This is a genomic window from Streptococcus sp. 3613, from assembly GCF_013277375.1.
Lineage (GTDB): Bacteria > Bacillota > Bacilli > Lactobacillales > Streptococcaceae > Streptococcus > Streptococcus pseudopneumoniae.
In genome coordinates this window covers 1-57,671 of record NZ_VMMV01000038.1, presented here as the reverse complement: position 1 = coordinate 57,671, position 57,671 = coordinate 1, and the positions used below count along the sequence as shown (strand labels likewise).

Below are 57,671 nucleotides of genomic sequence, written 5' to 3'. Positions count from 1 at the left end.
GACATCCCCTGTAATACGAGCAGATTTTTTATGGGGTTTGTCTGGAGTAACACCCAATTCATTCATTCCGTAGAGAATGCGACGGTGAACAGGTTTTAAGCCATCTCGAACATCAGGAAGAGCTCGCGCTACGATAACACTCATGGCGTAGTCGATAAAGCTAGCCTTCATCTCCTTTGTCAGATTGACATTCACTAAATTTTTATCCTGCATTAATAAATGCCTCATTTCACAATTAGTAAGTAACAACATTATACCATAAATTCCCATCTATTTCAGCCTCTAAACCACTAAAACGTTTACATAGAGAACTATACGGCATATTCGTGACAAAGTTTTTTAAAAGTGATAGAATGAAGTTGTCTAGGGAAAATCCCCTAATAAAATTAAGGAGATGTTTAGAACAATGACTTCAACTAAACAACACAAAAAAGTTATCCTTGTCGGTGATGGTGCTGTAGGTTCATCTTACGCTTTTGCACTTGTTAACCAAGGAATTGCACAAGAGCTTGGAATTATCGAAATTCCACAATTGCATGAAAAAGCTGTTGGTGATGCGCTTGACCTTAGTCACGCCCTTGCCTTCACTTCACCTAAAAAAATCTATGCAGCTCAATACTCTGACTGTGCAGACGCTGACCTTGTTGTGATCACTGCAGGTGCGCCTCAAAAACCAGGTGAAACTCGTCTTGACCTTGTAGGTAAAAACCTTGCTATCAACAAATCAATCGTAACTCAAGTTGTTGAATCAGGTTTCAAAGGTATCTTCCTTGTTGCTGCTAACCCAGTTGACGTTTTGACTTACTCAACTTGGAAATTCTCTGGTTTCCCTAAAGAACGCGTTATCGGTTCAGGTACTTCACTTGACTCAGCTCGTTTCCGTCAAGCCCTTGCTGAAAAAATCGGTGTTGACGCTCGTTCAGTTCACGCCTATATCATGGGTGAACACGGTGACTCTGAGTTTGCCGTTTGGTCACATGCTAACGTTGCCGGTGTAAAATTGGAACAATGGTTGCAAGCTAACCGTGACTTGAATGAAGCTGACCTTGTAGAACTCTTCATTTCTGTTCGCGACGCTGCATACTCAATCATTAACAAGAAAGGTGCTACATACTACGGTATCGCTGTAGCCCTCGCTCGTATCACTAAAGCAATCCTTGACGATGAAAACGCAGTACTTCCACTTTCCGTATTCCAAGAAGGTCAATACGGAATTGAGAACGTCTTTATCGGTCAACCAGCTATCGTTGGAGCACACGGTATCGTTCGTCCAGTAAACATTCCATTGAACGATGCAGAAACTCAAAAAATGCAAGCATCTGCTAAAGAATTGCAAGCTATTATTGACGAAGCATGGAAAAATCCAGAATTCTAAGAAGCTTCTAAAAATTAATTTAACTATAGACAACTCCTTGAATCATCAGGGAGTTGTTTTTTTCTGTATTATAGTAGGTTGAAGTTGAAATAGCACCCTATCACTCTAAAACGTTGTTATAAAATGCTTTAAATTCCTAATTGATTTGTTCATATCTTATTTCAATCCATTATACATCTTCCCACAATAAAACGCATAATATCAAGGATTGTCAATACCTTATCTTATGCGTTTTTTCTGATTTCAAAGAATTTTGACTCAGCCTTCTTTTTAATTATTTTCAAAATAGGAATCAACCAACTTTTGAATGCGCCCTTCTTTAGCCGCTGGAATGGTATCTGCTAAAACAAAATTCTTCCTACTGATATCTTTAGAAAGATTGCCAAATATAAAATTAGTGGAAATGTTATAGATAATCTCAGACGGAGCAAATCCATAAACTTGGTTTTCTAAGATATGTTTTAAGCGTTCTTCAGAATTTGGAAATGCATCTTTCAAACCTTCGCTATTATATAGTCGCTTAACAAGTTCAGCAATATAGAGACCAGACTTCATGTACAAATCAATAAATGTCTTAAATGGATCATCAAATATTCCTGGATTTTCTTTTTCCAAATCATCCACCATCCTTTTCACTACCCGTTTAGGAGTGAAAATCTGATTGGTTTTCTGTGGTGGAATATAGTCAAAAATATCTTCTTTTTGGTCTTTAAAATAATCCGCCAACTCCTTTTTCTTGCGAAGAAATTCTTGAATAGCTTCGTCAAATGTTGCTTTATCAAAGAGATGTCCTGCAAAATCTTGTCCTCCATCTCTCAAATAACGAAATTGATCAATCGTAATACCAGTCACCTCAAAGAAGACTTGCTCAGGAACAAAGGTATCAAAATTATCAAGTGTTAGAGATTGATTGCCATAAGCCATAATAAAACTTGGGATGGTTCGTGCAAATCCACGAAGATGGTCACGAATCTCATCTTGAGCTGATTGTTTCAACTGCTCAACACGTTTTCTCTCAACCTGTTCGATAAACTTCTCAGGCATTTTTTCCACTTCTTTTTTGAGTGTTTGCTCTAGTTTTTCTTTGTGAATGAGCTTATTTTCTTCTAAACGTTTATCCAAATCTTCTTGAATCTTATCCTTTTGCTCCTTATCATCTGCTTCTTTAATTTGTTGCTGCAATTCTTGCTTGATACGAGCTTCAGAAATTTTTCTTTCAATGTCATTTTTTCGAATTTCATTATCAAATGTTGCTGTAATTTGCTTCTTGATTTGGTCTGTTTCCCGAGTTTTAAGGTTGTATTCAGCTTTTAAATCTTCTACAATCACTGAAGAAACTGTCTTACTCAAATCATTTGCCAATTGTTTTTGAGTTCGTTCCTCATCTTTTGTGACTAACTCAGCAACAGATTCACCAAGCCCATAAACTTTTTCACCAAAAAGTCGCATTTGCTGATTAACTACAATTTCATGGTCTACTACTGCATTTCCCTCATCATCTACTGTAACATCTGAAAAGTCTAATAAATCAGAACTATCTTGTACCTTCCCTTCCTTTTCAACTGGCAGCTCATTTAAAATATCTAGAACTGTTTGACTAGCTTGGAAAATACCGCTGATATTATCAAATAATAGATTGGACATAAAGCCACGTTTAAGAACTTCTCTAGCTTTTATCTGGCGAGGAATGGTTAGAACCGCCTTGGCATCAATTTCAACCATTTTACCAGCACGGTCTTCAGCTATGACAGGGAAGAAATTGAGTAATTCTCTGATGTTTTCTTCACGAGTTGTCGAAGTCCCGCCGCCTCCTGCAGTCGCAAGCGATAAGTTGTTGGCAAACTCATCAAAGAGAATCAAGGTTCTTTCCGGCGCAAAGTCAAATACATAGGCTCTTTCTTTGCGAAAGTGATTTCCTTTGTTATCGATCCATGAGTAAGGATTTTGAGCACGGAAGGCGGCCTGCATATAAAGTGCAGGTGATTTCAAATTCGATAACATCAATACACCTGTCCACTCAGGGATAGTGACACCTGTCGTCAATTGACCGACGGATAGGGTAATGGTTTTGTCATTACCTGCTATCGCTTTTCTAACCAAGTCCAAGGATTTGAGTTTGACTTTATCGTCTTCTTCGGACATACGTCCGTCACCAGCAGCTAGAACGATCTCATAGTTTTCATAGATTGGGTGTTCTTCTAGTAGGGCTTTTAATGCTTTGGCCGAAGCGACACGTTCTAAAAGCCAAAAAGTATGCTTGAGTTCATTACGGAGTTCTGTGGTTGAAAATGGATATTTTTCATTGCTTGATAGAGTATCTAACCAATTTCTGACATCTTGCTCATGGATAAATTTACCTTTATCATCTGTAGCGAAAAATTCACTCAAGTCAAAAGCATAGTCAATATTTTCACCATCAAGTTGAGCGCCTTTCTCTAGCTCTTCACCAATCATCTGAGACATTTGATAGGTAAAGAGATTTAACTGAGGTAAGGTTTCATATGGATTTTCCTCTTCTTGCTCAGGCGACCAAATAGTTTTGGCTGCCTGCTCATCAGCATAAGACCAGTTATAGATTTGCTCCTCGGTAAACTCTCCCTTTGCCAATGCTTTAAATGGAGTTCCAGAAAGGTGTAAGGTAAAGTTTCGACGGATCTTATTAAAGGCTTGGTCAGTCTTGAAGGTATCAACTCCTTCATGAGCCTCGTCAATAACCAACAAATCCCAATGCAGATCAGTCACCCATTTGAGTTTATCGTGCTCGCCACCTAAATAAACAGAACCTTTCAAGTCTTGGAGACTGATAAAAGCAAGTTGTCTTACATCGTCAGCTAAAATACCAAGAAATTCTTGTCGTGACAAGATTGGACGACTCTTAAGGCTATCTGATTCAGAAACAAACTTGTAAGTCGTTTGACCTGCTATGAATGTTTCAAAATCATCATACCATGAGTTAGCAATGGCAGGGCGGTTTGTTACAATTAGGACATTAACAGCTTCCATCCGTCGAGCTAGGTCATAGGTAGACAAGGTTTTACCAAATCGTGGTTTGGCATTCCAGAGAAATTTGCCTCCAGCATGTTCTTGGAAATAAGCTAATGTCTTAGCAACTGCTTCTTCTTGCTCTTGTCGCAGAGTATAGTCCTGTCCTTTTCCAGGTTGATAACCAGACAAATCATGCTGAACAAATTTATCGAATAGATTTTTAGATTTTTCAGGAGTTCCATTAAAATAGAACCATTCCGTCTTAGGACGACGTTCTACATCATGGAAAGACAAGAAATGGTGGAAATCATGATCCTTGAAAGTTTTCCCCTTATCAGGCTCTTCTGTATAAGCTGCATCACCAGTCCATAAGACATCTGTAGCTATATGAGCTGTATGCGTTTGCTCCTTGATACGTTGTGTGACATCACGTTCTGTATACCCAATCTTAATCCAGCCTTCATTACTGGTTACTGTCGGTGTGGAGTAGGCATAGATTTTAGGATGAATCTCTTTAGTGGTTTTAATTTCTACTGGCATAAGTTTTCCTTTTTTGAACGTTTGCTAACCAAGTCAATTTATCTAACAAATGACTTTCTCATCTCATAAGTACAAAAAGAGTCAGGGCATCGTATGCTTCCTGACCTAATCCTATATAGTCATTTTAGATCATTGAGCACTATTTGTCAAATAAAAATACTTTTCTAATCCATCTCCCTTACATGATTCTCAATAAAGGCAATTTCTTCAGGGGAAAGGTCATATTTTTGATAAAGCTGGCGGTCAATATCAGCCACTGATTGTGTCCAATCAATGTCCGAATTGACCGTGAAGTCTTGGAGTGGGACGTAATACCAAGTTTTGCGTGAATTATGCTGAGTAACTTTCAAAACACCTAATAATACTCTAGCGAATTTAGTTTTAATAAATTTAATACAAGCATCGGCTTCAAATTTTGTTTTAAAATTACCAATAGATAAAAAAGTATCTGTATGCCCGATTAGGGGTTCCCCGATTAGGGGTTCCCCGATTAGGGGTGTTGATAAGACTTCACCTAAGGCACCACTTCCATTAGCTTCTGGTACAAAAACATTATAATTTTCGAATGTTTCCGGTAAATCTAAATATTTTTTATTAATATATCGATAAACACGTTCGGAGCCAATTCTTCCAAGTAGAGCAACATGGTCTTTTTCTTCTTTGTTTTTGAAAACAAAATCTAACTGAGTTAGTGATTTCGAAACAATTTTATTTTTTGTTCCTTTTCCTTGCAGTTTTTCAGCATTTGGATAATCAGAAAAAAGTTTATTTGAAAATCTATAAATACCTTGAGGATAAACTAAATCAGAAAAAGTTTCAAATTCTGGATGTTTTTCGATTTTTTTTACAATACCATTCAAAGTTTCAAAAATAGTAAATACTCCGATTGGTCCCAAATCTTTATCAACATCACGATAAGTTATTGCTACTCCACCCTTAATATCCGTTCCTGTAAATACTTTACCGCTTTTAAGTTCATAGAATTGAACTTTTAAATGCTTGTCTTCAAACATCTTTTCCATCCAATTTTTAGGAGTTTGACCAGCTTTAAATAAAAACCTTGCTGGGGTGATTAGTATAGATTTATCTGCGATTTTATAAGCTTCATCAATAAAATAGTGATATATCGGCTCATCTCTAGCTTCTCCTATTTCCTGATACGGCGGATTTCCTATCACGACATCAAATTTCATTTCACTTTCCTCGCTAGATAGGCGCTCAAAACCTATCATTCTATTCTTTTTCCAGTCTTTGATATGGGTTTTAGATTCTTCTACATCTTGGACCTCTAGCTCATCCGCAAACAAACTCAATTGTTGAGATTGCCTTTGTTTAGCTGAATAAGGACTGGTTTTTTTCAGTCCATCCATCTGAAAGACATTGTAAGAGATGATAGTTGCAATCTCTTTCTTCTGCTCTAATGTTGGTTGATTTCCAGTCTTAGCTAGATAATAGTCCTCAAAAGTTGCCAAAAGATTTTCACGCGCCAAAAGGAGAGAATCTCCTTGATACTCATAGCCATAAGAAGCTCGATAAGCTTTTTTTACAAATTCATAAAAGGTGACTTCATCTGAGACCTCACGACTAATGCGCTGCAATTTTCTATCAACAAAACCAACTCGTTCAGATAATGGAATTTCCTTACCAGTCACTGTATCATAGCGAGTTACCATATAAGGTGCTTCACCACAAGTTATCTCTAACCACCGTAAGTCAACATACTCTTCAAGACTTAACGAGCCTAGTTCCGATTCTACATATCCATTTTGCTTTGCGACCAACCAAGTTGGTGTAAACACTTCTGCCCTTATTTTTGTACGATCTTTTTGCTCATACTTGGATTTTTCAGATCTGGGCTGAATCAAGTTAGCATAGTTTCCAGTAACCTTACTTGGACTAATACTATCACTAGGACTAAAGCCTTTTCCTAACAAGTTATAAGAATGCGTCGCCCAAACTATATTTTTCTTTGTTGTTCTATCTTTTAAAAGTATTTTTAATAAATCAGCAGACTCCTTAGCCAACTGCTCTTCACTAATATCTATTGCCATAAAGCAACCTCTCTTGTATTGTAAGCCCTATTATATCATATTTAAAAGAATGAAAATTTACTTGAAAAAAGTAATTCAATAAATATCTCTCCGATGACCAACTTCTAGAATAGCAACGACTAATTCACCATCTACAATTTGTACGATAACTCGATAATTACCAATTCTATAGCGCCATTGACCAACACGATTACCAACCAAAGCCTTTCCGTGTCGTCTTGGGTCTTCCAAAACATTGGTTTGTAAATAGTTTGTAATTAGCTTCTGCGTATAACGATCCAATTTTTTCAATTGCTTGATGAATCGTCTTGTCGGAACTAATTTATACAAATTATTCATCCTCCAAGCCTAAATCATGCATCATTTCTTCCCAAGTAATGGGTTCAACTCCTTTTTCCAAGTCTTCTAAATACTCTTGATAGGCTAAATCTGCCACACGAGCATCGTATTCGTCTTCTAGAGCTTCGAGAGTTTTGGTGCGGATCAGTTCCGACAGGGAAACTCCTTCAAACTTAGCCATTGCTTTCATAAATGTTTTATCAGCTTCAGAAACTTTTAATGTAATAGTAGTCATCTTTTGCACTCCCTTTTTTAATGGTAACACCATTGTATTACTTTTTAGGTGTCCAGTCAATATAAAAAGAACACCTTCTCAGCGTTCTTTCTATATCTCTGTCAAGGGTGTTGCGGTATCTGGTGAGGTATCATAAACCTTAAAGTCTACTCCGACTCCCAGATCAGCTTGTGCTAGCTGATTGACCATGGTCATGTGAGCCAACTCCTTGATATTGTTTTCCTTAGACAAGTGACCAAGGTAGATTTTCTTAGTACGATTTCCTAGCGTCCGAATCATTGCTTCAGCACCATCCTCGTTAGAAAGGTGACCCAGATCCGATAGGATTCGTTGTTTGAGTCTCCAAGCGTAAGAACCTGCTCGCAAAATCTCTACATCATGATTGGACTCAATAAGATAGCCGTCCGCATTTTCGACAATCCCTGCCATACGATCACTAACATAACCTGTATCTGTCAAAAGGACAAAACTTTTATCATCTTTCATAAAGCGATAGAACTGCGGTGCGACTGCATCATGGCTTACACCAAAACTCTCGATGTCAATATCTCCAAAGGTTTTGGTTTTGCCCATCTCAAAGATATGCTTTTGCGAAGAATCCACCTTGCCAAGATATTTACTATTTTCCATAGCTTGCCAGGTCTTTTCATTGGCATAAAGATCCATACCATACTTGCGAGCCAAAACGCCTACTCCATGGATATGATCTGAATGCTCATGGGTAATCAAGATGGCATCCAAGTCTTCTGGCTTGCGGTTAATTTCAGCAAGTAGGCTAGTAATCTTTTTACCAGACAAGCCGGCATCCACTAAAAGCTTCTTTTTTGGTGTTTCCAGATAAAAGGAATTCCCACTGGAACCCGACGCTAAAATACTGTATTTAAAGCCTGTTTCACTCATTCTAGTCTTCTACTTCATCCTCCCATACTTCTTCTTTCACTGCATCCTTATCATAAGGGAGCACAATGGTAAAGGTTGATCCCTTACCGTATTCACTCTTGGCCCAAATAAAGCCCTTATGTTGTTTGATAATTTCTTTAGCGATAGACAGTCCTAGACCTGTACCACCTTGTGCACGACTTCTAGCACGATCCACACGATAGAAACGGTCAAAGATACGTGGTAAATCCTGCTTAGGAATCCCTAAACCCTGGTCAGAAATGGATAAAATCATCTGGTCTTCAGTTGTCTTCATTCTGACAGTGATTTTACCCCCATCTGGCGAATACTTAATAGCATTATTTAAAATATTGTCGACAACCTGCGTCATCTTATCTGTATCAATTTCCATCCAGATAGAATTGATGGGATAATCTCTCACCAACTCATATTTTTTCTCCTTTTCCTGTCCTTTCATCTTGTCAAAACGATTGAGGATAAAGGTAATAAAAGCAGTGAAGTTAATCAGTTCCACATCTAGGTGACTGGTAGCATTATCAATACGTGAAAGATGAAGGAGGTCCGTCACCATGCGCATCATACGGTTGGTTTCATCAAGAGAAACCTTGATAAAGTCTGGTGCTACAGTTTCACACAAAGCTCCCTCATCCAAGGCTTCAAGATAGGATTTCACGCTGGTTAAAGGAGTCCGTAACTCATGGCTAACATTGGAAACAAAGAGTCTCCGTTCGCGTTCTTCCTTCTCCTGCTCCGTCGTATCATGCAAAACAGCCACCAAACCTGAAATAAAGCCAGACTCTCGACGTATCAAGGCAAAGCGAACTCGAAGGTTCAAATATTCGCCATTGATATCTTGGGAATCTAGCAACAATTCTGGACTTTGGGTAATCAAATCACGCAATTCATAGTCTTCTTCTATCTTGAGTACTTCCAAAATGCTTCTATTCAGAACATCTTCCTGAACCAGCCCCAGTTGCTTCTTGGCTGTATCGTTAATCATGATAATCTGCCCCCGACGATTGGTCGCAAGGACCCCATCTGTCATATAAAACAGAATACTATTTAGCCGCTTACTTTCTTGTTCTAGATTTTCCTGAGTGAGACGAATAACCTCCGACAAGTCATTCAAATTATTGGTAATATTGGTGATTTCAGACCCACCTTGCATATCAAGAACCTTGGAATAATCTCCTGCAATCAAATCTTTAACCTTTTGATTGACTTGCTTCAATCGAATATTATCACGTCTATTCTCCAGTAATAAGAGGGTCACAACAAGGATGAAACCTAACAAAATCAGAATAAAGATAAAATCTCTGGTAAAAATGGTTTGTTTCAGTAAATCAAGCATTATTTCTCATGTAATACCCTACACCACGGCGCGTCAAGATATACTCTGGTCGGCTGGGCGTATCTTCAATCTTCTCACGCAGACGTCGGACAGTCACATCAACCGTACGGACATCACCAAAATAGTCATAACCCCAGACAGTCTCAAGCAAGTGTTCGCGCGTAATGACTTGACCTGCATGCGATGCCAAATGATACAAAAGCTCAAACTCACGGTGGGTTAAGTCTAGTTCTTCTCCATATTTTTTAGCCACGTAGGCGTCTGGAACAATTTCTAAATCCCCAATTTGGATAGGTTGAGGTTTACTTTCTGCTTCCTGCCCATCTACTGGCATAGGTTGAGAACGACGCAGCAAAGCTTTAACACGCGCCTGCAACTCACGATTGGAGAAGGGTTTGGTTACATAGTCATCCGCCCCAAGCTCCAAACCGATAACCTTATCAAATTCGCTGTCTTTAGCCGACAGCATGATAATAGGTACACTACTTGTCTTACGAATGGTCTTAGCAACTTCTAAACCATCAATTTCCGGAAGCATCAAATCCAAAATAATAATATCTGGCTGCTCTGCTTCAAATTGCTCTAGCGCTTCACGACCGTTAAAAGCAGTTACAACTTCGTAACCTTCCTTGGTCATATTAAACTTGATAATATCCGAGATTGGTTTCTCATCATCTACAATTAGTATTTTTTTCATATGTTCACCTTTTTCCCTACTATTATACCAAAAAAATAACAAGAAGACACGATAGCTAGTCTTTGTTACTGTCTAAGTTGGCTTTTGCATAAGCCTGCCAGATTTTTTGTTGGGGTTTGGCAAGTGGGTAATTCTTAAATTCTTCTGGTGAAAGCCAGCGAACTTCCCTATCTGAAAAATCATGGAAGTCAGTCACCTGACCGGCTACAATTTGAACATGCCACTTGCGATGGCTAAAGACATGCTTGACAGTCTCAAAATAAACATCAAGCCAAGCAACATCTAGGTCATAGTCCTGCTGGAAACTCTCCTCTGGACTGGGGCCAAAATTCACACTTTCTTCTGCAACCTGATGAAAGAGGTCAAACTGCTCCTCTTGCGAAAAGTTATCAACTTCTATCAATGGGAAATGCCAAAAACCTGCCAATAGCTTTTCACTTTCATTTTTTTCAAGTAAAAATTGTCCCTGAGTATTTTTGACCACCAAGGCTTTTAGATAAATGGGAACTGGCTTTTTCTTGGGAGCCTTGATTGGATAACGGTCCATGGTTCCATTCTGATATGCCGCACTAAAGTCCTTGACTGGGCTTTCTTCAGGTCTGGGATTTACAGGAGACTCAATATCAGACCCCAAGTCCATCAAAGCTTGATTAAAATCACCCGGACGCTCTGGGTCAATCAAGATCTCCATCATTGCCTGAAAAATTTTGCGATTACTTGGAATCCCAATATCATGGTTGACTTCAAACAGACGCGCCAAGACCCGCATGACATTACCATCTACAGCTGGCTCAGGCAAGTTAAAAGCGATACTGGAAATAGCTCCTGCTGTGTAAGGGCCAATCCCTTTCAAACTGGAAATTCCTTCATAGGTATTTGGAAATTGGCCTCCAAAATCAGTCATAATCTGCTGGGCTGCAGCCTGCATATTGCGTACTCGAGAATAATATCCCAGTCCCTCCCAAGCCTTCAACAAACGCTCTTCAGGCGCATTCGCCAAACTTTCGACAGTTGGAAACCAGTCCAGGAATCTTTCGTAGTAAGGGATAACTGTATCCACCCTGGTCTGCTGGAGCATAATTTCAGAAACCCAGATATGATAAGGATTTTTACTTCTACGCCACGGTAAATCTCTTTTGTTTTCATCATACCAACTGAGAAGTTTCTCACGGAAAGAAATAATCTTCTCCTCCGGCCACATGACAATACCGTATTCTTTCAAATCTAACATATCTCTAGTATAACACAGAAGGTTTTAACTGTCCTTTTCCTAGTATTAATACTCTTCGAAAATCTCTTCAAACCACGTCAACGTCGCCTTGACGTAGGTATGGTTCCTGACTTCGTCAGTCTTATCTGCAACCTCAAAGCAGTGCTTTGAGCAACCTGCGGCTAGTTTCCTAGTTTGCTCTTTGATTTTCATTGAGTATAAAAAGCCTCTTCCCAAGGGAAAGAGGACTAAATTTTATTGATGAACTGCTTGCAGCAAATAAGAAATAGGTAGGGCAAAAATATTTAAACTCAAAAAACGCATAATATCCGGTGTTGAAAAACCTTGATATTATGCGCTCTATTATGGGAAAATTTACTTCATTTTCTCCTGAAATTGAGTTTTTACCCAGTCTCTCAAAGTCAATTTCAATCCACTAGAACAAGCCTAGTACAGTTCCATCGCTTTCAACATCCATGTTGAGGGCTGCTGGTCGTTTGGGAAGTCCTGGCATGGTCATCACATCGCCAGTTAGAGCAACGATAAAGCCTGCACCTAATTTTGGCACCAATTCTCGAATGGTAATTTCAAAGTTTTCAGGTGCTCCAAGGGCATTTGGATTGTCTGAGAAGCTATACTGGGTCTTAGCCATACAGATTGGTAATTTGTCCCATCCGTTTTGAACGATTTGAGCGATTTGTATTTGAGCTTTCTTCTCAAAGTTCACTTTGCTACCACGGTAGATTTCAGTAACAATCTTTTCAATCTTTTCTTGGACAGAAAGGTCATTATCATACAAACGTTTATAGTTAGCTGGATTTTGAGAGATAGTCTTAACAACCGTTTCAGCAAGAGCTACTCCACCTTCCGCGCCATCAGCCCAGACACTAGCCAATTCAACTGGTACATCGATTGAGGCACAAAGTTCTTTCAAGGCTGCGATTTCTGCTTCAGTATCAGAGACAAATTCATTGATTGCTACAACTGCTGGAATACCGAACTTACGGATGTTCTCAACATGGCGTTTCAAGTTGGCAAAACCGGCACGAACTGCCTCTACGTTTTCCTCTGTCAAAGCATCTTTAGCCACACCACCATTCATCTTAAGGGCACGAAGGGTTGCGACAATGACAACTGCATCTGGAGATGTTGGCAAGTTTGGTGTCTTAATATCAAGGAATTTCTCGGCACCAAGGTCTGCACCAAAACCAGCTTCAGTAACTGTGTAATCAGCCAAGTGAAGGGCTGTGCTTGTTGCCAAGACAGAGTTACATCCGTGAGCGATATTGGCAAATGGACCACCGTGTACAAAGGCAGGTGTACCGTAAATTGTCTGAACCAAGTTTGGCTTAATCGCATCCTTTAAAATCAATGCTAAGGCACCTTCAACCTGCAAATCACCTACAGAAACAGGCGTACGGTCATAGCGATAACCAATAACGATATTGGACAAACGGCGTTTCAAGTCCTCTATGTCCGTTGCCAAGCAAAGAATAGCCATGATTTCAGAAGCAACTGTAATGTCAAATCCATCCTCACGTGGAATACCGTTTAGAGGGCCACCAAGTCCAACAGTTACATGACGAAGGGCGCGATCATTCAAGTCCACAACGCGTTTCCAGAGGATACGACGTTGGTCAATTCCCAACTCATTCCCTTGATGTAAGTGGTTGTCAATCAAGGCAGAAAGGGCATTGTTGGCAGTTGTAATAGCATGCATATCTCCAGTAAAGTGGAGGTTGATGTCTTCCATTGGCAGAACTTGTGCATACCCACCACCAGCAGCACCACCCTTGATCCCCATGACTGGACCAAGAGACGGTTCGCGGATAGCAATCATGGTTTTTTTGCCAATCTTGTTCAAGGCATCCGCAAGACCAATGGTAAGCGTCGACTTTCCTTCACCTGCAGGTGTTGGGTTGATGGCAGTAACCAAGATCAATTTACCGACTGGATTGCTCTCAACTGCACGAATTTTATCAAAGCTGAGTTTAGCCTTGTACTTTCCGTACAACTCCAAATCGTCGTAAGAAATACCAAGTTTCTCTACAACATCAACAATTGGCTTCAACTCAATACTCTGTGCGATTTCAATATCTGTTTTCATTCAAAACTCCTCTAACCTCTTATATGATAATTCATTATATCACAAAACAAGATTTTTAACATCCTCAAACTCTCTAAACGTTCGTAAATATCCATTTTTTTAAGATTTTTAGAGCCCTTTCTTAAATTTTATATGGCTTTATAGTTTGAAACTATAGTAAATATTCGTTTCTACCAAAAATTTATCACTTTCATTTTACTTACCGTTTATTTTTGTGTACAATAGTGCTATGAAAATTTTAGTTACATCGGGCGGTACCAGCGAAGCTATCGATAGCGTCCGCTCTATCACTAACCATTCTACAGGTCGCTTGGGCAAAATCATCACAGAGACTTTGCTTGCTTCAGGACATGAAGTTTGTTTAATGACGACAAAACGAGCTTTGAAGCCAAAAGCCCATCCCAACCTAAGCATTCAAGAAATTAACAATACAAACGACCTTCTCCTTGAAATGCAAGAACGTATTCAGGATTATCAGGTCTTGATTCACTCAATGGCCGTATCTGACTACACTCCTGTTTATATGACAGGGCTTGAGGAAGTTCAGGCTAGCTCCAATCTAGAAGAATTTTTAAACAAGCAGAATCATCAGGCCAAGATTTCTTCAACTGATGAGGTTCAGGTTTTGTTCCTTAAAAAGACACCCAAAATCATATCCCTAGTCAAGGAATGGAATCCTACTATTCATCTGATTGGTTTCAAACTGCTGGTTGATGTTACCGAAGATCATCTGGTTGACATTGCACGAAAAAGTCTTATCAAGAATCAAGCAGATTTAATCATCGCGAATGACCTGACTCAAATTTCAGCAGATCAGCACCGAGCTATATTTGTTGAGAAAAATCAGCTTCAAACAGTCCAGACTAAAGAAGAAATTGCAGAACTCCTCCTTGAAAAAATTCAAGCCTATCATTCTTAGAAAGGAAAACTATGGCAAACATTCTCTTGACTGTAACGGGTTCAATCGCCTCTTATAAGTCGGCAGATTTAGTCAGTTCTCTAAAAAAACAAGGTCATCAAATCACTGTCTTAATGACCCAGGCTGCTACAGAGTTTATCCAACCTTTGACACTACAGGTACTCTCACAGAATCCTGTCCACTTGGATGTCATGAAGGAACCCTATCCTGATCAGGTCAATCATATCGAACTTGGAAAAAAAGCAGATTTATTTATCGTGGTACCTGCAACTGCTAACACTATTGCAAAACTAGCTCACGGCTTTGCGGACAACATGGTAACCAGTACAGCTCTAGCCCTACCAAGTCATATTCCCAAACTAATAGCTCCTGCTATGAATACAAAAATGTATGACCATCCAGTAACTCAGAATAATCTGAAAACATTAGAAACCTACGGCTATCAGCTGATTGCTCCTAAGGAATCCCTACTAGCTTGTGGAGACCACGGACGAGGAGCTTTAGCTGACCTCACGATTATTTTAGAAAGAATAAAGGAAACTATCGATGAAAAAACGCTCTAATATTGCACCCATTGCTATCTTTTTTGCAACCATGCTCGTGATACACTTTCTGAGCTCACTTATCTTTAACCTTTTTCCATTTCCAATCAAACCGACCATCGTTCATATTCCTGTCATTATTGCCAGCATTATTTACGGTCCACGCGTTGGGATTACACTTGGATTTTTGATGGGGCTGCTTAGCTTAACTGTTAACACGATTACAATTCTACCGACAAGCTACCTCTTCTCCCCATTCGTACCAAACGGAAACATCTACTCAGCTATCATTGCCATCATCCCACGTATTTTGATTGGTTTAACTCCGTATCTAGTTTATAAACTGATGCAAAATAAAACTGGTCTGATTCTAGCTGGTGCCCTTGGTTCACTTACCAACACAGTCTTTGTACTTGGTGGAATTTTCTATCTTTTTGGAAATGTTTTTGATGGTAATATCCAAAAACTCCTAGCAACCGTTATCTCAACAAATTCGATTGCCGAATTAGTTATTTCCGCAGTTCTAACCCTAGCCATTGTTCCAAGACTACAGACTTTGAAGAAATAATAAAAACATCTCCACTTTCAAGCTTGAAGGTGGAGATTTTGCTCTATACAGTTTCTTTTCAGTGAAATCTTTACTAACTTTTAACTAAAAAAACGACCTATAAACCTAAGTAAATCCTTGCTTTATTGTCTTGTTTATAGTACTATACTAGTGTATATACAGTTAAAAAGGAGATTCTTATGAACACACGGAAAAAGACACAATTTATGACAATGACTGCCCTCTTAACGGCTATTGCGATTTTGATTCCAATTGTTATGCCTTTTAAAATTGTCATTCCTCCAGCTTCTTACACTTTGGGAAGCCACATTGCTATTTTTATAGCTATGTTCTTGTCGCCCTTGATGGCAATTTTTGTCATCATAGCCTCTAGTTTTGGATTTTTGATGGCTGGCTATCCCATGGTTATCGTTTTTCGAGCTTTTTCCCATATCTTTTTTGGGACTTTGGGGGCTCTTTACCTACAAAAATTCCCCGATACCCTAGATAAACCAAAAGCTTCCTGGATTTTCAACTTTGTGTTAGCGCTTGTTCATGCCCTTGCTGAAGTATTGGCCTGTGTCGTTTTTTACGCAACTTCTGGTACCAATGTAGAAAATATGTTTTATGTTCTATTTGTACTAGTTGGATTTGGTACAATTATCCATAGTATGGTAGACTATACATTAGCACTAGCTGTCTATAAAGTGCTTCGAAAACGCCGTTAAAAGGAAGAACTATGACAAAAGATCGCAAACAAGCCCTGCTCCAACTCTTGAAAGAAGCTCCTAAAGCCCTCAATGGCCAAAGTTTGGCGGAACATTTTCATGTCACACGTCAGGTCATTGTACAAGACATTGCAATTTTGAGAGCCGATGGCGCTCCTATCCTATCCACTAATCGTGGCTACATCTATAAACAAGTTGATACCAATCCATACGTCCACAAACTTTTCAAAGTGAAACATGAAGTTGAAGAAATCGGTCAGGAACTCCTTGCTATCATCGATAATGGAGGGCGTGTCCAGAATACCTTGATTGACCATCCCGTTTATGGAGAAATTGAAACCTTGCTGAAACTGTCTTGCCGCCGAGACGTGCAACATTTTCTAGAACAAGTCGAGCATTCTGACTTCAGACCTTTGTCTGAATTGACAGATGGCATCCATTACCACCTAGTCGAAGCCGAAACACAACAAGACCTCCGCTATATCGAGGAGGCCTTGGATCAGCTCGATTATTTAGTAAAGGACTAGAAGATTTTCTTGTCCCAGCCATCTTCTGTACGGTGGCGGTAGAAAAACTCTGACTTGTCAGGAGCTTCCATCATTTCCATCAAGGGTAACATATCATAGGCCAGATTCAAGTTTGGAATCTGGTCTTTTTGCACCCAAGAAACTTCTCCCTCTTCTGAAGAGCGAAGGGTACCAAAGAACTCAGTCGCCTTATAACAAACGACAATATAGCGCCCACCTGTATCTAGTGGCCAATTTTTAATACCGACAAGTTGAGGATTTTGGATAGTCAATCCTGTTTCTTCATAGATTTCACGAATGACTGACTCTGCAAAAGACTCGCCATTTTCTACATGACCTCCTGGAAAGGCATAACCAGACCAGCGATTGTTTTCAGGAGCGCGGTACTGCATCACCACGCGCTGAGTTTCTAAGTCTTCAATCAGACAAATGTTTGTTAAAATCGTTAATTGGGAACGGGACATAAATTTACTCGCTTTCTAAGTTATTAAATTTTCAGACTTGGTACCATATTAGCTTTTACTTTTGAGAATTATTTAGAATAGAATACCATCCGTTTTTCCTTCATAGGCTTTCCAAGTTCAAGTATTTTTTCTTGTCCATCAAAAGTAAAACCCATTTTTTGATAGAAAGCAATGGCTCGCTTGTTATCTTTCAATACCCATAAGAAAATTTCAGAAAAATGATTAAGAGCAGTCAAAGCCGCTTTCATTAACTTTTGTGCTATGCCTTTTCCGTAATAGTCTTTTAAAACATAGAAAGCAATAATTTCACCAGCTTGAATAGTCTCATCACGAAAGTTACCATAACTGATAAAACCAACTACCTTCAGATCATCTATCGCAATCAATGTATTTTCTGGATACTTTTGACTAAAGAGTCGACATCTTTCTAATGTCATTGTCTCCTGAAATTCTGCAGGCAAAAGGTCATCATAAGCCTCTCTCCACGTTTGCCAGTGAACGAGGGATTTATCTTCTATCTCTTCAGGAGTTTCCATTGATTTGATAATAACCGTCATTTATTTTCTCCCAGTCTTCTCTCAAAATACCATATTTAATACTATCAAAATATTTACCTTGATAATAACGAACTTTTGGAATATGAGCTTCTTTTTTCATTCTTAATTTTTCAGCAAGTTTCATCATACCAAGATTTCCTGACCAAGTTGTCAAACCCAGATGCTCCAACTCCAAGTAATCCTGAAACGTCCTATCTATCCACTGCAACATAGCAACTTTCCCAATACCAGTGTTCCAGAATTTTTTATCATAAATACCAATTCCCAATTCCATCCATCTTGTTTCTTTACATACCCAATAACGCGAAACAGTCCCAACTAGTTTATCATCAACAAAAATACCAAGGCGATTTGAGTGGCTTAAAATGGATTCTGATTTTTGTAGTTCGAATTCTTTAAAATTTGAAAAATACTGATAATCATCATAATAGGGAGCATCATACTGTTTCCAAACTGGATTAAGCTGTGAATAAGCCATTTCCCATAAAGACATCAAATCTTCTTTCTTTAACTTTCTTAAATAAATCATACTATTCCCCTAATCCAAGGCCTTGACTTCCAGCATCATATCACGAATCTGAGCTGCTAGTTCAAAGTCAAGCACTTCAACTGCTTCTTGCATTTGTTTCTCAAGCTTTTTGACTAGTTCTTTGCACTCTTGTTTGTTGAGGCTATTGATGTCGACTTCCTTGTCCTCTTCCTTAGCAACTGCCTTGGTCACAGCAATCAGGTCACGGATTTCTTTCTTGATTGTCTGAGGCACAATACCGTGTTCTTCATTATAAGCCATCTGGATTTTGCGACGACGGGCAGTTTCATCGATAGCACGTTGCATAGACTGGGTAACCGTGTCCGCATACATGATGACATGCCCTTCACTGTTACGGGCAGCACGACCAATGGTCTGGATGAGTCCACGTTCGTTACGAAGGAAACCTTCCTTGTCAGCATCGAGAATAGCTACGAGACTCACTTCAGGAACATCAATCCCTTCACGTAGGAGGTTGATTCCAACCAAGACGTCAAAGACACCCAAGCGCAGGTCACGGATGATCTCCGTCCGTTCCAAAGTCTTGATATCCGAGTGCATGTACTTGACCTTGATGCCCATTTCCTTGAAGTAGTCAGTCAAGTCTTCTGCCATTTTCTTAGTCAAAGTTGTGATAAAGGTTCGTTCGTTCTTTTCAACACGGGCATTGATTTCACCCAAAAGGTCATCAATCTGTCCCATAGTCGGACGGACTTCCACCTCAGGATCCAAGAGTCCCGTTGGACGAATGATTTGCTCAATTACTGTCTCGGTCTGTTCATTTTCATAGTCGCCCGGTGTCGCTGAAACGTAAACAATCTGATGGACATGGCTTTCAAACTCTTCACGACGGAGAGGACGATTATCCAGAGCAGACGGCAAACGAAAACCATAATTTACTAGCATTTCTTTACGCGAACGGTCTCCATTGTACATGCCCTTGATTTGTCCCATGGTCATGTGGCTCTCATCAATCATGATCAAGAAATCATCTGGGAAGAAATCGAGAAGGGTATAAGGAGGCTCACCCTCACTCCGTCCATCCATGTGACGTGAATAGTTCTCAACCCCGTTGGTATAGCCCATCTCACGCAACATTTCGATATCATACTCTGTCCGCTGTTTCAAACGTTGGGCTTCAAGTAGTTTGCCTTCCTTTTCAAAGACAGCTAGTTGCTCTTCTAATTCGCCCTGAATTTTAGCAATGACAACTTCCATGTGGTCGTCATTGGTCACAAAGTGTGTCGCTGGAAAAATCGCCAAATGATCCACTTCTCCTAAGACCTGTCCTGTCAGAGCCTCAACCTCACGAATACGGTCAATTTCGTCTCCAAAAAATTCTACTCGAAAAGCGTGCTCATCACGAGAGGCTGGGAAAATCTCTACCACATCCCCACGCACACGAAATCTTCCCCGTTGGAAATCAATATCGTTTCGCTCAAACTGGATGTCAACTAAGTCATTCAAGAGTTTATCACGAGAAATCTCTAGACCAGGACGGAGACTAACGACACTGTCAGCGTATTCCTTGGGCGAACCCAAACCATAGATACAAGAGACTGAGGCCACGACAATAACATCATTACGCTCCAAAAGGGCCGAAGTAGCGGAGTGGCGAAGCTTGTCAATCTCGTCATTGACAGAACTATCCTTCTCAATATAGGTATCGCTAGAAGGGACATAGGCCTCTGGCTGGTAATAATCATAGTAGGATACGAAGTACTCAACTGCATTTTCAGGGAAAAATTCTTTAAACTCCCCATAGAGCTGTCCTGCCAGAGTTTTATTGTGGGCAATGACCAGAGTGGGTTTATTGACTTTGGAAATGACCTGACTCATGGTATAGGTCTTCCCTGTTCCGGTCGCCCCCATCAGAATCTGAGCTTTTTCTCCACCCTCGATATTATCAACCAACTGCTCGATAGCTTGGGGTTGATCTCCTGATGGTTGATATTTTGATACTAGTTTAAATTGATTATCTGTAATGCGGTTAATCATAAGAATCCTCTCTCCATGTGCTATTCCTATTTTAGCATACTTGTAGCATTTTCACGAAGAAAAGGACGGACCGAAGTCACATCCTTTCATTTTCTTTCTTTAATTGATAAGCGAGATAAAGAATCAGCAGAAACAAAATAATACTGGACACGATGGAACCCTCAATACCAAAAGAACCACCTGATAGCCAATCTTGATTGCCTTGTGGTAAAAAGGTCATCAAAGACGTTCCTGACTGCTGACCACTAACTAAAATCCCAAATAAATTACCCTGAGCAAAATTCCAGGCGCCATGAATACCTGCAACACCCCAAACAGTATCGGTTTTGAGAAGGTAAAGAGCCATTGCAGCTCCGAATAAAAAGAGATTCACTAAAGATAGAGGGGTGAGACCAGAATTTCCCACATGAAGCAGGGTAAAAAATATGCTAGATATGACAACAGCAAGTTTTAGATTGGTTCTTGAGGCCAATTGAGGAAGGAGCCAAGCACGGGCCACCACTTCTTCTGCTGTCCCCTGTAAAATCCAAAATGGGATAGTAAAGACAACAAAGGTAAGCGAATAAGGATTCAAATGAATAGACTCAAAACGATATTGCCCCAAGGCTACTAAACCTAACAAAGTAAGAAGAAAAAGTGCCAAACCTAGACCAAATCCTTTAAGGAGATTGCTGAGGAAATTCTCTCTATAAAATCCCAAAGTTCGAATAGGTCTTTTCTCAACTTTTCTAGTCCATCTAAACACAGTATTGAGAATGAAACCAAAGGCCAGTAAATCTAAAATTAAATGAAAGTCACCTGTTTTATCCGTCAAGCTCTGATGCAAGGTCTGCAAATAGGTTGCAAGATTTTGACCAACCTCTCCAAAATTTCTAGCAAGTCCGATGAGAGCTAACAAACTAATACCATACAGAGTATAAGCCACAAACTCTCCTATGAAGACAAAAGCAAAGGCTAACAAGGGGCTTGTGTAAATGTTTAAACTCATTTTTGAAGCTTGGAAGTCTTTAAATATTCTTTTGTTCTTCATATCCCTATCCTCTTTTCTTCTATATATACTATTATTATAGCACTTTTTAATAGCAATTCAAGAAAGAAAGAAAAGAAAAAACAATGTTACATTTTCTGACACAGGAATATAAAAATTTGCCTTTTTTTACTTTTTCTGATATAATGGGAAAATATTCGGAAAAGGAGACTAAAAATGAAGAAAAAATTTCTAGCATTTTTGCTAATTTTATTCCCAATTTTCTCATTAGGTATTGCAAAAGCTGAGACGATTAAGATTGTGTCTGATACTGCCTATGCGCCTTTTGAGTTTAAAGATTCAGATCAAACTTATAAAGGAATTGATGTTGACATTATTAACAAAGTCGCTGAGATTAAAGGATGGAACATTCAGATGTCCTATCCTGGATTTGACGCAGCGGTCAATGCGGTTCAAGCTGGTCAAGCTGACGCTATCATGGCAGGGATGACAAAGACAAAAGAACGTGAAAAAGTTTTCACCATGTCTGATACTTACTATGATACAAAAGTTGTCATTGCAACTACTAAGTCACACAAGATTAGTAAATATGACCAATTAAAAGGAAAAACTGTTGGTGTTAAAAACGGAACAGCCGCTCAACGTTTCCTTGAAAGTATCAAGGATAAATACGGTTTTACTATTAAAACATTTGACACTGGTGATTTGATGAACAACAGCTTGACTGCTGGTGCCATCGATGCCATGATGGATGACAAACCTGTTATCGAGTATGCCATTAACCAAGGTCAAGACCTTCATATTGAAATGGATGGGGAAGCTGTAGGAAGTTTTGCTTTCGGTGTTAAAAAAGGAAGCAAATACGAACACCTGGTTACTGAATTTAACCAAGCCTTAGCTGAAATGAAAAAAGATGGTAGTCTTGATAAAATCATCAAGAAATGGACTGCTTCATCATCTTCAGCAGTGCCAACTACAACTACTCTTGCAGGCTTCAAAGCCATTCCTGTTAAAGCTAAATACATCATTGCCAGCGATTCTTCTTTTGCACCTTTTGTTTTCCAAAATTCAAGCAACCAATACACTGGTATTGATATGGAATTGATTAAGGCAATCGCTAAAGATCAAGGTTTTGAAATTGAAATCACCAACCCTGGTTTTGATGCCGCTATCAGTGCTGTTCAAGCTGGACAAGCTGATGGTATCATTGCTGGTATGTCTGTCACAGATGCTCGTAAGGCAACTTTTGACTTCTCAGAATCATACTACACTGCCAATACCATTCTTGGTGTCAAAGAATCAAGCAATATTGCTTCTTATGAAGATCTAAAAGGAAAGACAGTTGGTGTTAAAAACGGAACTGCTTCTCAAACCTTCCTAACAGAAAATCAAAGCAAATACGGCTACAAAATCAAAACCTTCGCTGATGGTTCGTCAATGTATGACAGTTTAAACACTGGTGCCATTGATGCCGTTATGGATGATGAGCCTGTTCTCAAATATTCTATCAGCCAAGGGCAAAAATTGAAAACACCAATCGCTGGAACTCCAATCGGTGAAACAGCCTTTGCTGTTAAAAAAGGAGCAAATCCAGAATTGATTGAGATGTTCAACAACGGACTTGCAAACCTTAAAGCAAACGGAGAATTCCAAAAGATTCTTGATAAATACCTAGCTAGCGAATCTTCAACTGCTTCAACAAGCACTGTTGATGAGACAACTATCTGGGGCTTGCTTCAAAACAACTACAAACAACTCCTTAGCGGGCTTGGTATCACTCTTGCTCTAGCTCTTATCTCATTTGCTATTGCCATTGTTATCGGGATTATCTTTGGTATGTTTAGTGTCAGCCCATACAAATCTCTTCGTGTGATCTCTGAGATTTTCGTTGACGTTATCCGTGGTATTCCTTTGATGATTCTTGCAGCCTTCATCTTCTGGGGAATTCCAAACTTCATCGAGTCTATCACAGGTCTACAAAGTCCAATTAACGACTTTGTAGCTGGTACCATTGCCCTCTCACTCAATGCAGCCGCCTATATCGCTGAGATCGTTCGTGGTGGTATTCAGGCCGTTCCGGTTGGTCAAATGGAAGCCAGCCGAAGCTTGGGGATCTCTTATGGAAAAACCATGCGTAAGATTATCTTGCCACAAGCAACTAAATTGATGTTGCCAAACTTTGTTAACCAATTCGTTATCGCTCTTAAAGATACAACTATCGTATCTGCTATCGGTTTGGTTGAACTCTTCCAAACTGGTAAGATTATCATTGCCCGTAACTACCAAAGTTTCAAGATGTATGCAATCCTTGCTATCTTCTATCTTGTAATTATCACGCTTTTGACTAAACTAGCGAAACGCTTAGAAAAGAGGATTCGTTAATGGCAAAATTAAAAATTGATGTAAATGATTTACACAAAAGCTACGGAAAAAATGAAGTTTTAAAAGGAATTACGACCAAGTTCTATGAAGGAGATGTTGTTTGTATCATCGGTCCTTCGGGTTCTGGTAAGTCAACTTTCCTTCGTAGCCTAAATCTTTTGGAAGAAGTTACTAGCGGTCACATCACTGTGAACGGTTATGACTTAACTGAAAAAACAACCAACGTTGACCACGTCCGTGAAAATATCGGAATGGTGTTCCAACACTTCAATCTCTTCCCACACATGTCTGTTTTGGACAACATCACCTTTGCTCCTATTGAGCACAAGTTGATGACCAAGGAAGAAGCTGAAAAATTGGGAATGGAGTTGCTTGAAAAGGTTGGTCTAGCAGATAAGGCTAAGGCCTGTCCAGATAGCCTATCAGGTGGTCAAAAACAACGTGTGGCCATCGCTCGTGGTCTAGCAATGAATCCAGACATCATGCTCTTTGATGAACCAACTTCTGCCCTTGACCCTGAAATGGTCGGAGACGTACTAAACGTTATGAAGGAATTGGCTGAGCAAGGTATGACCATGATTATCGTAACCCATGAGATGGGATTCGCTCGTCAGGTTGCCAACCGAGTTATCTTTACTGCGGACGGTGAATTCCTAGAAGACGGAACACCTGATCAAATCTTTGATACCCCACAACACCCACGTCTGAAAGATTTCTTGGACAAGGTCTTAAACGTCTAAACGCAAACTGTAAGGATTTCCTTGCAGTTTTTTTCTACCTCGTATTGGATTTTTTGATTTTTCGGAAAATTATGTTAGAATTAAGTTTATGAAATGAGGTTTCCTCATACCTAGCAAGACTAGGAATAAAAATAGAAATTAGGTAGCTAGATGTCATCTAAGGTTATTGTTACAATTTTCGGTGCGAGTGGAGACCTGGCTAAACGCAAGCTCTACCCTTCCCTATTTAGACTATATAAATCCGGCAATCTTTCCAAACATTTTGCCGTCATTGGAACTGCCCGTCGTCCTTGGAGCAAGGAATATTTTGAATCTGTTGTAGTCGAATCGATCCTTGATTTGGCAGATAGTACCGAACAGGCTCAAGAGTTCGCTAGCCACTTCTACTATCAAAGTCATGATGTCAATGATACGGAGCACTACATTGCTTTGCGTCAATTGCAGACTGAGCTAAATGACAAGTACCAAGCTGAACACAACAAGCTCTTCTTCTTGTCTATGGCGCCTCAGTTCTTTGGAACTATTGCCAAACACCTCAAGTCTGAAAACATTGTTGACGGTAAAGGTTTTGAACGTTTAATCGTTGAAAAACCATTTGGTACAGATTACGCAAGCGCAAGCAAGTTGAATGACGAGCTCCTAGCAACATTTGACGAAGAACAAATTTTCCGTATCGACCATTATCTTGGGAAGGAAATGATTCAAAGTATCTTTGCAGTTCGCTTTGCAAACTTGATTTTTGAAAACGTTTGGAACAAGGACTTTATCGATAATGTTCAAATTACCTTTGCGGAGCGCTTGGGTGTAGAAGAACGTGGTGGCTACTATGACCAATCTGGTGCCCTCCGTGACATGGTACAAAACCATACACTACAACTTCTTTCTCTCCTTGCTATGGACAAGCCAGCCAGCTTCACAAAAGACGAGATTCGTGCCGAAAAGATTAAGGTCTTTAAAAACCTCTATCATCCAACGGATGAAGAGCTTAAAGAACACTTTATCCGTGGTCAATACCGTTCAGGTAAGATTGATGGCATGAAATATATCTCTTATCGTAGCGAGCCAAATGTGAATCCAGAATCCACAACTGAAACCTTTGCATCTGGTGCTTTCTTTGTAGACAGCGATCGATTCCGTGGTGTTCCTTTCTTTTTCCGTACAGGTAAACGACTAACTGAAAAAGGAACTCATGTCAACATCGTCTTTAAACAAATGGACTCTATCTTTGGAGAACCACTTGCTCCAAACATTTTGACCATCTATATCCAACCAACAGAAGGCTTCTCTCTCAGTCTAAATGGGAAGCAAGTAGGAGAAGAATTCAACTTGGCTCCTAACTCACTTGATTACCGTACAGATGCAACAGCAACTGGTGCTTCTCCAGAACCATACGAGAAATTGATTTATGATGTCCTAAATAACAACTCAACTAACTTTAGCCACTGGGATGAAGTTGGTGCGTCATGGAAATTGATTGACCGTATCGAAGAGCTCTGGGCTGAAAATGGTGCCCCACTTCATGACTATAAAGCTGGAAGCATGGGACCTCAAGCCAGCTTTGACTTACTTGAAAAATTTGGTGCTAAATGGACTTGGCAACCAGATATCGCCTATCGTCAAGATGGTCGTTTAGAATCATAACCACCCGTCAAACGGGTGGTTTGTCCCAGGGCTATAAGCCCAAATTACCAGCCAGCGCCTAAAGACGCTGGCTTTCACTTTGTTCAAGCCTCATTGCTCTTGACTCGTCACTTGCCTCTTAAAGAGGCTTTAGTATTACTTACCACTATCCCTAAAGGGATCCTCATATTCTTTTACACTCAATTTATCTAGTGCTATATCATGCTTTTCCTGTTCTTGGATATATTTCTTAATTGTGGCTTCATTAAGCCCTACTGTACTTACATAATAACCTTCCGCCCAGAAATGCCGATTCCCAAACTTGTACTTGAGATTGGCGTGTTTGTCAAACATCATGAGTGCACTTTTTCCTTTTAAATAACCCATGAAACTCGAAACACTTATCCTTGGTGGAATACTTACTAACATGTGTACATGGTCTGGCATTAAGTGACCCTCGATAATTTCAACTCCTTTATAACTACACAAGCGATGAAATATTTCGCCTAAACTACTTCGATATTGATTATAGATAACTTTTCGTCTATACTTAGGGGTGAACACAATGTGATACTTACAATGCCACTTTGTGTGCGATAAACTATGAGCCTTTTGTGCCATATTTTTCTCCTTTCGCTTTACAATTAGCTTGAACACCTTTATTGTATCGCGTTCGGAGTTTTTTTGGTATAACCTTCGACGCGCACCCGCATAGCGGGTGGTTTTTTTGTCTCGCACCTAACGGAGCGAGACGGACTAATAGTCACATAATAAAAAAAATCCTGCAAGTTTATGCCTTGCAGGATTTTTGTTTCTGGTTAGATTAAGCCTTCCAAGAGACCTTTCATAAAGTTTTCTGAGTTAAACTCTCCAATATCATCGATTTTTTCACCAAAACCAATCAATTTTACAGGAATATTGAGTTCTTCTCGGATGGCTAGAACAACACCACCTCGAGCAGTTCCGTCAATCTTAGTCAAGACAATTCCAGTTAATGGCGTGATTTTCGAAAATTCTTTGGCCTGTACAAGAGCGTTTTGACCTGTTGATGCATCAAGAGCCAAGAAGGTTTCATGGGGGGCCTCTGGAACAACACGTTTAATGATACGACCAATCTTTTCCAACTCAGCCATGAGGTTGTCCTTGTTTTGCAAACGACCAGCAGTATCAATCATGAGAATATCGATACCTTCAGCTACGGCACGTTCCATGCCATCAAAGACCACACTGGCTGGGTCAGCTTTTTCAGGTCCAGTCACCACTGGAACGTCCACACGACGGCCCCATTCAGCAAGCTGGGCTACTGCCCCTGCACGGAAGGTATCTGCCGCAACCAGCATGACCTTCTTACCTGCTTGTTTGTAGCGGTGGGCTAGTTTCCCAATAGAAGTTGTTTTCCCAACACCATTAACACCAACAAAGAGCATGACTGTCAAGCCATCTTGGAAGTGGATGCTTTCATCGTAGTTACCATCCTTTTCATAAAGCTCAACCAATTTCTCAATGATGACACGGCGCAGTGCGTCAGGTTTCTTGGCGTTTTCGAGCTTGGCTTCGTAGCGGAGCTCTTCTGTTAAGTTTGAAGCTACCTGGACACCAACGTCACTCATGATGAGCAGTTCTTCTAGTTCCTCGAAAAATTCTTCGTCAACAGAGCGGAAGTTAGCAAAGAAGGCGTTCAAGCGGGCACCAAATCCTGTACGAGTTTTCTTAAGACTGCGGTCATATTTCTCCTGAACAGTTTCTTCTGCTTGAGGCGTTTCTGCTTCAAGCACTTCAGAACTATTTCCTTCTACAGTCTCTAGAAACTCAGGATTCTCTTCCTCTGTGACTTCTTCTGAGTTTGGCAATTCTTCGACTTCTTCTTGTTGAACTTCTACAGCTAGCTCTGAATCCAGACTTTCTTCAACTGTCTCTTGATTATCCTCTTCTTGGAGCAGAGTTTCTTCAGAACTTTCAACCTCTGCTTCTTCTTGAGGAACTTCCTGAGCTTCTGTTAAGACAGGCTCAACATCTTCAGACAAATCAAGATTTTCCAGAGCTTCTTTTACAACTTCTTCGATTTTAGGTTCTTCTTTTTTTCCGAATAGACGGTCAAATAATCCCATATCTTAGTTCTCCTTTAGCACATATTCTTCGATAGCCCAGGCGACAGCCTCTTCATCGTTGGTCATTGGCGTCACTACATTTGCGACTGCCTTGACTTCAGGAACAGCGTTTTGCATGGCAACACCGAGCCCTGCCCATTCAATCATAGAGAGGTCATTGGCCTCGTCACCACAAGCCATGACTTGGCTTTGGTCTATTCCCAAATGACTGATTAGTTTTGCCAAACCTGTTGCTTTATGAACATTCTTTGGTGACCACTCTAGCAACATTTCACGTGATTTAAAGATTTCATATTGGTCAAACAATTCTGGAGAAATCTTTTGAATGGCTGCATCCAAGGGTTCTTGAGCAAAGGCAGTCACGCATTTATTATAGGTCATTTGACTAGATAAGTCTTCAAAGTCCACTGGAACAAAGGTCAATGCTGGATTGAATTTAGCATAAAGACTTTCTTGGTCCGATTGGATTTGATAAACTGTTCCTTCTGAGATGGCATCAAGAGGTAGTGATAATTTCTCTGTTTCTTCATACAAACGTGCCACATCATCATATGAAAAGACTGTTTTATCAAGGATTTCACCTGTATTTTTCTGAACCAAACCACCATTAAAAGTAATCGTATACTCATCTTCCTGACCGTCAGTCCCTAACTCATGGAGAAAGAAATCCATAGCTTTTAAGGGACGACCAGTTGTCAATACGACCTTGATACCACGATCACGCGCAGCTTTCAAAGTTGCCTTGGTACGATCCGTCAGCCTTTTATCAGTAGTCAGCAAGGTCCCGTCCAAGTCCAATGCAATCAATTTTATATCTACCATTATAAGCCCTCCATATAAGCTATAACCGACTGGTCTTTATGGTGACCAATCACAGTCTCTGCTAATTCTAAAATTTCTGGTCGTGCATTTTCAGGAGCTACAGGATGTCCCACAACCTGCATCATATGCAAGTCATTTAGATTGTCTCCAAAAGCCATAACCTGATCCATTGTGATAGCAAGTTTTTTGGCTAATTCAACAATGGCCACACCCTTATCGACATAGTCCAGAACAATATCAATGGATTCAAAGCCAGTTGTCATGGCCTTAACACCAGGGACATTTTCGTTTACCCAAGCTTCACCAGCTTCCAGCGTTTCTTCTGTGAAGTTGGTTGTAAATTTGAAAATGTCATCTTTAATATCTTCTAGACTCGCTACTTTTTGGATATTTTCATTATAATGCTGGCTCACTTTTAAATAAGTCTCATCAACCGTATCTAGCACATAAGAGCCCTTTTTACCAGTCAAAAGGAGCTTATTGATATCTACATAAGGTGACGTTTTCAGCTTTTCAAAAGTTGCCAGATAAAAGTCACGAGACATAGTCGCTTCATACAAGTCCTGACCTTGATACTCTACCAAACTGCCATTTTCCGCGATAAAAATAATGTCATCACGTACATCAGCAAATAATTTTTCCAGAGACAGAAATCCCCGACCCGAAGCCACCGCAAAGTAAATCCCTTTTTCCTTGTAGGAAGCCAAGAGAGACTTGAGACGATCCATATCAAAGCGTCCATTCCCATCTAGGAAGGTTCCGTCCATATCCGTTGCTACTAGTTTAATCATAAATTCTTCATACTCCAATTAATAAATCCACCTTCTATTATACCATAGAAAAAGCAAATAGCGCCTAATCCATTTGAGATTAGACGCTTGATAAACTCCCGACTTTATCACTTAATTTTTATCCAATATTACTTAACCCTTTAGTATAACTGGATTTTTTCTAAATTCCCAAACTAACTTCCACCGCCAATAAAAGTTGAAATTAATCTGATAAAAATCGAAAAAACAAGTGGAATTCCAAGTCAGAGTAAGTTCCACTTGTTTATCATACAATAACAAGGACGAGATGCTCGCCTTTCAAAATTGTCTTAAAGGTTTCTTCATAATTGAGCCTGTATTCAATAGCCTTCCCTAGTTCTGAACCCTGTAAAACTGACTGGAGCCGGCACCAAACAAAGAAGTCTTCCATTAAGGGTTGGAGCTTTTCTTGACGTTTCTGTAGTCGTTCATCAGTTGACAGTGTATCCCATCAATAAGCTAAGCCTTTAGCACCTAACAATGATTTCCTCACTTGCTTGGGCGTCGCTTCAAAAAACTCCTTTCTCACATGTGCCCAATAACCAACAAGTGCAGCTTCTTCCAGTTGACGATAAGCAGACGAGCATCTCGCAGTTTACCAAGCTTAGCATCGCTTTGCTCCTAAACCTTGGACTGCTATCGCATAGGCAGAATAAGCTCCCTGGGATTCCTGCACTACTAAACCACTCCGTCGCTGATCATGATGGTAAAGCGTGATACCTTGTTGCTCATCTTTCCCTGACAAAAAAGTCTAATAATGGGGCTGCTGGCTATCACTTTTTAAGACCCAATAAGAGGGTTTCATTCGGATGAGGAAGAGATTGTTATAGAAACTTTTCTTCTATAGTTACCTATCTCATAAAAACATGTTATAATATAGTATGTTGATATTGAAACAGTACACCGTTATTTCGAAAACATTGTTAGAAATTGGTTTAACTTCCCCAATAAATTTGTTCAATTTTTATTTCATTTCGCTATAAATCGTAATATACTTTGATTTTCTCAAATATTATGTTATCGCAACTTCTCAAAAATAAAATATTATTAATTAATCCCTATTAAATATATCTCTTGTATAAACTTTTTCTAATACATCAGACAATTCATCTGAAATTCTATTTGAAATAATAACATCCGATGTTTTTTTAAATTCTTCCAGATTCGTTACAACTTTAGCATCAAAAATCTCTTTTGAAGACAAAAACGGTTCATAAATAATAATATTTACATTATATTTCGTTAATTGTTTAATCACATTTTCAGTTGACGAATCACGAATATTATCAGAATCTTTTTTAGCTAGCAAACGATAAATGCCTACATTGTATATATTATTTTTTGTTATTTGTGTTGCTATAAACTCTGATCTTTTTTGGTTACTTAATACAATAGAATCTAATAAAACAGTTGGAAGGCCTTCACATTCACTTAACATATGTTTTGTATCTTTAGGTAAACAGTATCCTCCATAACCAAAACTAGGATTATTGTAAAATTCTCCGATTCTTTCTTCAGAACAAATTCCTTCAATGATATTTTTAGTATTTAACCCTTTCATAATGGAAAAACTATCAATTTCATTGAAGAACGCAATTCTCATCGCAAGGTATGAATTTGAAAATAACTTAATTGCTTCAGCTTCAGCTGAATTTGTCAGTAGAATCGGAGCAACTTCATTTAACGAGAACTCCGATAATAATCTTCCAAATCTTTGACAATATTCAGCTCTCCCTCCCAAAATAATTCTAGATGGAAATAAGTTATCAAGTAATGCTTTTCCTTCACGCAAAAACTCTGGAGAAAAAATGATCCGATCTGTGTGAAATTTTGTATTCAAATAATTCGTAAATCCGATTGGTACTGTAGATTTTATAACTATATATGCAACAGGATTAATACTTAGGCAATCAGCTATAACTGACTCTATACCCTCAGTATCTAATACTCCTTTATTTTCATCAAAGTCTGTTGGTATTGCTATTATGATACAATCAACTTTTTCAAAGTACTTCTCATCATAAATACAAGCTTCGAATTTCAAATCTTTATTTAAAAAATATCTCTCCAACTCATAGTCGATAAATGGACAAATTTTATTATTAAGCTGTTCGACTTTCTGTAAATTAATGTCTAATCCAACCACGTCATGTTCCTGAGATAACAGGACAGATAAAGTCAAACCGACGTACCCCATACCAACTGTAGTTATTTTCATAATAGACCTTCTACTACTTTCTTATCTGTTTACATTCAGCGCACCCACTCGATTTAGTTTTTTTTAAACCTAATTTATAAGTGGTTTTATTTAATTCATAAGTAATGAACTTTCTGTTTTTCTTAAAAGCACACAAAGATGTAGTTGCTTGCCCCATAAACGGATCCAACACAACATCACCTTCCAGAGAATAAATATCAATAAGTTGATTGACAATTTGTTCTGGAGAAGCTGGTGGTCTTGTAGAATAATCCCAAGGTATATTCCAAATGCAGTCAATAAATTTAGTTCCCTCAATATTTCTACCCCACACTATAAATTCTGACTTTTTCTTAAAAATCAATATGTATTCATAGTTATTTAGAATCAAAGACTCATTATTCGAATAACTTGAAGGATATTTTTCAACTTGATTTTTGATATATGAAGTATTATTCAAATTCCATATTATTGTTCCTTCAATATAGAAATTATGATCCGCAAAGAATTTTTCAATTTCATGTTTGATATCGTAATACATATTTTGATTTTTTCTGCTAATTTCTACAGAACTACAAATATTGATGCAAATTGTTCCTGTTTCTTTTAATATTTTACTACATCTTTCCCAAACACTATTTAGACTCTGAATATAGCCTTTATATGTTTCTGTTAACCCAATCTAATTATCATGTTGATAATCAACTAAATTAAAATATGGTGGAGAAGTGATTATTAAATCAACAGAATCATTTTCGACATCTTCCATAGCTCTTGAATCACCTAAATAAGCCTTATTCTCTGTTTTCATGTTTTTTACTCCTTTTAGTTTTTTCTATTAACATATACGAGGTTAATATCATTATAATTATAAAACAAGAAATCAATAAGATAGTTGTTCTCATATTAAACATTTGAATTCCTACACCAATTATCGGATTTACCAACATTGTAACAAGACTAATTGAAAAGGATAGTCCTGATATAACTGTTGCTCTTGAATTATCATCAACCCAAAGATGTAACATCTCCATGATAATAGGATCAAGAATATCTATGATAATGTACAACAGTAGAAAACTAAATATAAATGTGGCATTGAAAGGCAAAATTTGAAAAATAATGGAAATCATTAGTATCAATGATAGCAGCATAATTAATTTAGAAACTCTTATTTTTGATATTTTATAAGCTTGAGTTGCTACTATGCCACCAATGATACTATAAATCATAAATATAGCTCCATTAATAGATGTAGAAAATCCTATTTTAGAAAAATAATCTGGTAATAAAGCAAACATTACGTTAATTGCTGAGACAATAACCGTAGTAAAAGCGAACATGAAAAGAATTTTAGTAGATTCTAGCAACCTATAAAAAACTGAAAATAATTCTTTAAATTTCGGAACACCATTTTGATTAAAATCTTCTATAGCGTTTTTCTGATTATCTGGAATAGATATGATGATTATCATTGAACCTATAAGTGTAAAAGACTGAATAAAATATGGTAAATATCTTGTAATGCTATACAAACCACCTCCTATAAATGTAGCAATCCCCAAAGTCAGAGCACTGATTAATTGTAACTTTCCTCGTATTTTCCCATAACTCTCCTCCTTGCCTTCACTTCTTAGAGATTCAAAAAACAAGGCATCATCAGCTCCACTTAATAAAGCATTTCCTACTCCTTCTAAAACAAATGCACCTAGAATAACATGGTAAACATAGTCCTTCATTAGCAAGATTGATGAAAGAGTTAATAATGGAGTAATTGATAACACAACTAGTCCCAATAGAACGATTTTCTTCTTACTAAATCTATCTCCTAAAATTCCGGAGGGAATCTCTGAAACTAATTGAGAAAATAGAAAAATAGATTGAAAAAATGCAAATTGTACTAAAGATAATCCCAAAAACTGGACAATAAAGATAATATTTACTATTCTAGTAAATCGTAAATTTGTAAAAATGATATATAGATAATATTTTAACTCTGATGAAATTTTATTGCTGATCATACCACATTCCTTCTAATTCATCTTTTAGTGACCAAAAATTATCAACATCAAAAGATTTAAAAATAGCTTCCAATTCTATTCTATTCATAAATTCATGAAACAATGGATCAGATTTTCTAGTTTTATTTAAAGATGCTGATTCAAAAATACCTATTTTCCCATTATTACTCCTATGCATGCGATTTCTACAACTAAGAGATGGCATATCTATATATATTTTAGGATATATGTTATTACTGATTCTCCATGCTTTGCCAATGGCTTTACACTGACTTAACTCTTCACAAACTATAATTTCTTCAAAATTTTCTTCAAAATATTCTGAAATGAATTCTGGTAAATACGAAATGATTGATCTACGAAAATGAAGTAATAGTTCTGGTCCAAATACAATATTCTTTGCACTAGGCACTAAATCATACAAACCTTTTAATTCACCATCACTAAAGTTATGTTTTTTTAATATCTTATCAATCATTTTATAAGATAAATCTCTTCGAATTATTTTTATTTCAATGCCTACACGTTTTCCTAGCTGTTCAAAAAATATTTCTAAGTGTTTAACAAATTGTTGCCATCTTTCTTTTTCACAATCATCTTTACATGATTCAATAGGTGTATCCACATATATTGCACAATTTAAATTTTTCATGATGGCCTCATTAATAGGCATCAGTATATCAAAGTAAAAATTGATAGCCAGATTATCAATTTTTGCATCACAGCGATCAATACAAGCCCCCCCAACAACAAGACTGTTATTTGGAGAAAAATTACTTGTTTCATCAAAAACTATTAAATTATCCCTAAAACTAGCATCATAATTTAAGTCATTTAATGAAATTATCTGATTTAAATCTTTTTTATACATTTTTTTCACTAGTAAATTGGGAAAATCAATATCTTCAATCACAGGCATGTATTATCTTCCTTTCAATAGTCCTTTTTCAAGCATAATTCTAATAATTGAACGAATACCGCTCTCTTCCTTATATTGAATTTCATTTTTTGATTCATACACCGAACCTTCATTAATATATGATATTATATTATCGAAGATTTCTTCTTTATATCTTGTACTAATATTAGAAAATGCTTCTCTTACTTTAGTCACACCTTCACTTTCTTCAAGTAACTCATCTGTTGAAAATAAATATCCATACTTAGATAAGGTATTACAATTCCCAGAGATTTGATTATATTTTTCAAGCAATAATGCCTGAGAATAATTTGAAGGCAAAAAATAATGTGGTTTTAAGCCTAATTCTAAACTCTCTAAATAAAATGTCAAACCAGGTGTTGTAAATATCCTACTTGCTTCACATGACGCTGACAGAAACTCTTTATGGGACATTACTTTAAATGTAACATTGTAGTCAAAACGGTTGTTTGATTCAATCCATTTTTTCTGCGTCATGTTACAAGCACAATCAATTTCATATTTATCAATATTAGGTATTTTTGAAAAAAGTTTTAGATAAAATAACATGTACTTTTTGAAAAATACATCATTTTCATATGGAGTAACTATACCAGCGAAATTTAATAGAATTTTATTGTTTTTGAAATCTTTTGTTTTTGTTATTCCTTCCGTATTAATAATAGGATTTATTGTTTGGATATTCTTATACTGCGATAAATTATTGGGATCAATAAAAGCATTTTGAACAAAATAAATATCATATTCGTTAATCCCATCTAGGGGTTTTTCCCACATCCAACTTAGACTATCAACAAATACACTTTTTACATTTAAATTTGTATCTCGTTGAATTTTAGGAATATTCAGATTCATAACATTAATTAAGAGTTCATAATTCTTAATATCTACTATTTTCAAAAAGCTTTCAGACCTAATTTCATCAGTATCACACTCGATATATTCTAATCTATTACCAAAGTTGGTCTTAAAAAAATTTATAGATTCTCCATTTCCGCAAAATGTAATCTCTTTATATCCCATCTTCAATAGCTCTTTGATAATAGAATATAATTTGGAAGACGGACCAAAACCAAAATTTGTAGTTACTGTCAAAATTCTCATAACAATCACCTAATAAATATATGCTTTTCTATGTACTTTAATATTTTTAACCATTCAAGTTTATCTGGAAACTCATCTTCAGAGTCATAATAAATAACATGAACCTGAGTACCTGTTGTGTGTAAACCTTCATACAATGGTGTTTTTGAACCGATTCTTTTGTTAATTCCTAAGACAATAGGAATAGAGTGCGCTGAAGCCCAACCAAGTTCCACAGCACATCCATAACTATTATTTGGAAAAGTAATATATACATTACTTTGTTTCAGTAGCGAATAATCTCTAAGGGTACATTCTAAAGAATCTGCAATCTTTTTGCCAAATTCTTCTTCCTCTAGAGCACAAAACACATTATGACCATACGATCTCAAATCAGAAATAATTCCCTTAATTCTGGACTTTGTCGCAGTTTCTAACGGACTTTTCAAGTTCGGATTAATTATTCCTGTGATTGGTGTACCTAAAAAAATATCCATTGTTATTCATTCCTTTCTTTCGTTTCATTCAATGCACAACACTGAGTTAAAAAGTATTGTGCTCTTTGTTTAGAACTATAATATAAAACGTGAAAACATATCACTATTACAAATCGCGACGAGGCGATTAAGTGAGTGCTTCAGCCAATACATTTGAAAAAGCCCATCATTATAACTGTAGTTCATCCTATTAGGTACAACCAACTGTGACCATAATACTAAAAAAATCAAAGAGCAAACTAGGAAGCTTGTCTTGTACATTTCAAAATACTGATTTTATAATGAAGATAAGACTAGAATGCTAATTAATAGATTTACAGATAAATATCTGATATCTTGTATTGCTTTACGATTTCTTAAGAGTATAATTAGTAAATTTATTATTAGATAAGCGACTTGTTTATAAAAAGAAATAGGCCTTTCTCAAATTTGGTGAAGGAATACTCCTCGTGTTTCAATTACTCAAAATTAGAGTAAATAATAAATCTATTACATTTATATTTTTCCAAACTTTCCCTCACAATTATTTATTAAATTGAAGAAACATCTACTAATAGCTATTCCCCCATTCTGAATAATAAATAGCTTAAGATAATAGCTTTGAAGTAAAGTATCCTCGTTAAAACAGATCTCTCCTTCAACTACTTTAGTTCCAATATTTTTAAAACGTATTCTTTTCAACTCTGGTGAGGTATTTGATGACTTTTCTACATATGTTGGTAGCTGTACTCCTAAGTAAACATCTCCTCTATGTTGTGGAGTAATAACAATCTTATATTTTATTCTTAATCTTTCTCTATCATAATTATCACACATAAAATCTACTTCTGGCATGCCTGTCATTGAAGTATTTTTATCACCGCACCTATAACAATAGAAAGAATTAATATTGAATAAATTGTTAGTTTCTGGAATATAGTTGCAACCAACACCCGAACTTCCACAACAACATATTTTTTTGAAAATACTACTTTCATCAATTATAGACCTAAAAATATTATATCGATCAAATTCGAAAAGCTCGTCATTTTGGTTCTGAATCATTATTTCAGCTATCTTTTTAGAAATAGGATTTACTCTATTTATTAAATTTCGTTCAAAATCTAAATATTTTTCTTCTGTCACTCCATAGGTACCTCTGCGTGTCATTTGCATGTAATCTGCTAAAACATTATTAGATAACTTTTTTACCTCATGTTCACTACTTAATAACCCAGACGAAACATATGAAGCAAGTCGCGATAAAATCATTTTGCTACTTTGGGTTAATCGGACAATCCCATTTATATTTTCAAGTGATTGATCTACTTTTCTAGTATTTGGAAGTCCAATATTAACAATTGAAACAAACGGCTGTACATCATTTAACTTATTATGAAGTTTGGTTCCAATATTTGTCAAATTTGAATCTGAAAAAATTTCATATATCTCTGGATTATCAATCGATTGAACAGCAATAGAAGCAACAATATTTCTTGCTATTCCATCGATAGCATCTAATGTTAAGTTGAATCTAGAATCATACAATCTACAATCATTAAACGGAAAATTACTACAAGATAATAAAAATAATGTTTCAACATTTATAGAGCTAATACGTATTGCTTTACTCTCATCCTTAAAAAAGATTGCCCTTGATGGCCCCAAGAAGGAGCAAATTTTTCTTGTTGAGGAATTAATTTATTAAAACCATGCAAAGTGAAATCAGCTAAATTTAGATGATCTTCTTTTCCATGTCCATGAAAAACTAATTCTGACCAAGATTTTTCTTCCAAAAGATTTTTTATATTTTCATTTTCAAGCCTTTTTATATCAAAAATATCCCATTTGTTTTTTGTTTCACTAAATTCATTTAACTTTTTATGCGAAAAGACTGCTTTTCGTACTTCTTTTTCACTTTTTGAGTAAAACTGCTTTCCTATCATCCAAGACAATGAAGATAGATCTCTTCCTGTCAGTATGTACAGTTCAATATTATTTTTCTTACAATATTCTAATATAGTCAAAATTTTATATTGTGAAAAATCTTTATATAGTCCTATTACTACCAGATTTTCTATGTTTATCATCTCATTTAAAGAGGTCACCCACTTCTTACAAAATAACCTACAGTTTTTATAAAACTCTAAATCAGAAGATAGAGTGATCCCTGCATCGCATTGGTAAATTGGCGTTGTTTTATAGCATTCGGAATATTCATTGTTAATTCGCTTAATATTATGAAGTAAATCTTCTCTTTTGTGGTCAACAAAAACAGGAATTTCTCCTTGAAAATTTAAACCCATAGTATTAAAAGCATTCGAATACTCTTGTACATTATTTGATATTTTAAATAAATTCTGTTTTTTCAATTAAAGCCTCCCAAATTATAAATACCGTATTTTATACTATGTATCTATAAAATCTTAAGTCTTTAGAATATTCTAAAGACTTAAGTGTACACTTAAGCATTTTACCCACCAACAATTATGATAATATCCATCACCAAAACCAAAATCGGCAAAAATTTTGAAATTTTCTTCATACTCGGACTTCCTTTCCGTTTTTATTTATTGTACAATAAATAAAAACGGATTTAATTTTTGTTGGGAAAATGGGAAATTATGAAATCAAAACTTGGCATCACACTTAGAAAAGTTCGTAAAGGAAAACAAATTAGTCTATGCTCTGTAGCAGATGAACATCTTTCAAAATCTCAAATATCTAGATTCGAACGTGGGGAATCAGAGATATCTTGTATTCGACTTATCAATATTTTAGACAAATTACACATTACTTTAGATGAGTTTCTTATTTTACATGATGAAGATTATACTAATACTGAATTATTCGCTAATTTGGTTCAATATATTCGTAAGCAATATTCATCACAAAACATCAATAATATAGCCGCTCTACTTTCTGACTCATCACATTACACTTTAAATTCGTTCGAGAAAACAATGATAAAATCCATTCTACATACAATGGATTCCAGCATTATTCCATCAAATAAAGAATTACTTCAATTGACAGATTATCTCTTCAAAGTTGAAAAATGGGGTTACTATGAAATCACTTTATTAGGTAACTGTGTACGAACAATAAACTACAACTCCTACTTCCTATTAACAAAGGAAATGTTGAACAATTACATCTACTCTTCATTGAATAAAACAAATAAGCGAATTGTCACTCAACTGGCCATCAATTGTCTAATTCTTAGCGTAGATAAGGAAGAATTTTCAAACTGTACTTGTCTAATCACCGAAATAAAAGCATTATTAGATAATGAATTAAACTTTTATGAACAGACAGTTTTTCTCTATGCAACTGGTTACTTTGAATTTAAGCGTCATTTAGATAGCGGAATTGAAAAAATGAAACAGGCCATACAAGTCCTTGATATTTTAGGAGAAGACAAGTTAAAATTACACTATACTAGCCATTTCGATAAACTGGTAAACAAAGAATAGATGAAATGATTCTCTACTATTTAACATTTTACAAATCAAGGGTGTCTCCATAAACTCGCAACATCTCTAATGATTTTACCCTGATAGCAATAGACAGTTAAAAAGCCCTGAAATCAGCTAAATTTCAAGGCTTTCTTTATAGGCTATTGTATCAATTTACTTATTCCGATTTCTGTTGCTACTAGTTTAATTGTCATCCTTCAATACCTTCTAAATCTTTTAACTTAACTGAAACAATTTTTGAGACACCTGACTCTTGCATGGTCACTCCATAGATGGAATCAGCCGCTGCCATGGTTCCTTTACGGTGGGTCACAACGATAAACTGGCTGTCCTTTTCAAATCGATTGAGGTAATCCCCAAAACGTTTAACATTGGCTTCATCCAGCGCAGCTTCCACCTCATCCAAGATGACAAATGGAATGGTCTTGACACGAATAATGGAGAAGAGCAAGGCAAGAGCTGATAAGGCTTTTTCCCCACCACTCATGAGATTAAGCGACTGGATTTTCTTTCCTGGTGGTTGGACTGAAATCTCAACCCCAGCTGTCAGTAAGTCACCCTCAGTCAATATCAAGTCTGCCTGACCTCCGCCAAACATCTGTTTGAAGGTCACTTTAAAGGACTCACGAATAGCTTCAAAAGTTGATTTAAAGCGTTCCTTGACCTCATCATTCATCTCTGTAATGGTCTCAAGGAGCAGGTTTTTCGCTGACAAAATATCATTTCGCTGGCTATTGAGGAAATCCAGACGGCTGTGAACCTCTTCGTACTGGTCAATAGCTTCCAAATTGACAGGACCCAGTGAGCGAATAGCCTTCTCTAAATCCTTAACTTCTTGCTCTGCCAGATTGAGATTTTCCAATTCATGCGCCTTTTCTAGAGCTTCAGTGTAGCTAATCTGGTACTGGTCTGTTAATTGGCTTTGTAAATGGCGCAAATGCTCACTGACTTTTTCTTTCTTGGCTTCAGCACGCGTTTGCTTGCGAATCCACTCCTCATTCTGCTGGCGAGCCTGATCCAAATGACTAGCAATATCATCCAGTTGACCTTCAATATCATCCAACTCAAACTGCTTGCGAATTAAACCTTGTTGGAGGTTTGTTTTCTGAGTTTTGGCTTCTTCGGCCTGTTGACTGAGCAAATCCGTATCAACTTTCTCAAGATTGTCAACCTTTTCTTGTAGAAGGCGCTGGATTTCCTCTTGCTCGATATTCAGATTATCCAATTCCTTGCCTAAACGTTCAATATCCGCAACTTCGTAACGTTTTTGCCCTTGCAGTTCTGTCTTAAGCAGGCGAGCTTGTGCTAGCTCTTCCTGCAAATTTTGATAGCGTTCTTGGATGGCATTTTTGTTGGACTTAATTTCTTCAATCTCAGCTTCCAGATTTTGCTTGTCACTGGCAATGGTAGCAAGGCGATCTTGGCATTTTTCCTTATCTGCTTGCCAATCTCCGTCAGAAAGACGATCTAATTCCTCTTCTTGGAGTTTCCAAAGAGTTTCCAGTTCTTCAACTTGCTGACTGGTCTGCTGATAGGCGAGGGACAAGCCTTGCTCCTGAATACGAGCCTGCTCTCCCTGATATTTAATAGCTTCTAATGATTCGGTCAATGTAAGCATCTCATCTTGCAAGTTCTTCAAACTCGACTCTTCTGAACGCAGACTTGCTTCTTCTTCAGCAATTTCTTTTTGCAATTGCTCCAGTTCTGGCTTGATAAAAATACTGTTATTCTGACGATTGGCTCCACCTGCATAGGAACCACCTGTGCGTAGCTCTGTCCCGTCCAGTGTCACCATGCGAACCTGATAACGAACTTGTCGAGCAGCTGCACGCGCATGTTCTACAGTATCAAAAATAGCTGTTGTTGCAAGCAAGTTCTTGAAAATAGCTTCCAACCTATTATCAAAAGTAGCCAACTCATCTGCCATACCAAGGAAACCTGGACTTGCAGCAATAGCATCTTGGTTCTGACTAGAAATCGTACGCGCCTTGATAGTGGTCAAAGGAAGGAATGTGGCGCGACCAGCCCTGTTTCGTTTGAGGAAATCAATAGCCTTAGTCGCCGCGTTCTCATCTTCTACGATGATATGCTGACTGCTGGCTCCAAGCGCAATCTCTAGGGCAGTTTGATAATGCACATCAAAAGTCAGGTGCTCACTGACTGCACCAATAATCCCACCAAGGCGATCTTTTTCTTGGAGAACACTCTTAACACCTGCATAAAAGTTACTATGATTTCTCAGGATATTTTCCAAACTTTGAGCTCTGGCCTGCTTGTTTTTAAGACTGTCCAGACAATCAAATAGTTGACTTTGTTGAGCTTGATAGGAAGCTTTCAGCTCCTCTTGCTCCTTGGCAATAGCTTGATAGTCAGCCAATAATTTCTGAACTTGCTCCTTGGCAGTTTCAAGCTCTTCTTTTTGCTGACTAGCCTTCTCTTTAGCTGTAGCCAGTTGTTCTTTCAGCTTTTGTAGTTGATCTGCTTGTTTTTGAGAAAGCTGACGACTATTTTCCAACTCATTTTCGATACGGGTCAACTGGTTTGAGACATCCGCTTCTTCTTGTAAAAGAGCTACAAAGCGTTCACGCAAAAGCTCAATCATCTGATCAGGATCATCTGAAAAAGCTAGCAATTCAGCCTCTAGTCGATTGAGTTTTTGATTATTTTGGACTAGATTTTCCTCTAAAAGTGCCAAAGAGCTTTCCTTATCAGATTTTTCTTGGCTGAGTAAATTTCTCTTATCCTCCAAAGCAGCCAAACGGGCTTGTGCCTCCTGTTGATTGAGGGCTACTTGCTCAGATTCTAATTTCGATAGGGCTAATTTTCTCTCTAAATCACTAATCAGACTGGTCAAATCCATCAAACTGCCTTGGTCTTTAGCCATTTCAGCCTGTAAATCTTGGCGTTGCTTTTTAAGAGTTTGATTTTCTTCTTCTAATTTTTCACGCTTTTGGTAATAGCTTGTCAAGAGTTCCTGAACCTGTACCAACTCTTCTTCTGTCGACTCTAGTTCAGCCTTATTTTCCTTGATTTGAGCAACAAGGACATCCAAGTAAATAGCCTTGCGTTGACCTTCCAAATCTAAAAACTTACGAGCATTTTCTGCTTGCTTCTCAAGAGGCTTGATTTGATTATCCAACTCATAGATAATGTCCTCTAAGCGGTCTAGATTATCCTGAGTTTGTTGCAATTTGCTCTCAGTCTCTTTTCTACGAGTTTTGTATTTCAAAACTCCAGCAGCCTCTTCAAAAATAGCTCTGCGTTCTTCAGGCTTGGAGTTGAAAATCTCCTCAACCTTCCCTTGGGAAATGATAGAGAAGGAATCTCGTCCCAATCCAGTATCCAAGAAAAGATCATGAATATCACGCAGACGGACTTTCTTGCCGTCAATCTTGTATTCGCTATCTCCACTACGATAGATATGACGTTCTACCCTGATTTCTTGTCCTGCATCCTTGATAAATCCGTCATGATTATCCAGAGTCACAACTACAGAAGCATAATTGAGCGGTTTGCGACTTTCAGTTCCAGCAAAAATGACATCCGGCATCTTGCCCCCACGGAGACTCTTAACACTTGACTCCCCCAAGGCCCAACGCAGACTTTCTGTAATATTGGACTTTCCAGATCCATTTGGTCCAACAACCGCCGTCACACCTTGGTCAAAGACGACCTTGGTCTTGTCAGCAAAAGACTTGAATCCCTGAATTTCGATTTCCTTTAAATACATGAATCCAGCCCTTTCTCAACGGCATTTTTGGCAGCTTCCTGCTCTGCTAATTTCTTAGAACGACCTTGACCTTGACCAATGCTCTTACCTTCAACCAGAACTTCTACATCAAATACCTTATCGTGGGCAGGACCCGTTTCAGAAATCACCTGATAACGAATAGCCACATCCCCATTGACCTGAAGTAACTCTTGGAGATGGGTTTTGTAGTCTGTAATCATCTCAAACTCACCTGCTTCAACCTTAGGAATCATGACTTGATAGATAAATTCCTTGACCTTGGTCACATCCTTGTCCAAAAGGAGGGCACCAAGAAAGGCTTCAAAGGCATCACCAAGAATGGTGTCACGGTTGCGACCACCAGATTTTTCTTCCCCTTTACCCAGCTTGATAAACTGGTCAAACTGGCAATCACGCGCAAAACCAGCCAAACTCTCCTCGCGAACAATCATGGCACGGAGTTTTGATAGGTCACCTTCAGGCTTTTTAGGATATTTTTTATATAGATATTCTGAAATCAATAACTGTAGAACAGCGTCTCCTAAAAATTCCAAGCGTTCATTGTGTGAAATTTTTAAGAGGCGGTGCTCATTGGCATAACTCGTATGAGTAAAGGCAGTCTCCAGTAACTTTTTGTCTGCAAATTCGATTGCAAAATGATTCTTTAGTACAGTTTGTAATTCTTTCATACCAACCTCTTTCTAACTGATAACAGTCCTTTTTATTATATCAAAAAAAGCCCCCTGAGTCACTTTAAAACGGGACTGGAAGTGATTTGGGCATTCTTTAAAAAGAGATTTTCAGCTTTATACTCAATGAAAATCAAAGAGCAAACTAGGAAGCTAGACGCAGGNNCAGTTACATATATCTACGGTAAGGCGACGTTGACGTGGTTTGAAGAGATTTTCGAAGAGTATTAGGGGCAAATTTGAGGCAGGATAAACAAAAAGCCCTATTAAAGGCTTTTTAGGATGTTTACATCCACCCTGAGGGAATCGAACCCCCATCTCAAGAACCGGAATCTTACGTGATATCCATTACACTAAGGGTGGAAACTTGTTTTATTATAACAGAAATTTGCTCTAATAACAAGTTTTTTCTAGTGAGATAGCCCGTCTTAGTGGGAAGTATCCCCATTCCAGATCGAGTTTTTCACGATAACATAATCAACGTGTTTAAGGTCAGCAACCTGACGTCCACCTGCATAAGAAATAGCACTTTGAAGGTCTTGTTCCATCTCAGTTAAAGTGTCTTGCAGATGACCTTTAGCAGGAAGCAAGATACGTTTGCCTTCCACATTTTTGTAAGCACCCTTTTGATATTGTGAAGCTGAACCATAGTATTCTTTGAATTGTTCACCATCGACTTCAATCGTTTTCCCTGGACTTTCAATATGTCCTGCAAAGAGGGAACCAATCATGACCATGCTAGCACCGAAGCGGATAGATTTGGCAATATCACCGTGAGTACGAATTCCTCCATCTGCAATGATTGGTTTACGTGCAGCCTTGGCACACCAACGGAGAGCAGCCAACTGCCAACCACCTGTACCAAAACCAGTCTTGACCTTGGTGATACAAACCTTACCAGGACCGATTCCAACCTTAGTAGCATCCGCACCAGCATTTTCCAATTCACGCACGGCTTCTGGTGTTCCCACATTTCCAGCAATGACAAAGGTATCTGGCAATTCTTTCTTGATGTGTTGAATCATAGAAATCACGCTATCCGCATGACCATGAGCAATATCAATAGTGATATACTCAGGAGCATCAGCCTTGAGCTGGCTAACAAAATCATACTCATAGTCCTTAACACCGACAGAGATAGAAGCAATGAGTCCTTGATCGTGCATGCGTTTAATAAAAGGAATGCGTCCTGCCTCATCAAAACGGTGCATAATGTAGAAGTAACCACCTTTAGCCAGTTGCTCTGCTACATTTTCATCCAAAATCGTCTGCATATTCGCTGGCACAACAGGTAGTTTAAAGGTGTGATTTCCTAAAGTGACACTTGTATCCGCTTCTGCACGGCTTTTAATGACACATTTATTTGGAATCAATTGAATATCTTCGTAATCAAAAATTGGAAATTCATTTAACATATCGATGTCTCGTTTCTTTTGTAATGACCTACCTATGCTCTCGCATCACTACGCCTTTTCCGACGTTTCCTTAATTTATTATAAACCAAAGTACAGTTTTTGTCAAATTATTTTATGAATTGAAATATATTGTTCGGGTTTTACTTGTGTTAAAAATAAAAGAAAGAGAGGAAATTATTTTCTCCCCACTTCTTCTCTATCCTAATAATACTCGCCCTGACGGTAGTCCCATGAGTTAAAGGTATCTGACAGGTGCATCATAATCTTATCAATGTCAAGCCCTTTACGGATTACAACTGGAGCTGGTGAAGTTGATCGTGCTCCCCCTTGTTCTGGGATGAGTTTGCCATCTTTATCGACCATAGACACCATCACACCTTGCTCGTAGCGAGTTTCAATCGTTTTGTCAGGTTGGATGGATGCCACATAGTCGTCTGCTTCGATGACAAGGTCTACTGCTCCTTCGATACGTTCTCCGATACCTTCTACCTTACCACGGTTTCCTTTTCCAGATGGGTTTGCAGATGAAGCGTAAACCATTTTGCCTTCTTCCCAAAGTTTGGCAGCCAATTGTTCACCAGCTTTTCCAAATTTGATAACAAAACAGCTAGTACCACGCACGTCAGTCATAAGCTCTTCACGACCATCCCCATAAGCTTTGAGTTTCTCAAAGGCTTCTGGTTTCCAAGGAAGGATACAACCAAGAAGAATATCTTCATCCCAATGTTTTTGGTAGAAGGCTTCAATTTCTGGGTTGAGTTGTGCTAAAGCGCGAAGCTCGTCCATGCTACCGCAGAGGACAACACCTGGTTTATTACGGTTACGCTCTTTGGCTGCGAACTTGCGTTCGAGTCCTGCCTTATCACTGGTCATGATGATGTAACCGACTTTTGTAGGGCAAACGATACATCCGCCCTCACCTTTTAAAATTTCATAGCCTTCTTGTGAAAGTGTTCCCTTCCATTGAATGTGTTTTGTCATAGTTCTATTTCCTTTTCTATTTTTCTTCTAATCCTGCCAGTAGGCTGGTCGTTGTTTTTCATAGGCAGCAATCAAATCTTCATACTGCAAGGTAATACCAATATCATCCAAACCATTTAAGAGCTTGTGTTTCCACTCACTATCGATTTCGAAAGTGAATTCTCCAATTGGTGAGATGATTTTCTGTTGTTCCAAGTCCACAGTTACCTGGTCGGTTGGTTTTAGCTGGGCTAGTTTCTCTCTAACCTCTCTAGGCTGAACAATAGGTAACATGCCATTATTGAGTTCATTATTGTAATGAATGTCACCGAAAGATCCTGCAATCACGACCTTAAAACCATAGTCTGCTAGAGCCCAAGCTGCGTGTTCCCTCGAAGACCCTGCGCCGAAGTTATCCCCTGAGATGAGGATAGTTGCTTTACGGTATTCAGATCTGTTAAAGACAAAGTCTGGGTCCTCAGTATAGAGATCATCCAAATAACGCCAAGCATACATGAGGTACTTACCAAAGCCTTTCTTATCTATTAACTTGAGAAACTGCTTGGGAAGGATTTGGTCGGTGTCGATATTATCATTCATAAGAGGAACGGTCGTTCCTGTATAAACTGTGAATTTCTCCATATCCTCTCCTTACTGGGCCTCTGGCATTTGTCGAACATCTACAAAGCGCCCTGCGATAGCTGCTGCTGCTGCCATGGCTGGACTGCAGAGATGGGTCTTAGCACCAAAGCCTTGTCTGTCTTCAAAGTTACGATTGCTGGTTGAGGCGCAGTGGACACCATCAGGAACCTTGTCCGGATTCATCCCTAGGCACATGGAGCAACCTGGGTCTCTCCACTCAAAGCCAGCATCTAAGAAAACTTTATCCAAGCCCAACTTCTCAGCAGCTCGTTTGACAGGACGAGAGCCTGGAACCACGATAGCTGTTAGATTAGGAGCAATTTTCTTTCCTTTGACAAATCGCGCAGCCAGTTGCAAGTCGCTGAGACGAGCATTAGTACATGAACCTATAAAGATATAGCCCAGTTCAATATCTGCTGGCTTTTGACCAGGCTCCAAATCCATGTAATTGTAGGCGCGCTCATCATTCATATCCTTAATTTCTGGGAAGCTACTGTCAAAGTCAACCCCCATAGCAGGGTTGGTTCCCCAGGTCACCATAGGAGCCAAGTCTGAAACATCCATCTGGATAACCTTATCATAAACAGCATCATCATCACTGACAATTGTTTTCCAATCCGCCACAGCCTCTTCAAAGTCCTCTGGAACACATTCTCGTCCCTTGAGATAATCATAGGTAGTTTGATCCGGATTCATGATTCCCATCTTGGATCCAAACTCGATGGACATATTGCAGATGGTCATTCGCTCTTCCATGCTCAGTGCATCAATCGCCTGTCCACGATATTCCACCACGTAGCCAACGCCGCAAGCAACACCGTACTTGGCAATCAAGGCTAAAATGTAATCCTTGGAATAAACTCCTTTTTGAGGAACACCTGTAAATTCCACCAGCATTTTCTTGGGTTTGACCTGCCAGAGGGTCTGGGTAGCAAAGACATGTTCGACCTCACTGGTTCCAATTCCAAAGGCGATCGCTCCGAAAGCCCCGTGGGTTGCTGTATGGCTATCCCCACAGACTATGAATTTCCCTGGTTGGGTTCGTCCTGTTTCTGGACCAACCATGTGTACGATCCCTTGTTTTTCAGAACCGTGGGCAGCATGTTCAATCCCAAACTCCTCAACATTTTCAGCCAGCTTATCAATTTGTGCCTTAGAAATCACATCTCGAATATCGTAGATATTGACCGTCGGGACATTGTGATCAAAGGTTCCAAATGTCAAGTCTGGTCGTCTCAATCTGCGACCTGCATCTCGCAAACCTTGAAAGGCTTGAGGACTGGTCACCTCGTGGATATAGTGCTGGTCCACATACATGAGTTGGGGCTGCCCCTCTTCTCCTGTGATGACATGACGGTCCCATAATTTATCAAAAATCGATTTTCCTGCCATCCATTACCTCCAAATAACATATAAGGCTACTAGTGTAGTCACCATCCCAAGAAACCAAACTGTTTTAAAGTACCATTTTCGAGTCTTATGGTGAAAAGTGATTCCTGCTAACCAAGCACCAAAACCACCACAAGAAAGGGCTAAAATGAGTAAGATTTTCTCTGGAATGCGCCAAGCTCTTCTCCTTGCCTTAGATTTGTCAATACCATAAATCAAGAAAACCATGACATTCCAAATCAAAAGGACTAGAGTAATTTTTTCGTCTAACTTCATAACCTTGCAATAATAGCTTCCGTCATTTCCTTGGTCGAAGCCTGTCCCCCTATATCTCTTGTTAAAACACCAGCTGCCAAACTTGCCTCAACAGCACGCTCGATACGCTCTGCATCCTCATAACGTCCAAAACTGTCTCTCAGCATCATGGCCACTGATAAAATCATGGAGATAGGATTGGCAATTCCTTGACCAGCAATATCAGGTGCTGAACCGTGAATAGGTTCATAGAGACTTGGTCCATTTTCAGAATGACTGGCTGATGGCATAACCCCAAGTGTGCCAGATAGAACGCTTGATTCATCCGAGAGAATATCTCCGAAAAGATTTTCTGTCACGATGACATCAAACTTGGCAGGATTGGTAATCATGAGCATGGCAGCTGAGTCCACTAACTGGTGTTCCAAGGTTACATCTGGGAAATTCTGTGAGACCTTCTCAGATACTTTCCGCCAGAGTTTTGAGGTCGCCAACACATTTTGCTTATCGATACTAGTAACGATTTTTCTGCGATTTCTTGCAATTTCAAAGGCTTTGCGAATAATCTGCTCCACTTCCTCATAGCTATAGTCGTTGATATCACGCGCTTTTCTTTCTTCAAGGATATGATCCCCAAAGTAAATCCCGCCTGTCAACTCCCGCACAACGACAAAGTCCACCCCAGCAATTCGTTCTGATTTTAGTGGTGACAAATGCTTGAGACTGTCAAAGATTTTTACAGGGCGAATATTAGCGTAAAGATTGAGTTCCTTACGGAGAGCTAGCAAGCCTTGTTCAGGCCGAACCGTTTCACTATCATACTGGGGACTACCGATAGCCGCTAGGAGAATGGCATCTGCTTCACGACATACCTTGAGGGTTTCATCAGGTAAGGGATGCCCTGCAGCATCAATACCTGCACCTCCAAAAGGTCGTTTGTCTATTTCATAGACAAAGCCTGTTTTTTTAGCTAGAGCCTCCAGGACCTCTAAACCAGCCTCCATGATTTCTGGGCCAATTCCGTCCCCTGCTAAAGCTACTATTTTCTTTGTCATAGCCTTCTCCTTTACACACTAGGCATATCGCGATAGGAAACGCTAGGTCCCATCTCACCAGCATTCTCTTTTTGAACAAAGGTATTAGCGTTTATATAGGCAATAGCTGAAGCCTTCAACACATCGAAATCAAGGCCTGCTGCGTTAAAGATGGTTTCTGTATCTCTGTTTTCAACAGTGACCAAGACCCGAGCCTGGGCATCAATTCCATCTGTCACAGCATCAATGGTATAGGACACCAAGCGGACGGATTGGTTAAAGAATTTGTCGATAGCGTTAAAAATCGCTTCAACGGAACCTTGCCCTGTTGCATTAAATTCGACCTTCTCACCATCCATATTAGCCAGACTAACGAGTGCTTCAATGTCATTATCTGCATGGGTTTGCAGTTGTAAATCATCAAAGTGGAAGCCTTCTGGATTTTCAACCATAGTTCCAGCTACCAGCGCACGAATATCTGCATCTGTGATTTCTTGCTTCTTGTCTGCTAGCGCCTTGAACTTAGCAAAGAGTGGTTTGATATCCTCTTCTGTAAAATCTAGGGCCAATTCTCTCAGTTTCTCGACAAAGGCATGGCGACCAGACAATTTTCCAAGTGGGAGGCTATTACTCTTAACACCGACTAATTCAGGGGTGATGATTTCATAGGTAAGAGGATTTTTAAGGACTCCGTCTTGGTGAATACCAGATTCGTGAGAAAAGGCATTACCACCAACGACGGCCTTGTTTTTAGGAACTGGGATACCTGAGAAGCGAGAAACCATTTCTGACGTATTGATGGTCTCATTTAGGACAATACTGGTTTCTGCTTGGTAGTAATCTTGGCGAATATTGAGGGCTACTGCTACTTCTTCCAAAGCAGCATTTCCAGCTCTCTCACCAATACCATTGATGGTTCCTTCAACACGTCCTGCCCCATTCTTGACGGCAGCAAGGCTATTTGCCACTGCCATTCCAAGGTCATCGTGGCAGTGAGGCGAATAGATAATCTGACGATCCGTCTTGACATTCTCAATCAAGTATTTGAAGATAGCACCGTACTCCTCTGGCGTGGTAAATCCAACCGTATCAGGGATATTGATATAAGACGCCCCTGCATCAACCGCTGTTTGAACAACTTGTAAGAGGAAATCCAACTCTGTTCTAGTCGCATCCTCAGGAGAGAATTCGACCACTTCAAACTTAGAACGGGCATAAGAAACATGCTCCTTAATAGCTTCCAAAATCTCTTCCTTGCTCTTATTGAGCTTATACTTACGATGAATGGGACTGGTAGCGATAAAGACGTGAACTTGTGGATACTTGGCGTCCTTTAGGGCCTCGTAACAAGCATCAATATCAGACTTGACAGAGCGGGCCAGACCAGTTACCGCCGTTTTCTTCAAGGCCTTAGCAATCTCCTGCACTGCTGTGAATGAATCAGGACTCGCCGCCGGAAAACCAGCTTCAATGGCTGAAATACCCCATTTCTCAAGCTGCCTTGCTATGGCAATTTTTTCTTTGATTGAAAAGTTAACACCGGGTGTCTGCTCTCCATCCCGAAGGCTGGTATCTAGAAATTCAACTGTTCGCATAAGATTTCCCCTTTTCCAAATGTGATTTTAAAAAAAACATCTCGCTCAGAAACCCAAGCGAGATGTTGATTTACTCCCGCTTGGTAAGCCAAACAGGACTAATGCTTTTTGCACTAGCCCGAGTACCTCAACAACAAAGCAAATTGATTAAACTTAGCTGTTTTCATGTTTGACTTTCTCCTTCGTTTGATATCTTGTTAAGTATTTTAGCATAGGCAAAAGCACTTGTCAAGAAAAAATCAAATATTTTCTGAAAATTTCTTCAGTAGAGAATATTTAGCTAATTGAAAGTTCTTGAAAATCCTTGAAATGTTTCATTTTTTAGAGGTTAAGTTCCAACTTTTTTCTATCAATTCCAGTACCATTTCATCTGACAACGTATCATCAAGGGCCACACTAATCCAGTAACGTTTGTTCATATGAAAAGCTGGATAAATGCCCTTTTGTGAAAGCAGGTCCACTACTTGATCATGTTTGAGATTGACTGCTTCGACTAAACCTTCTCTACCCTTTTCCAGCTTATCCCAAGAGATTTTCATCAAGACGGCATACCACTTTTGATTTCCTTCATGTCTTAACACTGCCGTATCAGGAGATTTCTCCCACAGATATTCCAACTGATTACCATATTTTTCCTGAACCTGATTCATGATACGCTTAGTCTGAGGACAGATAAAATCCTGCACATCAAAACAAGCCTTCCGAATCTGGTAAAGAATCTCCAGACAAGTCTCACGGACACTTGCAACAAAACTTCCTTTAAAACTTTCCATATGAACTTGGGGATAAAGATCACCCGTTTCCTGGTCAAAGACTTGAAAGCTCACATTTTCAGTAGTAATGGACACAGTCATGACAAAGTCACCCTGCAAAATCTGGCAACTATAGGTCCAGACTCCACTATTTTCTACAAAACCAAAAGCATGAGCCTTTTCTTTATTAAATTGATAGGATTTAAAAATTTCAAACATAAGTGAAAACTGCTATCAAAAGCTAGCAGTTCCTTTCTATTTTTTAAAAGACAACCTTGGTTCCATGCAATTGTGTTACACCCAGCTGGTCGATAAAAGTTTGACGGTTGTCCAAGTCAATCCCTCCACCTGGTAGAATTTCAATTTTACCTTTAGCATATTCCAAAATTTTGTGATAATGAGCAAAACGTTTGTCTAGCGAGTCACCAGATACTCCAGCACGAGTTAAGATACGGGTGACACCAGCTTGGCTGAGCCAGTCAATAGCTTCCAGTTGATCATTATCACTCAATTCATCAAAGGCCATGTGAAAGACAATTTCAATTCCTTTTGAAGCCTCAATTAGCTTCTCCAGATTAGGCTTATCCAACTTCTTCTCAGCAGTTAAAGCCCCAAATACAACCCCTTGACTTCCAGCCTGAGCAGTTAACCGAATGTCCTCTAGCATAATAGCAATTTCCATATCATTATAGACAAAGTCGCCACCACGTGGACGAATCATAGTCATGATGGTCGTATCGTAGTTAGCTGCCAATTCAACCGCTGCCTTAGTTACTCCATAGCTGGGTGTTGTTCCACCAACTGCAAGATTATCACATAGTTCGATTCGACGAGCTCCAGCCTGCATCGCTTTTTCAAGCAAGGTCACATTTTCAGCACAAAATTCGTAAATCATTTGATTCTCCTTGAAGATTACTTTAAATTTATTATATCATATTGTTGTGAATATGCTTTCAATTTTATCAAGGGAAATAGTTACAAATTTTACTTATTCTTTGTCTGGAATAACCTTAAAGAGATAATAGGTGATAAAGATGGTCAAAGCACCCAGACTGATTTTGACTGGTAAGAGAGGGGCAAAATAAATGGAAATTCCCATCAAGATGTAGATAGAAACGATGATTTTTTTCTTACGTTCACGCGCAATGGACTTTGTTTCTCGAAAATCAGCTACATATGCTTGATAGAGCTTGGTATGATACAACCAATCTTCGAAGCGCTTGGAACTTCTGGAGAAACAAGCAATAGACAACAAAAGAAAAGGCGTTGTAGGCAACAAGGGTAAAACAACCCCAACAATTGCCAAGGCCAGTGATAAAAAACCAATTATCAGATAGATAAGACGCATAACTACTCCTAATTAAAATAATCTTCTTCTAGTTTCGCATACAATGATGAATTTTGTCAAGTTCTAACCAAAAAGAGCCTGAAATTCACTTTCAGGACTCTCTTCTTATTTAATCTTTTCTTCTTCGTAGTCACCCTTGCTACAAACAACCTGCTTGCCACCACCACGGACTTTTTTCTCCATGAGGAAGTTTCCACATTTTGGACAGTCACGACCAACAGGCTTGTCCCAAGAGGTAAATTCACATTCTGGATAGCGATTGCAACCATAGAAAAGGCGATTGCGTTTGGTTTTACGCTCAATGATTTGTCCCTGATGACAACTTGGACACTCAACACCAATCTCTTTCACAATTGCTTGGGTATGGCGGCAATCTGGGAAATTGCTACAAGCGTAGAACTTACCAAATCGACCAAGTTTAATGACCATTGGACTGCCACACACTTCACAGTCAAATCCAGCTGGTTCATCCTTAATCTGGATTTTTTCCATTTCTTCTTCAGCCTTGGCCACTTCTTTAGAGAATGGTTTGTAAAAGGCATCAATAACACGTTGCCACTGCTCTTTTCCGACTTCGACATCATCCAGCTTGCCTTCCATTTCAGCTGTGAAGGTCACGTTTACGATATCTGGGAAATATTCAACGATGAGCTTGTTAACAATTTCTCCCAACTCTGTCGGTTCAAAGCGTTTGGCTGCAAGGCGAACATAATAACGTTTCTGAATAGTTTCAATGGTCGGTGCGTAGGTTGACGGACGTCCAACACCATTTTCCTCCAAGGTCTTAATCAATGTCGCTTCAGAATAACGAGCAGGCGGTTGAGTGAAATGTTGCTCTGGTTTGCTATTCACCTGCTTAACCACATCTCCAACAGCCATATCTGGTAACATTTTATTCTTGTCAGAATCATTATAAATGGCAAGATAACCATCAAACTTAACCTGACTACCATTAGCAGCAAATTGAACACCATTTTGCGACAATTTAACAGCCATGGTATCAAAGACAGCAGCTGTCATCTGACTCGCTACAAAACGATTCCAAATAAGAGTATAAAGCTTGAGCTGATCCTTATCCAGATACTTAGCAATACTTTCCGGTGTGTTAAAGACACTTGACGGACGAATAGCCTCATGGGCATCCTGAGCACCTGATGCATTTTTGACCTTGCTACCATGCTTAGAATACTTGCTACCAAAACGGTCTGTAATGAAACTTGCTGCTTCGTTCTGTGCCACTGGACTGATACGAGTCGAATCAGTACGCATATAGGTAATCAAACCTTGCACACCAGAACCGATATTGATCCCTTCATAGAGCTGTTGGGCAACCATCATGGTTTTTCGAGTACGGAAGTTAATTTTATTGGCAGCATCCATCTGCATAGATGAAGTGGTATAGGGTAATGGAGCATTGCGCTTGCGCTCTTTCTTATCTACCTGATCCACTGAAAAATCTTTGCTAGTCAGACGAGACAAGACTTCCTTGACCTCATCATTGCTAGTCAGTTTCAACTTTTTGCCGTCTACTCCATAGAAGGAAGCCTGAAATTGCTTGGTTCCCTTTTTAAAGACAGCATCAATTGTCCAGTATTCTTCTGGCTGGAAGGCATTGATTTCATTCTCACGATCAATGATGAGTTTAAGCGCAATAGACTGAACGCGACCTGCTGACAAGCCCTTCTTGACCTTCTTCCACAAAATAGGCGAAATCGAATAGCCTACCAAGCGGTCTAGGACACGACGAGCCTGTTGGGCATCGACCAAGTCCATATCAATCTTACGAGGTTCTTTAAAAGCATTTTTGACAGCATCTTTGGTGATTTCATTGAAGACCACACGGTTAGCATCATTTTCATCCAAGTTGAGAATATGGGCCAAATGCCAAGAAATCGCTTCTCCTTCACGGTCCGGGTCACTCGCCAGAAAAACTTTATTAGCTTTTTTAGCTTCTTTTTTCAAGTCATTGATAAGAGGGCCTTTTCCTCGGATATTGATATATTGCGGTTCATAATTATTTTCAATATCGACGGACATACTGGATTTCTTCAAATCACGGATATGCCCGACACTGGCTAAAACCTTGTAGTTTCTGCCTAGATATTTTTCAATCGTCTTGGCCTTAGCAGGCGACTCCACGATGACTAGATTTTTTTTAACTGTTGATTTTTTCTTTTTTGTTGCCGTAGCCACAGTATCACACCTTTTCAAAGTAATAAACTTTATAAAGTGTAAACCATTTTTTGAACCCTGTCAAGACTTAGCTACTATAATAGAAGAAAAGTTTATACTTAAGACTTCAGTCTTCCTTTGATATACATAGAAGACTCACGAGAAAAACCAGCTATTCTCAAGAAATTATTGTTCCTCAGACTCTGTATCAAATTTATTGGCTTTTTCCTTTTCTTTTGCTTCCTTATCCTTGATATACTGGAAGAAATACTCCACCAGTTCTTCCTTACTAAGTTGTTCTGAATCAGACAATTGGGAAACTTGAACAGAAACATCACTTAAACCATAGTCACCTCTCTTACTGGAAATCATATCGAGTTCTTCTTCTGTCAAATAATTTCCTGAAATGGTTAGCTTTAGGGTATGAGTCTTTTTAGAATAGATTTTTTTCAAAATATTATGCCCCTGAAATTGCTCTGATATAAATTTCTTAAGGGACTCTTTTTTCAACGTTTCTCTCACTAAAGTCGTTGCAGAGATAAAACTCGGAATCATCAGCAAAACAGCAACTAGAAGCAAAATCCTGCGCATTTTAGAGTCTTCTTCATTATCTTTAAAATAATGTTTCTTAACCATCATCAACCTAACACCTATATAAGTCGCAATGACAATAAAGCTACAATTGATGAGGAATAGGTAAGAGGAGCCTATGATAAATTTTAGATTAGCAGAAGCAATAGCATAACCTACTGTACAAAGAGGAGGCATCAAGGCGGTTGCAATAGCAACACCAGGAACAATATTATTGGTCTCTTTTTTCCTAGCACCAATAATACCTGCTATCCCTCCTACAAAAGCAATGAGAACATCCCAAATAGTCGGAGAGGTTCTAGCAACAATCTCCGAACTAGCATACGAAATGGGAGAAAGATAAAAATAAAGTGTTGAAGCTATTAGACTGGCAAGAATTTGAATAGCTAATATTTTAAAAGATTTTCTTAACAATTTAAAATCAAATATAGCTAGAGAGAGCCCCACTCCCAGAATAGGTGTCATCAAAGGAGAGATTAACATGGCTCCAATAATCACGGGAGTCGAATCCATATTTAATCCGATAGAGGCGATAAGCATGGCACATAGTAAAATCGCTAAATCACTTCTGGAAAGTTCTAATTCTTCATATATTTTATTTCTAAATTCTATCAACGAATACAGTTTATTATTTGTCACAAATATCTTCCTTTCCCAGCTAACTAGTCGCTAATACTCTTCGAAAATCTCTTCAAGCCACGTCAGCTTCACCTTGCCGTAGATATATGTAACTGACTTCGTCAGTCTTATCTACAACCTCAAAGCAGTGCTTTGAGCAACCTGCGGCTAGCTTCCTAGTTTGCTCTTTGATTTTCATTGAGTATAAAGCTGAA

54 protein-coding genes, 1 tRNA gene and 1 pseudogene (1 of these 56 running past the window's edge) are annotated in these 57,671 nt (G+C 38.6%); 10 read left to right on the top strand and 46 right to left on the bottom strand.

All coding sequences use genetic code 11. The annotated features are described in order from the left end of the window. On the bottom strand, nucleotides 1–213 hold the beginning of the coding sequence (gene gyrA / locus HT708_RS04730; RefSeq protein ID WP_054392851.1) for a DNA gyrase subunit A. 2,256 nt of this gene lie to the left of the window's left edge; only the first 213 of its 2,469 coding nucleotides appear in the window; the start codon lies at nucleotides 211–213; the stop codon falls past the left edge of the window. Nucleotides 214–406: 193 nt separating this feature from the next. Between gyrA and HT708_RS04725 the strand changes: the two genes are divergently transcribed. Next, the gene (locus HT708_RS04725; RefSeq protein ID WP_000204723.1) at nucleotides 407–1,375 is read left to right on the top strand and encodes an L-lactate dehydrogenase; all 969 of its coding nucleotides are present in this window, start codon (nucleotides 407–409) and stop codon (nucleotides 1,373–1,375) included. 270 nt (nucleotides 1,376–1,645) lie between these two features. Here the strand turns inward: HT708_RS04725 and HT708_RS04720 are convergent, their stop codons facing one another. The 10 genes from HT708_RS04720 to HT708_RS04675 all read right to left on the bottom strand — a co-directional run bounded on the left by HT708_RS04720 (nucleotide 1,646) and on the right by HT708_RS04675 (nucleotide 13,790). Continuing rightward, nucleotides 1,646–4,900: a DEAD/DEAH box helicase family protein gene (locus tag HT708_RS04720; protein WP_172926050.1), complete on the bottom strand. Its 3,255-nt coding sequence runs from the start codon at nucleotides 4,898–4,900 to the stop codon at nucleotides 1,646–1,648. 164 nt (nucleotides 4,901–5,064) lie between these two features. Continuing rightward, nucleotides 5,065–6,951, bottom strand: coding sequence for an Eco57I restriction-modification methylase domain-containing protein (locus HT708_RS04715; protein WP_172926049.1), 1,887 nt, complete (start codon nucleotides 6,949–6,951; stop codon nucleotides 5,065–5,067). Nucleotides 6,952–7,026: 75 nt separating this feature from the next. Next, complete coding sequence (locus HT708_RS04710) at nucleotides 7,027–7,281, bottom strand: type II toxin-antitoxin system RelE/ParE family toxin (protein WP_172926048.1); 255 nt, start codon at nucleotides 7,279–7,281, stop codon at nucleotides 7,027–7,029. 1 nt (nucleotide 7,282) lies between these two features. Then, nucleotides 7,283–7,525 (bottom strand): DUF6290 family protein, encoded by a 243-nt coding sequence (locus HT708_RS04705; protein ID WP_000208079.1) that lies wholly within the window; start codon nucleotides 7,523–7,525, stop codon nucleotides 7,283–7,285. Between the two features lie 90 nt (nucleotides 7,526–7,615). Continuing rightward, nucleotides 7,616–8,425 carry an MBL fold metallo-hydrolase gene (locus HT708_RS04700; RefSeq protein WP_000004962.1) on the bottom strand — a complete coding sequence of 270 codons (810 nt, stop codon included), beginning with the start codon at nucleotides 8,423–8,425 and terminating at the stop codon, nucleotides 7,616–7,618. Nucleotide 8,426: 1 nt separating this feature from the next. Further along, on the bottom strand, nucleotides 8,427–9,776 hold the full coding sequence (vicK, locus tag HT708_RS04695) for a cell wall metabolism sensor histidine kinase VicK (protein WP_000886221.1): 1,350 nt from the start codon (nucleotides 9,774–9,776) through the stop codon (nucleotides 8,427–8,429). Further along, nucleotides 9,769–10,473: a response regulator YycF gene (yycF, locus tag HT708_RS04690; RefSeq protein ID WP_000722069.1), complete on the bottom strand. Its 705-nt coding sequence runs from the start codon at nucleotides 10,471–10,473 to the stop codon at nucleotides 9,769–9,771. The genes vicK and yycF overlap by 8 nt, the downstream gene beginning before the upstream one ends. Before the next feature lie 55 nt (nucleotides 10,474–10,528). Beyond that, nucleotides 10,529–11,704 (bottom strand): A/G-specific adenine glycosylase, encoded by a 1,176-nt coding sequence (gene mutY / locus HT708_RS04685; RefSeq protein ID WP_000886137.1) that lies wholly within the window; start codon nucleotides 11,702–11,704, stop codon nucleotides 10,529–10,531. Nucleotides 11,705–11,749: 45 nt separating this feature from the next. Then, entirely contained in the window at nucleotides 11,750–11,896 is a 147-nt protein-coding gene (locus tag HT708_RS11775; protein ID WP_166728205.1) for a hypothetical protein, read from the bottom strand. A gap of 223 nt (nucleotides 11,897–12,119) precedes the next feature. Then, complete coding sequence (locus HT708_RS04675) at nucleotides 12,120–13,790, bottom strand: formate--tetrahydrofolate ligase (protein ID WP_166728204.1); 1,671 nt, start codon at nucleotides 13,788–13,790, stop codon at nucleotides 12,120–12,122. 229 nt (nucleotides 13,791–14,019) lie between these two features. On the opposite strand from HT708_RS04675, the gene coaB reads away from it, so the two are divergent. From coaB to HT708_RS04650, 5 genes are all read left to right on the top strand, one after another. Further along, nucleotides 14,020–14,709, top strand: a complete 690-nt coding sequence (gene coaB / locus HT708_RS04670; protein WP_166730862.1) for a phosphopantothenate--cysteine ligase — start codon at nucleotides 14,020–14,022, stop codon at nucleotides 14,707–14,709. 11 nt (nucleotides 14,710–14,720) lie between these two features. Continuing rightward, nucleotides 14,721–15,272 carry a phosphopantothenoylcysteine decarboxylase gene (gene coaC / locus HT708_RS04665; RefSeq protein WP_172926047.1) on the top strand — a complete coding sequence of 184 codons (552 nt, stop codon included), beginning with the start codon at nucleotides 14,721–14,723 and terminating at the stop codon, nucleotides 15,270–15,272. Then, on the top strand, nucleotides 15,256–15,819 hold the full coding sequence (locus HT708_RS04660; protein WP_172926046.1) for an ECF transporter S component: 564 nt from the start codon (nucleotides 15,256–15,258) through the stop codon (nucleotides 15,817–15,819). The genes coaC and HT708_RS04660 overlap by 17 nt, the downstream gene beginning before the upstream one ends. Nucleotides 15,820–15,998: 179 nt before the next feature. Continuing rightward, on the top strand, nucleotides 15,999–16,526 hold the full coding sequence (locus HT708_RS04655) for an ECF transporter S component (RefSeq protein WP_001097388.1): 528 nt from the start codon (nucleotides 15,999–16,001) through the stop codon (nucleotides 16,524–16,526). Between the two features lie 11 nt (nucleotides 16,527–16,537). Continuing rightward, nucleotides 16,538–17,053, top strand: a complete 516-nt coding sequence (locus HT708_RS04650; RefSeq protein WP_172926045.1) for a transcription repressor NadR — start codon at nucleotides 16,538–16,540, stop codon at nucleotides 17,051–17,053. Here the strand turns inward: HT708_RS04650 and HT708_RS04645 are convergent. From HT708_RS04645 to HT708_RS04625, 5 genes are all read right to left on the bottom strand, one after another. Further along, entirely contained in the window at nucleotides 17,050–17,517 is a 468-nt protein-coding gene (locus HT708_RS04645; RefSeq protein ID WP_172926044.1) for an 8-oxo-dGTP diphosphatase, read from the bottom strand. The two genes, HT708_RS04650 and HT708_RS04645, sit on opposite strands and share 4 nt — an antisense overlap. A gap of 68 nt (nucleotides 17,518–17,585) precedes the next feature. Further along, nucleotides 17,586–18,074: a GNAT family N-acetyltransferase gene (locus HT708_RS04640; protein WP_050223079.1), complete on the bottom strand. Its 489-nt coding sequence runs from the start codon at nucleotides 18,072–18,074 to the stop codon at nucleotides 17,586–17,588. Further along, nucleotides 18,040–18,603 (bottom strand): GNAT family protein, encoded by a 564-nt coding sequence (locus HT708_RS04635; protein WP_000639828.1) that lies wholly within the window; start codon nucleotides 18,601–18,603, stop codon nucleotides 18,040–18,042. Before HT708_RS04635 ends, HT708_RS04640 begins: the two co-directional genes overlap by 35 nt. A gap of 9 nt (nucleotides 18,604–18,612) precedes the next feature. Continuing rightward, the gene (gene uvrB, locus HT708_RS04630; RefSeq protein ID WP_172926043.1) at nucleotides 18,613–20,601 is read right to left on the bottom strand and encodes an excinuclease ABC subunit UvrB; all 1,989 of its coding nucleotides are present in this window, start codon (nucleotides 20,599–20,601) and stop codon (nucleotides 18,613–18,615) included. A 76-nt stretch (nucleotides 20,602–20,677) separates the two neighbouring features. Next, nucleotides 20,678–21,631 (bottom strand): CPBP family intramembrane glutamic endopeptidase, encoded by a 954-nt coding sequence (locus HT708_RS04625; RefSeq protein ID WP_000792110.1) that lies wholly within the window; start codon nucleotides 21,629–21,631, stop codon nucleotides 20,678–20,680. 174 nt (nucleotides 21,632–21,805) lie between these two features. On the opposite strand from HT708_RS04625, the gene HT708_RS04620 reads away from it, so the two are divergent. From HT708_RS04620 to zwf, 3 genes are all read left to right on the top strand, one after another. Then, on the top strand, nucleotides 21,806–23,971 hold the full coding sequence (locus tag HT708_RS04620; protein ID WP_000726253.1) for an ABC transporter permease subunit: 2,166 nt from the start codon (nucleotides 21,806–21,808) through the stop codon (nucleotides 23,969–23,971). Next, a complete protein-coding gene (locus HT708_RS04615) occupies nucleotides 23,971–24,711 on the top strand; it encodes an amino acid ABC transporter ATP-binding protein (RefSeq protein ID WP_001096330.1) in 741 nt (246 codons plus the stop codon). The genes HT708_RS04620 and HT708_RS04615 overlap by 1 nt, the downstream gene beginning before the upstream one ends. 150 nt (nucleotides 24,712–24,861) lie before the next feature. Beyond that, complete coding sequence (gene zwf / locus HT708_RS04610; protein ID WP_000096154.1) at nucleotides 24,862–26,352, top strand: glucose-6-phosphate dehydrogenase; 1,491 nt, start codon at nucleotides 24,862–24,864, stop codon at nucleotides 26,350–26,352. A 135-nt stretch (nucleotides 26,353–26,487) separates the two neighbouring features. Here the strand turns inward: zwf and tnpA are convergent, their stop codons facing one another. From tnpA to shp3, 15 genes and pseudogenes are all read right to left on the bottom strand, one after another. Beyond that, nucleotides 26,488–26,952, bottom strand: a complete 465-nt coding sequence (gene tnpA / locus HT708_RS04605; protein WP_000057429.1) for an IS200/IS605 family transposase — start codon at nucleotides 26,950–26,952, stop codon at nucleotides 26,488–26,490. Nucleotides 26,953–27,149: 197 nt separating this feature from the next. Next, complete coding sequence (gene ftsY / locus HT708_RS04600) at nucleotides 27,150–28,439, bottom strand: signal recognition particle-docking protein FtsY (RefSeq protein WP_000522341.1); 1,290 nt, start codon at nucleotides 28,437–28,439, stop codon at nucleotides 27,150–27,152. Between the two features lie 3 nt (nucleotides 28,440–28,442). Then, nucleotides 28,443–29,261 carry a Cof-type HAD-IIB family hydrolase gene (locus tag HT708_RS04595; protein ID WP_050208148.1) on the bottom strand — a complete coding sequence of 273 codons (819 nt, stop codon included), beginning with the start codon at nucleotides 29,259–29,261 and terminating at the stop codon, nucleotides 28,443–28,445. Continuing rightward, nucleotides 29,261–30,052 carry an HAD family hydrolase gene (locus HT708_RS04590; RefSeq protein WP_050208167.1) on the bottom strand — a complete coding sequence of 264 codons (792 nt, stop codon included), beginning with the start codon at nucleotides 30,050–30,052 and terminating at the stop codon, nucleotides 29,261–29,263. The genes HT708_RS04595 and HT708_RS04590 overlap by 1 nt, the downstream gene beginning before the upstream one ends. Before the next feature lie 277 nt (nucleotides 30,053–30,329). Beyond that, nucleotides 30,330–30,915: pseudogene (locus HT708_RS12315) on the bottom strand (transposase); the annotation flags it as partial. Nucleotides 30,916–31,121: 206 nt separating this feature from the next. Beyond that, on the bottom strand, nucleotides 31,122–32,288 hold the full coding sequence (locus tag HT708_RS04575; RefSeq protein ID WP_000705670.1) for a nucleotide sugar dehydrogenase: 1,167 nt from the start codon (nucleotides 32,286–32,288) through the stop codon (nucleotides 31,122–31,124). A 13-nt stretch (nucleotides 32,289–32,301) separates the two neighbouring features. Further along, nucleotides 32,302–32,880 carry a DNA methyltransferase gene (locus HT708_RS04570; protein ID WP_345889801.1) on the bottom strand — a complete coding sequence of 193 codons (579 nt, stop codon included), beginning with the start codon at nucleotides 32,878–32,880 and terminating at the stop codon, nucleotides 32,302–32,304. A 69-nt stretch (nucleotides 32,881–32,949) separates the two neighbouring features. Beyond that, nucleotides 32,950–33,078, bottom strand: a complete 129-nt coding sequence (locus HT708_RS11765; RefSeq protein ID WP_004242334.1) for a site-specific DNA-methyltransferase — start codon at nucleotides 33,076–33,078, stop codon at nucleotides 32,950–32,952. After that, nucleotides 33,062–34,288 (bottom strand): MFS transporter, encoded by a 1,227-nt coding sequence (locus HT708_RS04565; protein WP_172926041.1) that lies wholly within the window; start codon nucleotides 34,286–34,288, stop codon nucleotides 33,062–33,064. The genes HT708_RS11765 and HT708_RS04565 overlap by 17 nt, the downstream gene beginning before the upstream one ends. Then, nucleotides 34,275–35,207 carry a hypothetical protein gene (locus HT708_RS04560; RefSeq protein ID WP_172926040.1) on the bottom strand — a complete coding sequence of 311 codons (933 nt, stop codon included), beginning with the start codon at nucleotides 35,205–35,207 and terminating at the stop codon, nucleotides 34,275–34,277. Before HT708_RS04560 ends, HT708_RS04565 begins: the two co-directional genes overlap by 14 nt. 3 nt (nucleotides 35,208–35,210) lie before the next feature. Beyond that, the gene (locus HT708_RS04555) at nucleotides 35,211–36,332 is read right to left on the bottom strand and encodes a hypothetical protein (protein ID WP_001221832.1); all 1,122 of its coding nucleotides are present in this window, start codon (nucleotides 36,330–36,332) and stop codon (nucleotides 35,211–35,213) included. Between the two features lie 5 nt (nucleotides 36,333–36,337). After that, nucleotides 36,338–36,808: a hypothetical protein gene (locus HT708_RS04550; RefSeq protein WP_138704664.1), complete on the bottom strand. Its 471-nt coding sequence runs from the start codon at nucleotides 36,806–36,808 to the stop codon at nucleotides 36,338–36,340. Nucleotides 36,809–37,303: 495 nt separating this feature from the next. Next, a complete protein-coding gene (locus HT708_RS11760) occupies nucleotides 37,304–38,455 on the bottom strand; it encodes a hypothetical protein (protein WP_240156187.1) in 1,152 nt (383 codons plus the stop codon). Next, the gene (locus HT708_RS11755) at nucleotides 38,392–39,159 is read right to left on the bottom strand and encodes a hypothetical protein (protein ID WP_240156186.1); all 768 of its coding nucleotides are present in this window, start codon (nucleotides 39,157–39,159) and stop codon (nucleotides 38,392–38,394) included. The genes HT708_RS11760 and HT708_RS11755 overlap by 64 nt, the downstream gene beginning before the upstream one ends. A gap of 101 nt (nucleotides 39,160–39,260) precedes the next feature. Beyond that, on the bottom strand, nucleotides 39,261–39,332 hold the full coding sequence (gene shp3, locus HT708_RS04540; RefSeq protein ID WP_001812431.1) for a peptide pheromone SHP3: 72 nt from the start codon (nucleotides 39,330–39,332) through the stop codon (nucleotides 39,261–39,263). 79 nt (nucleotides 39,333–39,411) lie between these two features. On the opposite strand from shp3, the gene HT708_RS04535 reads away from it, so the two are divergent. After that, the gene (locus HT708_RS04535; protein WP_172926039.1) at nucleotides 39,412–40,263 is read left to right on the top strand and encodes an Rgg/GadR/MutR family transcriptional regulator; all 852 of its coding nucleotides are present in this window, start codon (nucleotides 39,412–39,414) and stop codon (nucleotides 40,261–40,263) included. A gap of 193 nt (nucleotides 40,264–40,456) precedes the next feature. On the opposite strand, the gene smc is transcribed toward HT708_RS04535, so the two are convergent. The 15 genes from smc to HT708_RS04460 all read right to left on the bottom strand — a co-directional run bounded on the left by smc (nucleotide 40,457) and on the right by HT708_RS04460 (nucleotide 57,477). Then, a complete protein-coding gene (gene smc / locus HT708_RS04530; protein ID WP_172926038.1) occupies nucleotides 40,457–43,996 on the bottom strand; it encodes a chromosome segregation protein SMC in 3,540 nt (1,179 codons plus the stop codon). Continuing rightward, complete coding sequence (gene rnc / locus HT708_RS04525; RefSeq protein ID WP_000661482.1) at nucleotides 43,987–44,685, bottom strand: ribonuclease III; 699 nt, start codon at nucleotides 44,683–44,685, stop codon at nucleotides 43,987–43,989. The genes smc and rnc overlap by 10 nt, the downstream gene beginning before the upstream one ends. A 291-nt stretch (nucleotides 44,686–44,976) precedes the next feature. Continuing rightward, nucleotides 44,977–45,048 (bottom strand) — tRNA-Arg (locus HT708_RS04520). A gap of 65 nt (nucleotides 45,049–45,113) precedes the next feature. Beyond that, nucleotides 45,114–46,100, bottom strand: coding sequence for a GMP reductase (locus HT708_RS04515; protein ID WP_138700099.1), 987 nt, complete (start codon nucleotides 46,098–46,100; stop codon nucleotides 45,114–45,116). Nucleotides 46,101–46,301: 201 nt separating this feature from the next. Beyond that, nucleotides 46,302–47,081 carry a Sua5/YciO/YrdC/YwlC family protein gene (locus HT708_RS04510; protein ID WP_138702847.1) on the bottom strand — a complete coding sequence of 260 codons (780 nt, stop codon included), beginning with the start codon at nucleotides 47,079–47,081 and terminating at the stop codon, nucleotides 46,302–46,304. A gap of 27 nt (nucleotides 47,082–47,108) precedes the next feature. After that, nucleotides 47,109–47,702: a 3-isopropylmalate dehydratase small subunit gene (leuD, locus tag HT708_RS04505; RefSeq protein WP_172926037.1), complete on the bottom strand. Its 594-nt coding sequence runs from the start codon at nucleotides 47,700–47,702 to the stop codon at nucleotides 47,109–47,111. A gap of 9 nt (nucleotides 47,703–47,711) precedes the next feature. Continuing rightward, nucleotides 47,712–49,094 carry a 3-isopropylmalate dehydratase large subunit gene (gene leuC, locus HT708_RS04500; protein WP_138702849.1) on the bottom strand — a complete coding sequence of 461 codons (1,383 nt, stop codon included), beginning with the start codon at nucleotides 49,092–49,094 and terminating at the stop codon, nucleotides 47,712–47,714. A gap of 3 nt (nucleotides 49,095–49,097) precedes the next feature. Then, nucleotides 49,098–49,367, bottom strand: coding sequence for a DUF1294 domain-containing protein (locus tag HT708_RS04495; RefSeq protein ID WP_050208156.1), 270 nt, complete (start codon nucleotides 49,365–49,367; stop codon nucleotides 49,098–49,100). Next, complete coding sequence (leuB, locus tag HT708_RS04490) at nucleotides 49,364–50,401, bottom strand: 3-isopropylmalate dehydrogenase (protein ID WP_023933058.1); 1,038 nt, start codon at nucleotides 50,399–50,401, stop codon at nucleotides 49,364–49,366. The genes HT708_RS04495 and leuB overlap by 4 nt, the downstream gene beginning before the upstream one ends. Before the next feature lie 11 nt (nucleotides 50,402–50,412). Then, complete coding sequence (locus HT708_RS04485) at nucleotides 50,413–51,975, bottom strand: 2-isopropylmalate synthase (RefSeq protein ID WP_050223288.1); 1,563 nt, start codon at nucleotides 51,973–51,975, stop codon at nucleotides 50,413–50,415. Nucleotides 51,976–52,289: 314 nt separating this feature from the next. Next, on the bottom strand, nucleotides 52,290–52,946 hold the full coding sequence (locus tag HT708_RS04480; RefSeq protein ID WP_050223289.1) for an MmcQ/YjbR family DNA-binding protein: 657 nt from the start codon (nucleotides 52,944–52,946) through the stop codon (nucleotides 52,290–52,292). A 43-nt stretch (nucleotides 52,947–52,989) separates the two neighbouring features. After that, complete coding sequence (locus HT708_RS04475; RefSeq protein WP_050208162.1) at nucleotides 52,990–53,622, bottom strand: copper homeostasis protein CutC; 633 nt, start codon at nucleotides 53,620–53,622, stop codon at nucleotides 52,990–52,992. Between the two features lie 93 nt (nucleotides 53,623–53,715). After that, entirely contained in the window at nucleotides 53,716–54,075 is a 360-nt protein-coding gene (locus tag HT708_RS04470; protein WP_054392652.1) for a YbaN family protein, read from the bottom strand. A gap of 105 nt (nucleotides 54,076–54,180) precedes the next feature. Further along, nucleotides 54,181–56,268 carry a type I DNA topoisomerase gene (gene topA / locus HT708_RS04465; RefSeq protein WP_000179656.1) on the bottom strand — a complete coding sequence of 696 codons (2,088 nt, stop codon included), beginning with the start codon at nucleotides 56,266–56,268 and terminating at the stop codon, nucleotides 54,181–54,183. Between the two features lie 165 nt (nucleotides 56,269–56,433). Next, nucleotides 56,434–57,477, bottom strand: coding sequence for a TIGR00341 family protein (locus tag HT708_RS04460; protein ID WP_007284808.1), 1,044 nt, complete (start codon nucleotides 57,475–57,477; stop codon nucleotides 56,434–56,436). Nucleotides 57,478–57,671 lie beyond the last annotated feature (194 nt).

Bases quoted from the DNA above. Each gene is read 5' to 3' on its own strand.
- HT708_RS04725 (WP_000204723.1), top strand. From the start codon at position 407: ATGACTTCAACTAAACAACACAAAAAAGTTATCCTTGTCGGTGATGGT.
- HT708_RS04720 (WP_172926050.1), bottom strand. From the start codon at position 4,900: ATGCCAGTAGAAATTAAAACCACTAAAGAGATTCATCCTAAAATCTAT.
- HT708_RS04715 (WP_172926049.1), bottom strand. From the start codon at position 6,951: ATGGCAATAGATATTAGTGAAGAGCAGTTGGCTAAGGAGTCTGCTGAT.
- HT708_RS04705 (WP_000208079.1), bottom strand. From the start codon at position 7,525: ATGACTACTATTACATTAAAAGTTTCTGAAGCTGATAAAACATTTATG.
- HT708_RS04700 (WP_000004962.1), bottom strand. From the start codon at position 8,425: ATGAGTGAAACAGGCTTTAAATACAGTATTTTAGCGTCGGGTTCCAGT.
- vicK (WP_000886221.1), bottom strand. From the start codon at position 9,776: ATGCTTGATTTACTGAAACAAACCATTTTTACCAGAGATTTTATCTTT.
- yycF (WP_000722069.1), bottom strand. From the start codon at position 10,473: ATGAAAAAAATACTAATTGTAGATGATGAGAAACCAATCTCGGATATT.
- mutY (WP_000886137.1), bottom strand. From the start codon at position 11,704: ATGTTAGATTTGAAAGAATACGGTATTGTCATGTGGCCGGAGGAGAAG.
- HT708_RS11775 (WP_166728205.1), bottom strand. From the start codon at position 11,896: ATGAAAATCAAAGAGCAAACTAGGAAACTAGCCGCAGGTTGCTCAAAG.
- HT708_RS04675 (WP_166728204.1), bottom strand. From the start codon at position 13,790: ATGAAAACAGATATTGAAATCGCACAGAGTATTGAGTTGAAGCCAATT.
- coaB (WP_166730862.1), top strand. From the start codon at position 14,020: ATGAAAATTTTAGTTACATCGGGCGGTACCAGCGAAGCTATCGATAGC.
- coaC (WP_172926047.1), top strand. From the start codon at position 14,721: ATGGCAAACATTCTCTTGACTGTAACGGGTTCAATCGCCTCTTATAAG.
- HT708_RS04660 (WP_172926046.1), top strand. From the start codon at position 15,256: ATGAAAAAACGCTCTAATATTGCACCCATTGCTATCTTTTTTGCAACC.
- HT708_RS04655 (WP_001097388.1), top strand. From the start codon at position 15,999: ATGAACACACGGAAAAAGACACAATTTATGACAATGACTGCCCTCTTA.
- HT708_RS04650 (WP_172926045.1), top strand. From the start codon at position 16,538: ATGACAAAAGATCGCAAACAAGCCCTGCTCCAACTCTTGAAAGAAGCT.
- HT708_RS04645 (WP_172926044.1), bottom strand. From the start codon at position 17,517: ATGTCCCGTTCCCAATTAACGATTTTAACAAACATTTGTCTGATTGAA.
- HT708_RS04640 (WP_050223079.1), bottom strand. From the start codon at position 18,074: ATGACGGTTATTATCAAATCAATGGAAACTCCTGAAGAGATAGAAGAT.
- HT708_RS04635 (WP_000639828.1), bottom strand. From the start codon at position 18,603: ATGATTTATTTAAGAAAGTTAAAGAAAGAAGATTTGATGTCTTTATGG.
- uvrB (WP_172926043.1), bottom strand. From the start codon at position 20,601: ATGATTAACCGCATTACAGATAATCAATTTAAACTAGTATCAAAATAT.
- HT708_RS04625 (WP_000792110.1), bottom strand. From the start codon at position 21,631: ATGAAGAACAAAAGAATATTTAAAGACTTCCAAGCTTCAAAAATGAGT.
- HT708_RS04620 (WP_000726253.1), top strand. From the start codon at position 21,806: ATGAAGAAAAAATTTCTAGCATTTTTGCTAATTTTATTCCCAATTTTC.
- HT708_RS04615 (WP_001096330.1), top strand. From the start codon at position 23,971: ATGGCAAAATTAAAAATTGATGTAAATGATTTACACAAAAGCTACGGA.
- zwf (WP_000096154.1), top strand. From the start codon at position 24,862: ATGTCATCTAAGGTTATTGTTACAATTTTCGGTGCGAGTGGAGACCTG.
- tnpA (WP_000057429.1), bottom strand. From the start codon at position 26,952: ATGGCACAAAAGGCTCATAGTTTATCGCACACAAAGTGGCATTGTAAG.
- ftsY (WP_000522341.1), bottom strand. From the start codon at position 28,439: ATGGGATTATTTGACCGTCTATTCGGAAAAAAAGAAGAACCTAAAATC.
- HT708_RS04595 (WP_050208148.1), bottom strand. From the start codon at position 29,261: ATGGTAGATATAAAATTGATTGCATTGGACTTGGACGGGACCTTGCTG.
- HT708_RS04590 (WP_050208167.1), bottom strand. From the start codon at position 30,052: ATGATTAAACTAGTAGCAACGGATATGGACGGAACCTTCCTAGATGGG.
- HT708_RS04575 (WP_000705670.1), bottom strand. From the start codon at position 32,288: ATGAAAATAACTACAGTTGGTATGGGGTACGTCGGTTTGACTTTATCT.
- HT708_RS11765 (WP_004242334.1), bottom strand. From the start codon at position 33,078: ATGAAAACAGAGAATAAGGCTTATTTAGGTGATTCAAGAGCTATGGAA.
- HT708_RS04565 (WP_172926041.1), bottom strand. From the start codon at position 34,288: ATGATCAGCAATAAAATTTCATCAGAGTTAAAATATTATCTATATATC.
- HT708_RS04560 (WP_172926040.1), bottom strand. From the start codon at position 35,207: ATGCCTGTGATTGAAGATATTGATTTTCCCAATTTACTAGTGAAAAAA.
- HT708_RS04555 (WP_001221832.1), bottom strand. From the start codon at position 36,332: ATGAGAATTTTGACAGTAACTACAAATTTTGGTTTTGGTCCGTCTTCC.
- HT708_RS04550 (WP_138704664.1), bottom strand. From the start codon at position 36,808: ATGGATATTTTTTTAGGTACACCAATCACAGGAATAATTAATCCGAAC.
- HT708_RS04535 (WP_172926039.1), top strand. From the start codon at position 39,412: ATGAAATCAAAACTTGGCATCACACTTAGAAAAGTTCGTAAAGGAAAA.
- smc (WP_172926038.1), bottom strand. From the start codon at position 43,996: ATGTATTTAAAGGAAATCGAAATTCAGGGATTCAAGTCTTTTGCTGAC.
- rnc (WP_000661482.1), bottom strand. From the start codon at position 44,685: ATGAAAGAATTACAAACTGTACTAAAGAATCATTTTGCAATCGAATTT.
- HT708_RS04515 (WP_138700099.1), bottom strand. From the start codon at position 46,100: ATGTTAAATGAATTTCCAATTTTTGATTACGAAGATATTCAATTGATT.
- HT708_RS04510 (WP_138702847.1), bottom strand. From the start codon at position 47,081: ATGACAAAACACATTCAATGGAAGGGAACACTTTCACAAGAAGGCTAT.
- leuD (WP_172926037.1), bottom strand. From the start codon at position 47,702: ATGGAGAAATTCACAGTTTATACAGGAACGACCGTTCCTCTTATGAAT.
- leuC (WP_138702849.1), bottom strand. From the start codon at position 49,094: ATGGCAGGAAAATCGATTTTTGATAAATTATGGGACCGTCATGTCATC.
- HT708_RS04495 (WP_050208156.1), bottom strand. From the start codon at position 49,367: ATGAAGTTAGACGAAAAAATTACTCTAGTCCTTTTGATTTGGAATGTC.
- leuB (WP_023933058.1), bottom strand. From the start codon at position 50,401: ATGACAAAGAAAATAGTAGCTTTAGCAGGGGACGGAATTGGCCCAGAA.
- HT708_RS04485 (WP_050223288.1), bottom strand. From the start codon at position 51,975: ATGCGAACAGTTGAATTTCTAGATACCAGCCTTCGGGATGGAGAGCAG.
- HT708_RS04480 (WP_050223289.1), bottom strand. From the start codon at position 52,946: ATGTTTGAAATTTTTAAATCCTATCAATTTAATAAAGAAAAGGCTCAT.
- HT708_RS04475 (WP_050208162.1), bottom strand. From the start codon at position 53,622: ATGATTTACGAATTTTGTGCTGAAAATGTGACCTTGCTTGAAAAAGCG.
- HT708_RS04470 (WP_054392652.1), bottom strand. From the start codon at position 54,075: ATGCGTCTTATCTATCTGATAATTGGTTTTTTATCACTGGCCTTGGCA.